The sequence below is a fragment of the Paracoccus marcusii genome (assembly GCF_028621715.1).
Classification (GTDB): domain Bacteria; phylum Pseudomonadota; class Alphaproteobacteria; order Rhodobacterales; family Rhodobacteraceae; genus Paracoccus; species Paracoccus marcusii.
In genome coordinates this window covers 483,633-539,029 of sequence record NZ_CP117466.1, presented here as the reverse complement: position 1 = coordinate 539,029, position 55,397 = coordinate 483,633, and the positions used below count along the sequence as shown (strand labels likewise).

The 55,397-nt window shown below is 69.1% G+C and carries 56 protein-coding genes (2 of these 56 cut by a window edge); 29 read left to right on the top strand and 27 right to left on the bottom strand.

Annotated features, from left to right (window positions below; all coding sequences use genetic code 11):
• Window positions 1-1,209 carry the 3' portion of a cysteine desulfurase-like protein gene (locus tag PRL19_RS02620; RefSeq protein ID WP_273743782.1) on the top strand. It extends 21 nt beyond the left edge of the window, so the window shows 1,209 of its 1,230 coding nt (coding positions 22-1,230); the start codon falls outside the window, past its left edge; it ends in the stop codon at window positions 1,207-1,209.
• Entirely contained in the window at window positions 1,206-2,609 is a 1,404-nt protein-coding gene (gene hydA / locus PRL19_RS02615; protein ID WP_273743781.1) for a dihydropyrimidinase, read from the top strand. The genes PRL19_RS02620 and hydA overlap by 4 nt, the downstream gene beginning before the upstream one ends.
• Here the strand turns inward: hydA and PRL19_RS02610 are convergent.
• From PRL19_RS02610 to PRL19_RS02575, 8 genes are all read right to left on the bottom strand, one after another.
• Window positions 2,606-3,334, bottom strand: a complete 729-nt coding sequence (locus PRL19_RS02610) for an SDR family oxidoreductase (protein WP_252927652.1) — start codon at window positions 3,332-3,334, stop codon at window positions 2,606-2,608. The two genes, hydA and PRL19_RS02610, sit on opposite strands and share 4 nt — an antisense overlap.
• Before the next feature lie 26 nt (window positions 3,335-3,360).
• A complete protein-coding gene (locus PRL19_RS02605) occupies window positions 3,361-4,074 on the bottom strand; it encodes an SDR family oxidoreductase (RefSeq protein ID WP_139599202.1) in 714 nt (237 codons plus the stop codon).
• The gene (locus tag PRL19_RS02600) at window positions 4,058-5,677 is read right to left on the bottom strand and encodes an FGGY-family carbohydrate kinase (RefSeq protein WP_273743780.1); all 1,620 of its coding nucleotides are present in this window, start codon (window positions 5,675-5,677) and stop codon (window positions 4,058-4,060) included. The genes PRL19_RS02605 and PRL19_RS02600 overlap by 17 nt, the downstream gene beginning before the upstream one ends.
• Window positions 5,677-6,639: an ABC transporter permease gene (locus PRL19_RS02595; protein WP_273743779.1), complete on the bottom strand. Its 963-nt coding sequence runs from the start codon at window positions 6,637-6,639 to the stop codon at window positions 5,677-5,679. The genes PRL19_RS02600 and PRL19_RS02595 overlap by 1 nt, the downstream gene beginning before the upstream one ends.
• On the bottom strand, window positions 6,629-8,131 hold the full coding sequence (locus PRL19_RS02590) for a sugar ABC transporter ATP-binding protein (RefSeq protein WP_139599201.1): 1,503 nt from the start codon (window positions 8,129-8,131) through the stop codon (window positions 6,629-6,631). Before PRL19_RS02590 ends, PRL19_RS02595 begins: the two co-directional genes overlap by 11 nt.
• Window positions 8,132-8,181: 50 nt before the next feature.
• Window positions 8,182-9,099: an ABC transporter substrate-binding protein gene (locus PRL19_RS02585; protein WP_046001452.1), complete on the bottom strand. Its 918-nt coding sequence runs from the start codon at window positions 9,097-9,099 to the stop codon at window positions 8,182-8,184.
• Between the two features lie 96 nt (window positions 9,100-9,195).
• Window positions 9,196-10,080 carry an AraC family transcriptional regulator gene (locus PRL19_RS02580; protein WP_273743778.1) on the bottom strand — a complete coding sequence of 295 codons (885 nt, stop codon included), beginning with the start codon at window positions 10,078-10,080 and terminating at the stop codon, window positions 9,196-9,198.
• Window positions 10,081-10,381: 301 nt separating this feature from the next.
• Window positions 10,382-11,422, bottom strand: coding sequence for an NAD(P)-dependent alcohol dehydrogenase (locus PRL19_RS02575; protein WP_273743777.1), 1,041 nt, complete (start codon window positions 11,420-11,422; stop codon window positions 10,382-10,384).
• A 226-nt stretch (window positions 11,423-11,648) separates the two neighbouring features.
• Between PRL19_RS02575 and ltnD the strand changes: the two genes are divergently transcribed.
• The 8 genes from ltnD (at window position 11,649) to PRL19_RS02535 (ending at window position 19,995) form a co-directional block, all read left to right on the top strand.
• On the top strand, window positions 11,649-12,557 hold the full coding sequence (gene ltnD, locus PRL19_RS02570) for an L-threonate dehydrogenase (RefSeq protein WP_273743776.1): 909 nt from the start codon (window positions 11,649-11,651) through the stop codon (window positions 12,555-12,557).
• Complete coding sequence (gene otnK, locus PRL19_RS02565) at window positions 12,554-13,801, top strand: 3-oxo-tetronate kinase (protein WP_273743775.1); 1,248 nt, start codon at window positions 12,554-12,556, stop codon at window positions 13,799-13,801. The genes ltnD and otnK overlap by 4 nt, the downstream gene beginning before the upstream one ends.
• Complete coding sequence (otnC, locus tag PRL19_RS02560) at window positions 13,798-14,424, top strand: 3-oxo-tetronate 4-phosphate decarboxylase (protein WP_139599196.1); 627 nt, start codon at window positions 13,798-13,800, stop codon at window positions 14,422-14,424. The genes otnK and otnC overlap by 4 nt, the downstream gene beginning before the upstream one ends.
• Window position 14,425: 1 nt before the next feature.
• Entirely contained in the window at window positions 14,426-15,214 is a 789-nt protein-coding gene (gene otnI / locus PRL19_RS02555; protein WP_273743774.1) for a 2-oxo-tetronate isomerase, read from the top strand.
• On the top strand, window positions 15,211-15,993 hold the full coding sequence (locus PRL19_RS02550) for a DeoR/GlpR family DNA-binding transcription regulator (protein ID WP_045983355.1): 783 nt from the start codon (window positions 15,211-15,213) through the stop codon (window positions 15,991-15,993). Before otnI ends, PRL19_RS02550 begins: the two co-directional genes overlap by 4 nt.
• A complete protein-coding gene (gene denD, locus PRL19_RS02545; RefSeq protein ID WP_273743773.1) occupies window positions 15,990-16,919 on the top strand; it encodes a D-erythronate dehydrogenase in 930 nt (309 codons plus the stop codon). Before PRL19_RS02550 ends, denD begins: the two co-directional genes overlap by 4 nt.
• Window positions 16,920-16,969: 50 nt before the next feature.
• Window positions 16,970-18,367, top strand: a complete 1,398-nt coding sequence (locus tag PRL19_RS02540; protein ID WP_273743772.1) for a GntP family permease — start codon at window positions 16,970-16,972, stop codon at window positions 18,365-18,367.
• A gap of 131 nt (window positions 18,368-18,498) precedes the next feature.
• The gene (locus PRL19_RS02535; RefSeq protein ID WP_273743771.1) at window positions 18,499-19,995 is read left to right on the top strand and encodes a phospholipase D-like domain-containing protein; all 1,497 of its coding nucleotides are present in this window, start codon (window positions 18,499-18,501) and stop codon (window positions 19,993-19,995) included.
• Here the strand turns inward: PRL19_RS02535 and PRL19_RS02530 are convergent.
• Complete coding sequence (locus PRL19_RS02530; protein ID WP_273743770.1) at window positions 19,992-20,663, bottom strand: helix-turn-helix transcriptional regulator; 672 nt, start codon at window positions 20,661-20,663, stop codon at window positions 19,992-19,994. The two genes, PRL19_RS02535 and PRL19_RS02530, sit on opposite strands and share 4 nt — an antisense overlap.
• A 338-nt stretch (window positions 20,664-21,001) precedes the next feature.
• On the opposite strand from PRL19_RS02530, the gene PRL19_RS02525 reads away from it, so the two are divergent.
• Both PRL19_RS02525 and PRL19_RS02520 read left to right on the top strand, forming a co-directional pair.
• Complete coding sequence (locus PRL19_RS02525; protein WP_252927629.1) at window positions 21,002-22,060, top strand: aldo/keto reductase; 1,059 nt, start codon at window positions 21,002-21,004, stop codon at window positions 22,058-22,060.
• Window positions 22,061-22,117: 57 nt separating this feature from the next.
• Window positions 22,118-23,062, top strand: coding sequence for a DnaJ C-terminal domain-containing protein (locus tag PRL19_RS02520; protein ID WP_045983360.1), 945 nt, complete (start codon window positions 22,118-22,120; stop codon window positions 23,060-23,062).
• Here the strand turns inward: PRL19_RS02520 and PRL19_RS02515 are convergent.
• From PRL19_RS02515 to ccmI, 3 genes are all read right to left on the bottom strand, one after another.
• On the bottom strand, window positions 23,026-23,211 hold the full coding sequence (locus PRL19_RS02515; protein WP_273743769.1) for a DUF1289 domain-containing protein: 186 nt from the start codon (window positions 23,209-23,211) through the stop codon (window positions 23,026-23,028). The genes PRL19_RS02520 and PRL19_RS02515 overlap by 37 nt on opposite strands.
• A gap of 120 nt (window positions 23,212-23,331) precedes the next feature.
• A complete protein-coding gene (ruvX, locus tag PRL19_RS02510; protein WP_045983362.1) occupies window positions 23,332-23,808 on the bottom strand; it encodes a Holliday junction resolvase RuvX in 477 nt (158 codons plus the stop codon).
• Window positions 23,805-25,034 (bottom strand): c-type cytochrome biogenesis protein CcmI, encoded by a 1,230-nt coding sequence (gene ccmI / locus PRL19_RS02505; RefSeq protein ID WP_273743768.1) that lies wholly within the window; start codon window positions 25,032-25,034, stop codon window positions 23,805-23,807. The genes ruvX and ccmI overlap by 4 nt, the downstream gene beginning before the upstream one ends.
• Window positions 25,035-25,208: 174 nt before the next feature.
• Here ccmI and PRL19_RS02500 point away from each other — a divergent pair, with 174 nt between their 5' ends.
• From PRL19_RS02500 to der, 9 genes are all read left to right on the top strand, one after another.
• Window positions 25,209-26,474, top strand: coding sequence for a sarcosine oxidase subunit beta family protein (locus PRL19_RS02500; protein WP_273743767.1), 1,266 nt, complete (start codon window positions 25,209-25,211; stop codon window positions 26,472-26,474).
• Between the two features lie 91 nt (window positions 26,475-26,565).
• Window positions 26,566-26,826 carry a hypothetical protein gene (locus tag PRL19_RS02495; RefSeq protein WP_273743766.1) on the top strand — a complete coding sequence of 87 codons (261 nt, stop codon included), beginning with the start codon at window positions 26,566-26,568 and terminating at the stop codon, window positions 26,824-26,826.
• A gap of 165 nt (window positions 26,827-26,991) precedes the next feature.
• Window positions 26,992-27,339, top strand: a complete 348-nt coding sequence (locus PRL19_RS02490) for a sarcosine oxidase subunit delta (RefSeq protein WP_046001297.1) — start codon at window positions 26,992-26,994, stop codon at window positions 27,337-27,339.
• Entirely contained in the window at window positions 27,336-30,266 is a 2,931-nt protein-coding gene (locus tag PRL19_RS02485; RefSeq protein WP_273743765.1) for a sarcosine oxidase subunit alpha family protein, read from the top strand. Before PRL19_RS02490 ends, PRL19_RS02485 begins: the two co-directional genes overlap by 4 nt.
• Window positions 30,259-30,777 carry a sarcosine oxidase subunit gamma gene (locus PRL19_RS02480; protein ID WP_273743764.1) on the top strand — a complete coding sequence of 173 codons (519 nt, stop codon included), beginning with the start codon at window positions 30,259-30,261 and terminating at the stop codon, window positions 30,775-30,777. The genes PRL19_RS02485 and PRL19_RS02480 overlap by 8 nt, the downstream gene beginning before the upstream one ends.
• Before the next feature lie 110 nt (window positions 30,778-30,887).
• Window positions 30,888-31,487: a superoxide dismutase gene (locus PRL19_RS02475; RefSeq protein ID WP_045983614.1), complete on the top strand. Its 600-nt coding sequence runs from the start codon at window positions 30,888-30,890 to the stop codon at window positions 31,485-31,487.
• 130 nt (window positions 31,488-31,617) lie between these two features.
• Window positions 31,618-32,259: a tetratricopeptide repeat protein gene (locus PRL19_RS02470; RefSeq protein ID WP_273743763.1), complete on the top strand. Its 642-nt coding sequence runs from the start codon at window positions 31,618-31,620 to the stop codon at window positions 32,257-32,259.
• A gap of 26 nt (window positions 32,260-32,285) precedes the next feature.
• Window positions 32,286-33,602: an outer membrane protein assembly factor BamB family protein gene (locus PRL19_RS02465; protein ID WP_045983618.1), complete on the top strand. Its 1,317-nt coding sequence runs from the start codon at window positions 32,286-32,288 to the stop codon at window positions 33,600-33,602.
• Window positions 33,599-35,083, top strand: coding sequence for a ribosome biogenesis GTPase Der (der, locus tag PRL19_RS02460; protein ID WP_046001301.1), 1,485 nt, complete (start codon window positions 33,599-33,601; stop codon window positions 35,081-35,083). Before PRL19_RS02465 ends, der begins: the two co-directional genes overlap by 4 nt.
• Window positions 35,084-35,089: 6 nt before the next feature.
• Here der and PRL19_RS02455 read toward each other — a convergent pair whose 3' ends face one another.
• The 3 genes from PRL19_RS02455 to PRL19_RS02445 form a co-directional block, all read right to left on the bottom strand.
• A complete protein-coding gene (locus PRL19_RS02455) occupies window positions 35,090-35,833 on the bottom strand; it encodes a hypothetical protein (protein ID WP_127899170.1) in 744 nt (247 codons plus the stop codon).
• Between the two features lie 54 nt (window positions 35,834-35,887).
• The gene (serS, locus tag PRL19_RS02450; RefSeq protein ID WP_273743762.1) at window positions 35,888-37,180 is read right to left on the bottom strand and encodes a serine--tRNA ligase; all 1,293 of its coding nucleotides are present in this window, start codon (window positions 37,178-37,180) and stop codon (window positions 35,888-35,890) included.
• Between the two features lie 86 nt (window positions 37,181-37,266).
• Complete coding sequence (locus PRL19_RS02445; RefSeq protein WP_273743761.1) at window positions 37,267-37,653, bottom strand: SoxS protein; 387 nt, start codon at window positions 37,651-37,653, stop codon at window positions 37,267-37,269.
• 122 nt (window positions 37,654-37,775) lie between these two features.
• Between PRL19_RS02445 and meaB the strand changes: the two genes are divergently transcribed.
• The 4 genes from meaB to PRL19_RS02425 all read left to right on the top strand — a co-directional run bounded on the left by meaB (window position 37,776) and on the right by PRL19_RS02425 (window position 40,864).
• A complete protein-coding gene (gene meaB, locus PRL19_RS02440; protein WP_273743760.1) occupies window positions 37,776-38,750 on the top strand; it encodes a methylmalonyl Co-A mutase-associated GTPase MeaB in 975 nt (324 codons plus the stop codon).
• 65 nt (window positions 38,751-38,815) lie between these two features.
• Entirely contained in the window at window positions 38,816-39,850 is a 1,035-nt protein-coding gene (locus PRL19_RS02435) for a bifunctional transcriptional activator/DNA repair enzyme AdaA (RefSeq protein ID WP_273743759.1), read from the top strand.
• Window positions 39,851-39,976: 126 nt separating this feature from the next.
• Window positions 39,977-40,273, top strand: a complete 297-nt coding sequence (gene rpmB, locus PRL19_RS02430) for a 50S ribosomal protein L28 (RefSeq protein WP_046001306.1) — start codon at window positions 39,977-39,979, stop codon at window positions 40,271-40,273.
• Between the two features lie 120 nt (window positions 40,274-40,393).
• Window positions 40,394-40,864, top strand: coding sequence for a copper chaperone PCu(A)C (locus PRL19_RS02425; protein WP_273743758.1), 471 nt, complete (start codon window positions 40,394-40,396; stop codon window positions 40,862-40,864).
• Window positions 40,865-40,870: 6 nt separating this feature from the next.
• Here the strand turns inward: PRL19_RS02425 and PRL19_RS02420 are convergent, their stop codons facing one another.
• Together PRL19_RS02420 and PRL19_RS02415 are read right to left on the bottom strand one after the other, a co-directional pair.
• Window positions 40,871-41,515, bottom strand: coding sequence for an arylesterase (locus tag PRL19_RS02420; protein ID WP_273743757.1), 645 nt, complete (start codon window positions 41,513-41,515; stop codon window positions 40,871-40,873).
• Complete coding sequence (locus PRL19_RS02415; protein WP_273743756.1) at window positions 41,512-43,743, bottom strand: heavy metal translocating P-type ATPase; 2,232 nt, start codon at window positions 43,741-43,743, stop codon at window positions 41,512-41,514. Before PRL19_RS02415 ends, PRL19_RS02420 begins: the two co-directional genes overlap by 4 nt.
• 125 nt (window positions 43,744-43,868) lie before the next feature.
• On the opposite strand from PRL19_RS02415, the gene PRL19_RS02410 reads away from it, so the two are divergent.
• From PRL19_RS02410 to yghX, 3 genes are read left to right on the top strand one after another with little or no spacing between them, the layout of a single operon-like run.
• Window positions 43,869-44,429, top strand: a complete 561-nt coding sequence (locus PRL19_RS02410) for a L,D-transpeptidase (RefSeq protein ID WP_046001308.1) — start codon at window positions 43,869-43,871, stop codon at window positions 44,427-44,429.
• A 2-nt stretch (window positions 44,430-44,431) separates the two neighbouring features.
• The gene (gene mnmH, locus PRL19_RS02405; RefSeq protein WP_273743755.1) at window positions 44,432-45,541 is read left to right on the top strand and encodes a tRNA 2-selenouridine(34) synthase MnmH; all 1,110 of its coding nucleotides are present in this window, start codon (window positions 44,432-44,434) and stop codon (window positions 45,539-45,541) included.
• A 57-nt stretch (window positions 45,542-45,598) separates the two neighbouring features.
• The gene (gene yghX / locus PRL19_RS02400; RefSeq protein WP_273743754.1) at window positions 45,599-46,483 is read left to right on the top strand and encodes a YghX family hydrolase; all 885 of its coding nucleotides are present in this window, start codon (window positions 45,599-45,601) and stop codon (window positions 46,481-46,483) included.
• Here the strand turns inward: yghX and PRL19_RS02395 are convergent.
• From PRL19_RS02395 to PRL19_RS02355, 9 genes are all read right to left on the bottom strand, one after another.
• Window positions 46,471-47,277 (bottom strand): purine-nucleoside phosphorylase, encoded by an 807-nt coding sequence (locus PRL19_RS02395; RefSeq protein ID WP_273743753.1) that lies wholly within the window; start codon window positions 47,275-47,277, stop codon window positions 46,471-46,473. The genes yghX and PRL19_RS02395 overlap by 13 nt on opposite strands.
• Window positions 47,261-48,289: an ABC transporter permease gene (locus tag PRL19_RS02390; RefSeq protein WP_420704406.1), complete on the bottom strand. Its 1,029-nt coding sequence runs from the start codon at window positions 48,287-48,289 to the stop codon at window positions 47,261-47,263. Before PRL19_RS02390 ends, PRL19_RS02395 begins: the two co-directional genes overlap by 17 nt.
• Window positions 48,286-49,392, bottom strand: a complete 1,107-nt coding sequence (locus PRL19_RS02385) for an ABC transporter permease (protein ID WP_046001311.1) — start codon at window positions 49,390-49,392, stop codon at window positions 48,286-48,288. Before PRL19_RS02385 ends, PRL19_RS02390 begins: the two co-directional genes overlap by 4 nt.
• Complete coding sequence (locus PRL19_RS02380) at window positions 49,392-51,035, bottom strand: ABC transporter ATP-binding protein (protein WP_273743752.1); 1,644 nt, start codon at window positions 51,033-51,035, stop codon at window positions 49,392-49,394. Before PRL19_RS02380 ends, PRL19_RS02385 begins: the two co-directional genes overlap by 1 nt.
• On the bottom strand, window positions 51,035-52,024 hold the full coding sequence (locus tag PRL19_RS02375; protein WP_273743751.1) for a BMP family lipoprotein: 990 nt from the start codon (window positions 52,022-52,024) through the stop codon (window positions 51,035-51,037). Before PRL19_RS02375 ends, PRL19_RS02380 begins: the two co-directional genes overlap by 1 nt.
• Window positions 52,025-52,105: 81 nt before the next feature.
• The gene (locus PRL19_RS02370; RefSeq protein WP_273743750.1) at window positions 52,106-52,525 is read right to left on the bottom strand and encodes a GNAT family N-acetyltransferase; all 420 of its coding nucleotides are present in this window, start codon (window positions 52,523-52,525) and stop codon (window positions 52,106-52,108) included.
• Window positions 52,522-53,112 carry a tRNA (adenosine(37)-N6)-threonylcarbamoyltransferase complex dimerization subunit type 1 TsaB gene (gene tsaB / locus PRL19_RS02365; protein WP_273743749.1) on the bottom strand — a complete coding sequence of 197 codons (591 nt, stop codon included), beginning with the start codon at window positions 53,110-53,112 and terminating at the stop codon, window positions 52,522-52,524. Before tsaB ends, PRL19_RS02370 begins: the two co-directional genes overlap by 4 nt.
• The gene (locus PRL19_RS02360) at window positions 53,105-53,668 is read right to left on the bottom strand and encodes a NifU family protein (RefSeq protein WP_046001314.1); all 564 of its coding nucleotides are present in this window, start codon (window positions 53,666-53,668) and stop codon (window positions 53,105-53,107) included. The genes tsaB and PRL19_RS02360 overlap by 8 nt, the downstream gene beginning before the upstream one ends.
• Before the next feature lie 62 nt (window positions 53,669-53,730).
• Window positions 53,731-54,189: a universal stress protein gene (locus PRL19_RS02355; RefSeq protein WP_042250295.1), complete on the bottom strand. Its 459-nt coding sequence runs from the start codon at window positions 54,187-54,189 to the stop codon at window positions 53,731-53,733.
• Window positions 54,190-54,350: 161 nt separating this feature from the next.
• On the opposite strand from PRL19_RS02355, the gene PRL19_RS02350 reads away from it, so the two are divergent.
• Window positions 54,351-55,145 carry a sugar transferase gene (locus PRL19_RS02350; RefSeq protein ID WP_084693897.1) on the top strand — a complete coding sequence of 265 codons (795 nt, stop codon included), beginning with the start codon at window positions 54,351-54,353 and terminating at the stop codon, window positions 55,143-55,145.
• Here the strand turns inward: PRL19_RS02350 and truA are convergent.
• Window positions 55,106-55,397: the final stretch of a tRNA pseudouridine(38-40) synthase TruA gene (truA, locus tag PRL19_RS02345; protein WP_273743748.1), read on the bottom strand. Its footprint extends 497 nt past the window's final position; only the last 292 of its 789 coding nucleotides appear in the window; the start codon falls outside the window, past its right edge; the stop codon is at window positions 55,106-55,108. The genes PRL19_RS02350 and truA overlap by 40 nt on opposite strands.

The window sequence follows — 55,397 nt, the reverse complement described above, 5'->3', positions numbered from 1 at the left end:
TATGTGCAGTCCCAATTCCCCGGCCTGACGCAGGACTGGGTGTTCTTCGACAATGCCGGCGGCGCGCAGATCGCCCAGCCCGCCCTGGACCGCATGGTCGAATTCCTGACGCACCGCAACGTCCAGATCGGGGGCAGCTATGCGGTGTCGCAGGCCGCGGCCGAGGCGCTGATGGCGGGCCGTCGCGCCGCGGCGACGCTGGTCAATGCCGCCCGCCCCGAGGAGATCGTCTTCGGCCCCTCGACCACCGTGCTGATGGGCAACCTGATGCAGGCCATGCGCCGCCAGTTCGTGCCGGGCGACGAGGTCATCGTCACCATGGCCGATCACGAAAGCAACATCGGCCCCTGGACCCGGCTGGAGGAGTTCGGCGTCACCCTCAAGGTGTGGCCGCTGAACGCGGACACGATGGACCTGCAGCTGGCCGATCTGGCCCCGCTGATGACCGACCGCACCCGTCTGGTCTGCGTGACGCATGTGTCGAACATCCTGGGGCAGGTGCATCCCGTCGCGGATTTCGCCCGTTTCGTCCATGACCGCGGCGCACGGATCTGCGTCGATGCGGTCGCCTATGCGCCGCACCGGCTGATCGACGTGCAGGCCTGGGACGTCGATTACTATGTCTTCAGCCTGTACAAGGCCTATGGCCCGCACGGGGCGCTGATGTACGGGAAATACGACCTGCTGGCCGAACTGGACGGGCTGTACCATTACTTCTATGGCAAGGATAAGGTTTTGGCCAAGCTGGAGCCCGGCAATCCCAGCTATGAGGCCGCCTATGCCACCGACGGCATCCTTGAATACCTGACCACGCTGGCCCGCCATCACGGCGCCACGGGCGACGACCGCGCCCTGCTGGAGGCCGCCTTCGATCTGATCACCGCGCAGGAGGATGCGCTGACCGACCGCCTGCTGGCCTGGCTGTCGGCGCGCAACGACTGCCGCGTCATCGGCGGATCGGTCAATCGCGACAGCACCCGCGTGCCGACCATCGCGTTCAAGTTCGACGGTGTCGATTCCGGCGCCGTCGCCCGCGCGATGGACAATCACGGCATCGCCATGCGGTTCGGCGATTTCCATTCGCGCCGTCTGGTCGAGCATCTGGGCGAGGATCAGGACGGCGGCGTGCTGCGCGTGTCGATGGTGCATTACAACACGCTGGATCAGGTCGACCGCCTGACCGACGCGCTGGCCCGGATCGTCGCATGAGCGGGCTGGACCTGGTCATCGGCGGCGGCACGGTGGTCACTGCCGCCGACAGTTATGCCGCCGATATCGGCATCCGCGACGGGCGCATCGCGCAGATCGGGCAGGGGCTGACCGGGGCCGACCGGATCGACGCCACGGGGCTGCTGGTCCTGCCGGGCGGTATCGACGCGCATGTGCATCTGGACCAGCCGACCTCGGACGGCACGACCATGGCGGACGGCTTCGCCAGCGGCACCCGGTCGGCGGCGGCGGGGGGCAACACGACCGTGCTGCCCTTCGCGCTGCAGATCAGGGGCCAGTCGCTGCGCGCCTGCGTCGAGGATTACCACCGCAAGGCGGAGGGATATTGCCATACCGACGTGTCCTTTCACCTGATCGTCAGCGACCCGACCCCCCAGGTGCTGGGGCAGGAACTGCCGGCGCTGGTGCGCGACGGGTACACGTCCTTCAAGGTCTTCATGACCTATGACGACCTGGTCCTGAACGACGCCCAGATCCTGGACGTGTTCGAGGTGGCGCGCCGCGAACGCGCCCTGGTCATGGTCCATGCCGAGGGGCATGACGCCATCCGCCACCTGACCCGCCGCCTGGAGGCCGAGGGCCGCACCGCGCCCTATTACCACGGTCAGGCCCACGCCCAGATCGCCGAACGCGAGGCCACGCACCGCGCCATCAGCCACGCCCAGCTCATCGACGTGCCGGTGGTGATCGTCCATGTCTCGGGCCGCGACCCGATGGAGCAGATCCAGTGGGCCCGGGCCCGAGGCCTAAAAGTTCACGCCGAGACCTGCCCCCAATACATCGCCCTGACCGCGGACGACCTGCGCGGGCTGAACATGGATTTCGACGGCGCGAAATACGTCTGTTCCCCGCCGCCGCGCGATGCGGACAGCCAGGCGGCGATCTGGCAGGGGTTGCGGGACGGGACCTTCGACATCTTCTCGTCCGACCATTGCCCGTTTCGCATCGACGCCACGGGCAAGGACACGCCCCGCGCGCGATCGTCTTTCAAATACGTGCCGAACGGCATTCCGGGGGTCGAAACCCGCCTGCCGATCCTGTTTTCCGAAGGCGTCGGCAAGGGGCGCATCAGCCTGCAGCGGTTCGTGGCGCTGACCTCGACCAACCCCGCGCGGCTCTATGGCCTCTATCCGCAGAAGGGCAGCATCGCCATCGGCGCGGATGCCGACCTGGCGCTGTGGGACCCGACCCTGACCCGGCCGATCCGGCAGGCGCAGCTGAACCATGGCTGCGACTACACGCCCTACGAGGGGATGGAGATCACCGGCTGGCCGGTCCGCACCCTGCTGCGCGGCCGGACCATCGCGCAGGACGGCGTCCCGGTGGGCGATCCCACCGGGGGGCACCTGTCGCGCGGCACCAGCGAGGCGTTCGCCTAGACGTCGAAGTTGCTGGGCAGCACGATCATGTCGCGGATCGTCACGTTGCGCGGGCGCGTCAGCATGTACATGAGCGCGTCCGCGACCTCGACCGGTTCGATCAGGGCGCCGGCATCCTTCATGCGCTGCAGGCGTTCGGGTTCCCAATCCGCCAGCAGGGCCGAGATGACCGGCCCCGGAGAGACCTGTCCCACCCGCACGCCGTGGCCCATCAGCTGGCGGCGCATGGTCTGGACGAAACAGGTCACGGCCCATTTCGACGCGGTATAGACCGGCTCGACGTGGATCGGCGCGTGTCCGGCGATGGAGCTGGTGACGATGATGTCGCCCGTGCCGCGTTCGATCATGTGGGGGGCCACCGCATGGATGTTCTTCATCACCGCGTTGACGTTCAGGTTCAACATGCGGTCGATGGCGGCCGGGTTGGTGTCGACCAGATCGCCGCCGATATAGCTGCCCGCGTTGCACAGCATGATGTCGATCTGGCCGACCTTGTCCAGGATCTGCGGCACCATCGCGTTGCAGCTGTCCGCGTCCAGCAGGTCGGTGACCTGGGCGATCGCGTCTGCGCCCAGCTCGCGCGTCAGCGCGTCCAGCGCGTCGGCGTTGCGGTCGACAAGCACCACGCGGGCACCCGCCTCCAGCAGCGCGCGCGTGGCGGCCAGCCCGATGCCCGATGCGGCCCCGGTGATCGCGGCAACCTTGCCGTGCAGGTCTTGGGACATGGTATTCTCCTTGGGATGGTGTTCGGTCAGACGGCCAGGAAGCCGCCGTCGAGGGGCAGGACCGCCCCGGTGATCAGGCCCGCATCGTCCGACAGCAGCAGCGCGATGGCGCGGGCCACGTCTTCGGCCTCGGCAAAGCGGCCCATCGGGTGGCGGGCCATCATCGGGTCGCGCTTGGCCGGCGCGCTCCAGGCGGCGGCGGCCAGTTCGGTCAGGGTGACGGTGGGCGCAATGGCCACGGCGCGGATGCCGTGGGGGCCCAGTTCGCGCGCCATGACGCGGGTCGCGCCCTCCAGCCCGGCCTTGGACGCGGCATAGGCGACGTGGTCGGGGAATCCGCGATGGCCCGCAATGCTGGTGACGTTGACGATGGCTCCGCCGCCGCCCGCGGCGATCCGGGCGCGGGCGAACTCCTGCGCGCAGATCAGCGCGCTGCGCAGGTTGATGTCCATCACCGTGTCATAGCCCGCGTCGGTCAGATCCAGCAGCCCCTCCAGCACGTTGGTGCCGGCGCAGTTGACCAGGAAGTCGCAGGTCCCGGCCTGGGCCATGGCATCGCGCGCGGCCGCGGGGTCGGACAGGTCGGCCACGATGGCCCGGGCGTCCAGGCTGTCCAGATCGGATTGCGTGCGGCTGATGGCCGTGACCCGCGCGCCGCGTTCGGCCAGCAGGATGGCGGTGGCCCGGCCGATGCCCTTGCCCGCGCCGGTGATGATGACGGATCTATCCGTGAAGGGCATCGTGGTCTCCTCTCAATGCGGCGTCGATGTCGCTGCGCAGGTCGCGGGCGGTGGCCTGAAGCGTCAGGAAGGCCCGATGGCGCGCGGCGTGCAGCCGCTGGCTGTCGGGGTCGGGATGATGGGTGGTCAGGACGCGCGACATGGCGGGCATGGCCGATGCCAGGTCGGGGAACACCCCGCCCGCGACCGCGCCCAGCATGGCCGCGCCCAGCAGAACGGGCTCGTCCGCCGCCGCGGCATCCACGGGCAGGCCGGTCGCATCGGCCAGCAGCTTGCGGATCAGCGGATGGCGGCCCGCGCCCCCGCTGATGGCGATGCGCGCGACCGGTGCCCCGTGGGCGGCCTGGGTCGCGATGATCTGGCGCAGGCCGTAACCCAGCCCGTAGACCCCCGCGACATACAGCGAGATCAGGGATGCCAGGTCCGTGTCCATCCCCTGGCCGCTGACGATGGCGCGGGCATGGGGGTCGGCAAAGGGCGCACGGTTGCCCAGGAATTCGGGCACCACATGCAGGTGGGCCGCCTGCCGCACGGCGTCGGGCGCGGCCTGGTCCGCCAGCCATTCGGGCAGGGACCGGCCCTGCGCGCGGGCGGCGTCGACCGCCCGGTCATGGGCGGGGTGCAGGCGCAGCAGGTGGTCGATGGCGGCACCCGCGACCGACTGCCCACCCTCGTTCAGCCACATGCCCGGCACCATGGCCGAGAAATAGGGCCCCCAGACACCCGGCACGAAGGCCGGGTCCCGCGTCGTGGTCATGGTGCAGGACGATGTGCCGAACACATAGCCCACCGTGTCGACCGGATCGCCCATCGCGGCCACGGTGCCGACCCCGCCCGCATGCGCGTCGATCAGCCCTGCGCCGACGGCGATGCCGGGCCGCAGGCCCATGGCGCGCGCCGCATCGGCGGTCAGGCCCGCGCCAAGGGGCGTGGCGGGCGGCACGACCTGCGTGCCGATGCGGACGAAGCCTTCGTCGGCCAGCACGCCTAGGCCGATGGCGCGGAAGTAATCGGCGTCCCACCGGTCCTCATGCGCCAGATAGGTCCATTTGCAGGTCACCGTGCAGGTCGACCGCGCGGTGCTGTCCGTGGCCTTCCAGGTCAAAAAATCGGTCAGGTCGAAGAAATGGCGCGCCGCGTCAAAGACCTGGGGCCGGTTTTCGCGCAGCCACAGCAGCTTGGGCGTCTCCATTTCGGGAGAGATGCGCCCGCCGACATAGCGCAGGACGTCGTGCCCGCCCGCATTGATGCGCGCCGCCTGGTCGACCGCGCGGTGGTCCATCCAGACGATGATGTCGCGGTCGGGATGGGCGGGGTCGCCCACGCCCAGGGGCGTATCGCCCACCACCACCAGCGAACAGGTGGCGTCGAACCCGATGCCTGCCACGCGGGCCGGGTCGATCCCGGCCTGGGCCACCGCGGCGCGGGTCGCGGCGCAGACCGCGTCCCAGACCTGCGCGCTGGACTGTTCGGCGATCACCCCGTCGGGGCGGTGCATGGCGATGTCGCATTTCCCGGTGCTAAGCGCGGCGCCCGTGGCGTCGAACACGCCCGCCCGCGCCGATCCGGTGCCGACGTCGATGCCGATCAGGTACCGGTCCATTAGCGCCATTCCCGCCCGATATAGATCGCCAGCAGGATGATCAGGCCCTTGATGACGTCCTGCATGTAGGGGTTGATGCCCACCAGGTTCAGGCCGTTGTTCAGGATGCCCAGCAGCACCGCGCCGATCAGCGTGCCCAGGATCAGCCCGCGCCCACCGGCGATGGCCGTGCCGCCCAGGACGACCGCCGCGATGGCGTCCAGCTCGAATCCCACCCCGGCGTTGGGCTGGCCGCTCATCAGGCGGCCGGTCAGCACGATGGCGGCCAGCGACGCGGTCAGCCCCGAGATGGCATAGACCGCCAGCTTGACCAGCCGGGTGCGCACGCCGGACAGACGGGCGGCGGTCTCGTTGCCGCCGATGGCATAGACGTGGCGGCCGAAGGGCGTGCGCTGCAGCAGCAGCCAGGCCAGTGCATAGACGACGATCATGATGATCACCGGCACGGGCATGATGCCCACCCGGCCCACGCCGAACCAGGACACCCAGCCCGGCAGCCCGCTGATCGGATAGCCGCCCGAATAGATCAGACCCAGCCCGCGGGCGATGCCCATCGTGGCCAGGGTCACGATGATCGCGGGCATCTTGCCCCAAGCCACCAGCACGCCGTTGAACAGACCCAGCCCCAGCCCGACCAGCAGGGCGGCGGCGATGCCCACCCCGCCGGGCAGGCCCATGTTCACCATGATCCCGGCCGCGACCGTGCCCACCAGCGCCATGACCGCGCCCACCGACAGGTCGATCCCGCCGGTCAGGATGACAAAGGTCATGCCCACCGCCAGGATGCCCACGACCGACACCTGCCGCAGCACGTTCAGGATGTTGTTCACGGTGAAGAAGTTGTCGCTGGCGAAGGCCATCAGCACCGACACCACGATCAGCCCGACCAGGGGCAGCGCCAGGGGCGAATGCAGCAGCCAGTCGAAGGCGCGGTGCCTGGCGGTGTTTGCGTCATGCGACATGGTGGACCTTTCCCGTGGTTGCATGTGTCATGATCCCTTCCGAGGTGATCGCGTCCCCCTCGACCGTCGCGACGATCCCGCCCGAGCGGAAGACGCAGACCCGGTCGGCCATGCCGATGACTTCCGGCAGTTCTGACGAGATCATGATGATGGCGTATCCCTGCGCCGTGAACCGGCGCATCAGCTGATAGATTTCGGCCTTTGCGCCGACGTCGATGCCGCGCGTGGGTTCGTCGAAGATGAGCACCCGCATCTGGTGGTTCAGCCAGCGGGCGATGACGACCTTCTGCTGGTTGCCGCCCGACAGGGTGTCGACGCGGGCGCGCGGGCCCTGGGCCTTGACGCGCACCTGCTCCATCGCGGCCTGGGTCGAGGCCAGCTCCTTCTTGAAGTCGATGAACCAATGGGCTTGGCGATATTTGCCGTAGTTGTTCACCGACACGTTCTGCAGGATGGAAAAGGCCGTGATCAGCCCCTGTTCCTTGCGGCTTTCGGGCAGAAGGCCGATGCCGCGGGCCAGCCCGTCGGCCGGGTCGCGCAGGCGCGCCTCGGCGCCGTCCACGCGGATCTTGCAGCGCGCGGCGGGATATTCGCCCAGGATCGACAGGACGGTCTCGGTGCGCCCCGATCCGACCAGCCCGGCAAAGCCCAGGATCTCTCCGGCGCGCAGCTGAAAGGACGATACCGGGCCGCCGCGACGCAGCTGCACCTCGACCGCCTCCAGCACGACGGGGGCCGCGGGGTCGCGGGCGGGCTTGGGGGGAAAGCTGTTCTCGATGCGGCGGCCGACCATCATCTCGACCAGGCGGTCGATGGTGACGTCGGCGACATCGGTGCTGCCGACATATTCGCCGTCGCGCAGCACAGTGATGCGGTCGCAGATCTCGAAGATCTCGTCCAGGTGGTGAGAGATGAAGACGATGGCCACCCCAGCGGCGCGCAGTTCGCGCATAACCTTGAACAGGTGTTCGGTCTCGGACGGGGTCAGGGTCGCGGTGGGTTCGTCCAGGACCAGGATGCGGGCGTCCAGCGACAGCGCCTTGGCGATCTCGACAAACTGCTGTTCGGCGACCGACAGGCGGGCGATGGGCACGTCCAGCGGCAGGTCGACCTCCAGCCGCCGCAGGATCGCCTGCGCACGGACCCGCATCGCCTTGCGGTCCAGAAGGCCCAGGGGGCCGCGCATCTCGCGGGCCAGGAACATGTTCTCGACCGCGGTCAGGCCGGGGATCAGGCTGAATTCCTGGAACACGATGCCGACGCCCGCCGCGATCGCCGCGTCATAGGTGGCAAAGCTGCGCGGCTCTCCGTCGATCAGGATCTGGCCGTCCGAGGGCTGGATGATGCCGCTGACGATCTTCATCAGCGTCGATTTCCCTGCGCCGTTCTCGCCCAGAAGGGCGTGCACCTCTCCGGCGCGGACATGCAGGTCCACGCCATGCAGGACCTCGATCCGGCCGAAGCTTTTGCGTATTCCCCTGAGTTCCAGCATCTTGCCCCCCTTTGTTCGGCCGCGCCCCGTAGGGGGCGCGGCCGGGTCCGTCACCAGCTGAAGTCGGCCGCGTTCTCGGCATCGACCGTGCGCACGTCGATCGGCACCTCGGTCGGTACCACGCGCGCGCCCCAGTACTGGGCCAGCGCCATGCCCAGGCCCACGCGGACCTGGTCGCGCGGGAACTGCGCGGTGGTCTGGATGAACGGGCCGCCGTCGGCGATGGCCTTGACCGCCTCGGGGGCGCCGTCGACCGAGGTCAGCTTGATGTCGCGGCCCGACCCCTGGATCGCGGCCAGCGCACCCATCGCACCGCCGTCGTTGACCGAGAAGATGCCGGCCAGGTTCTGGTGCGACTGGATCATGTTCTCGACCACGCCCAGGGCGACGGACCGGTCCTGGCGGCCGTTCTGGGTGTCGACCAGGGTGATGCCCTCGTGCTCGGCCAGGGCCTCCTTGCAGCCCTCGACGCGCTGCAGGATCGGCACGACCGGGATGCCGTCCAGGATGGCGACCTCTCCCTGGCCGCCCAGGGCTTCGGCCAGATAGGCGCAGGACTGATAGCCCGCGTCGCGGTTCTTGGAGCCCACGAAGGTGTCGACCGGGCCGTTGGCGTTGGCGTCGACCGCGACCACGATCACGCCCTGGTCCTTGGCCATGCGCACCGCCGATTCGACGCCTGCGCTGTCGGTGGGGTTCAGCAGCAGGATGTCGATGCCCTGCTGCAGCATGTCCTCGACATCCGAGATCTGCTTGGCCACGTCATGGCCCGCGTCGGTAACGATGACCTCGGCGCCGATCTGGGCGGCGGCCTCGTTCAGGGCCTCCTGCATGGACACGAAATAGGGGTTGTTCATCTCCTGGAACGTCATGCCGATCTTCAGCGTGTCGTCCTGGGCGGCGGCAAGGCCGGCCGAGGCGACAAAGCCCAGCGCGGCGGCGGATACGGTCTTGAGCAAGGTATTCATCATAGTCCTCCCTTCGATGTGCAGTCGGCAGTCCCCCTCCGGTCGCGGCCCGCATGGGGAACCGCGTCGCGCAGGGTATGGGGTGGTGTGGCGGGTTCAGCTGGCCATGCGGATCGTCTGGTTGGCGGCGAAGGTCGCGCGAAATTCCGACGGCGACATCTTCTTCAGCTTGAGAAAATGGCGGTTGAAGTTCGACAGGTTCGAAAAGCCCACGTCAAAGCAGATATCGGCGACCTTGGCGTCGGGGTCCGACAGCAGCATGTGACAGGCCAGGTCGATCCGCATCTGGTTGCGATAGCGGACCAGCGTGGTCCCGGTATGGCGCTTGAACGATCGCGAGAACGCGCTTTGGCTCTGTCCGGTCAGGTCGGCCAGTTCGGTTTCGCTGACCGCGTCCAGCAGGTTTTCCCGCAGATGGCCCAGGGCGCGGTTCATGTCCGATTCCTCGGCCCGCTGCATGTCCATGACAAAGCTCAGGCTGGCCAGCGTCTGCGCCTTGGACGCCGTCGCCAGCAGGTCCAGGATCTGGAAGAACAGCCCCAGCCGGCGCACGCCGCGCGCGTCGATCAGCTTGCCCATCAGCGGCATCACCGCACGCGAGGTGTCGTCGTCGAACAGCAGGCCCCGGCGGCTGCGTTCCAGAAGGTGCCGGGCCGATTCCAGCTCGGGGAATGCCCCGCGGGCGGCCTCGATGAAGCTTTCGGGGAACTGGATGACCTTGGTGCGGCAGGGCACGATCTGTCCGGGGCGGATGTCGCTGATCCAATTCTGGGGCAGGTTCGGTCCGGTCATGATCAGCTGGCCCGGCCCGAATTCGCCGACATGGTCGCCGATATAGAACTTGCCCGACGTCGCCACGACCAGGTGGATCTCATATTCCGGATGGAAGTGCCAGCGGACCGTGCGGAAGGGATAGCCGTGCTGCCACGCGGCAAAGGATTCACCCTTGCGGATATGGACCAGTTCCAGATCTGGCTGCATCGCGTTCCCCCTCTCCGCGCCAGCACGGCCCGCTGCTGCGATGCCGGCCCTCCAAGGCGCTGGACCTTTGCTAGCACGGGTGGTCGGGACGCGGCCACGACGGCACGGCGAATCTTCAGATACTTTTTTGACACCGGGCGCCGAAAAATCATCATATCAGCGGGACGGGAACCGCGGCATGAAAATGCTGCCATGCAGCATGGCCGCGCCAGGGGTGCCTTGCCCGGTGGGAAATGGCTGCAACCCAGGGCTGCAGCCATTCCAAAACGCCGGGGCGGCGGTCATACTTTTCAGGCGCGTTTCAGTCCGGCATGCGGATCTGGATCTTGACGTCGGTGTCGCGCGCCTCGACCGCACGGTCGAAGGCGGCGATGCTGTCCGCGAACGGGATCGTGGCCGAGATCAGCGGCGACAGGTCGACCTTGCCCGCCGCGATCAGCGATATCGCGCGGTCATAGACGTTGGCATAGCGGAACACCGTCTCGATGCGCAGCTCCTTGGCCTGCAGGCCGACGATGTCGACCGGCACCGGATCGACCGGCATGCCGACCAGCACGACCGTGCCGCCGGGACGCGCCAGCGCCGGCAGGCCCAGGATCGCGGGGGCCGCCCCCGAACATTCGAAGACGACGTCCGCGCCCCATCCATCGGTGCCCTCGGCGATCGCCTGGGCTGCGGGGGTGGTGCGGATGTTGACGGTCTCGATGCCCGGATAGGCGCCGATGATGTCCAGCTTGGGCTGGGCCAGGTCCGCGACCAGCACCTTGGCGCAGCCGCCGGCCAGCGCCGCCAGCGCGGTCATCATGCCGATGGGCCCGGCGCCGGTGACCAGGCCGATGTCGCCCGGCTGGATGCGTGCCCGCAACGCGGCCTGCATGCCGATCGCAAAGGGCTCGACCATCGCGCCCTGTGCGAAGGAGACCTGATCGGGCAACCGGTAGGTATAGGCCGCCGGATGCACGACCTGCGGCGTCAGGCAGCCATGCACGGGCGGGGTGGCCCAGAACCGCACCGCCGGATCGACGTTGTAGATGCCCAGCTTGGCCGCGCGCGAGGTCGCATCGGGAATGCCGGGCTCCATGCAGACCCTGTCGCCGGGCTTCAGGTGCGTGACCTGGGCGCCCACCTCGACCACGGTGCCCGATGCCTCGTGCCCCAGGACCATCGGCTGCTCGACCACGAAGGGGCCGATCTTGCCGTGGGTATAGTAATGCACGTCCGACCCGCAGATGCCGACCGTATGGACCGCGATGCGCACGTCGGTGGGCGACAGGTCCTGATCCAGCGCGATGTCGCGCAGCGCCAGCTGACCCTTGCGTTCCAGTACCAGTGATGTCGCCATGTCGTCCCCTCCGGTGTTGCGATCCGCTGCCGACAGAACGCCGGGCACGCGGCGGTGTAAATCCGTCCGGTGGCTGTCGGGCCGTGAAATCTGCGGGAACGGAAAAAAACTATCACCGCAACGACGAGCAGGGATGTTAAAAAACGTGACTTATTGAGATAAATTGTTGCATTGCGCGCGCGTTTGTGACTGACTGCGCCCCAAATCTGACCAGGGAGAAGCACAGATGTCCGTCCCGTCCCGCTATCGAGTATGCGTCGTAGGCCTTGGGTCCATGGGCATGGGGGCGGCGCTGTCCTGCCTGCGTGCCGGACTGGCCACCAGCGGCATCGACCTGGATGCGGCCCGCCGTGACGCCTTTGCGGCTCAGGGGGCCGAGGGCGTGGCGGATGGCGTCGCGGGCCTCGGCGGTGATTTCGACGCGGTGATCGTGCTGGTGGTGAACGGCGCGCAGGCGCGTCAGGTGATCCTGGGGCAGGGAGGCGTTGCCGACCGCATCGCACCCGGCGGCGCGATCATGGTCAGCTGCACCCAGTCGGCGGATGATGCGCGCGCCCTGGGCGCCGATCTGGCCGCGCGCGGCATCCTGATGCTGGACGCGCCGGTGTCGGGCGGGGCCGCCAAGGCCGCGCAGGGGGCGATGACCGTGATGGCCTCGGGGCCGGATGCGGCCTTCGAGGCGCTGGCCCCGGTGCTGGAGGCTGTGGCCGCCAAGACCTATCGCATCGGGCCTGATATCGGGCAGGGTGCCACGGTCAAGGTCATCCACCAGCTGCTGGCGGGCGTGCATATCGCCGTCGGTGCCGAGGCGATGGCCCTGGCCGCCCGCGCGGGCATCCCGCTGGACACGATGTATGACGTTGTGACCAACGCCGCCGGCAATTCCTGGATGTTCGAGAACCGGATGAAGCATGTGGTCGATGGCGACTACACCCCGACCTCGGCGGTGGACATCTTCGTCAAGGATCTGGGGCTGGTGACGGAAACCGGGCGTGCCCTGGGCTTCCCGCTGCCCTTGGCCTCGACCGCCTTCGCGATGTTCCAGCAGGCCTCGAACATGGGCCATGGGCGCGAGGATGACAGCGCGGTGATCAAGACCTTCTCGGGCATCACCCTGCCGGAGGCGAAGGCATGAAGATCGGCGTCATCGCGGATGATTTCACCGGCGCGACCGACATCGCCGGGTTCCTGGTCGCGGGCGGCCTGACCACCACGCAGATGATCGGTGTGCCGGACGCGGATGCGCAGGTGGATGCCGAAGCGGTGGTGATCTCGCTCAAAAGCCGATCGAACCCGGCGGCCGAAGCCGTGGCCGACAGCCTGGCCGCGCTGGACTGGCTGCGGGCGCGGGGCTGCGCGCAGATCTATCAGAAATACTGCTCGACCTTCGATTCGACGGCCGCGGGCAATATCGGCCCGGTGGCCGATGCGCTGATGGCGGCCCTTGGCACCGACATCACGGTGATCTGCCCGGCGCTGCCGGTGAACGGGCGGTCGGTCTATCTGGGCCATCTGTTCGTGGGGCAGGACCTGCTGCAGGATTCGGGGATGCGCGATCACCCGATCACGCCCATGCGCGACAGCAGCCTGATCCGGCTGATGGAGGGGCAGGCGCAGGGCCGTTGCGGGCTGGTCGATGCCGCGACCGTCGATCAGGGGCCGCAGGCCGTGCGCGACCGCATTGCCGCGCTGCGGACGGACGGTGTGCGCTATGTGGTGCTGGATGCGATCAGCGACGCGCATCTGGCGACGCTCGGGCAGGCCGTGGCGGACATGGCGCTGGTCACCGGCGGGTCGGGGCTGGGATACGGCATCGCGCGGGCGGTGTCGGGCGGGGCCGATGCCCAGGCCCAGGACGCGGGCGCGCCGTTGGCGGGGCCGGCGGTGGTGATCTCGGGGTCGTGCTCGGTGATGACGAACCGCCAGGTCGCGGCCTATCGCGAACAGGCGCCGACGCTGGACGTGGATGTGAACCGCTGCTTGGCCGATGCCGACGCCTATGGCGCCAAGCTGGCCGAATGGGTGCTGGCGCAGCCGCAGGGCCGTGCCCCGATGATCACCGCGACCGCCGATCCGGCGCGCCTGCGCGAGATCCAGGGACAGCACGGCGCCGCCGCCTCCGAGGCGGTCGAACGCACCTTCGCCGCCGCCGCCGCGCGTCTGGCCGAAGGCGGCATCACCCGCTTCATCGTCGCGGGAGGAGAGACCTCGGGGTCCGTCACGCAGGCGCTGAAGGTCACGGGCTTTGCCATCGGCCCGCAGATCGCGCCCGGCGTGCCTTGGGTCCGCGCGGTGGACAAGCCGCTGTCGCTGGCGCTGAAATCCGGCAATTTCGGGGCCGAGACCTTCTTCACCGATGCGCAGGAGGTCCGCGCATGAGCGCCGCCGACCGCATGGTCATGCTGTGCCGCAGCCTGTTCGAGCGTGGCTATTCCGTGGGCGGGGCGGGCAACGTGTCGGTCAGGAACCCCGATGGCGGCTTCACCGTGACCCCCACGGGCAGCAGCCTGGGCCGCCTGTCGGCCGATGCGCTGTCGGTGATCGGCGCGGATGGAGAACCGCTGCCCGGCCCGAAGCCGTCCAAGGAATTCGCCTTTCACCGCGCGCTCTATGACGTGCGGCCGCAGGCGGGGGCCATCGTGCATCTGCATTCGACCTATCTGACGGCGCTGTCCTGCCTGGAGGGGCTGCCGCGCGACAATGCGATCCGGCCCTTCACCCCCTATTACGTCATGCGCATCGGGCACATGCCGGTCATTCCCTATTCGCGTCCCGGATCGCCGCAGATCGGGCTGGACCTGGCCGCAGCCGCGCAGGGCAGCAGCGCGCAGGCCTTCCTGCTGGCCTCGCACGGGGTCGTGGTGCTGGGCCGCGACATCGACGATGCCGTGAACAACGCCGAGGAGCTGGAGGAGACCGCCAAGCTGCAGTTCATCCTGCGCGGCGAGAAGCTGCATTACCTGACCGAGGCCGAGATCGCCGAACTGGGCGGAGGATACTGACATGACCCGCATTGCTGCGAACCTTTCGATGCTGTTCACCGACGCGCCCTTTCTGGACCGGTTCGACCGGGCGGGCGCCGCGGGCTTCGACACGGTCGAGTTCCTGTTCCCCTATGACCACCCCATCGAGGTGGTGAAGACCCGGCTGGACCGCAACGGTCTGCGCCTGTCGCTGATCAACGCGCCTGCGGGCGATTGGGCGGGGGGCGAGCGGGGCTTTGCCGCGCGTCCGTCCAAGCGAACTGAGTTCCGCGCCAGCGTGGAGCGGGCGATCACCTATGCCACGGGCCTGGGCTGCCCGCGCATCCACGTCATGTCCGGGATCACCGCCGATGAGCCGGACCGCGCCGCCTGCGAGGCGGTCTGGACCGAGAATTTGCGCGAGGCCGCCGACATGGCCGCCGCGGCCGGCCTGTTCATCAGCATCGAGCCGCTGAACAGCCGCGACGTGCCGGGATACTTCATCGCCCATCAGGACCCGACGCTGGCCCTGATCGAACGCCTGGATCGCCGCAACGTGCTGCTGCAGTTCGACGTCTATCACACGCAGATCATGGACGGCGACATCATCCGCCGGATCGAGCGGTTGAAGGGCGCCTATGGCCATGTCCAGATCGCGGGCGTCCCCGACCGCCACGAACCCGACACGGGCGAGCTGAACTATGCCGAGATCTTCGCGGCCTTCGATCGCACCGGCTTTGACGGGCCGATGGGCTGCGAATACAACCCGCGCGGCCGGACCGAGGACGGTCTGGGCTGGGCCGCGCCCTATCTACGCGCGGTGCCATGATCCCGGCCGAACGCCAGCAGTTCATCCTGTCCTGCCTGGCCGAACGCGACATCGTCAGCATCGCCGACCTGGTCGAGCGTCTGGGCGTGTCGCACATGACCGTGCGCCGCGACATCCAGGCACTGGAGGAGGCGGGCCGCGTGTCCTCGGTCACCGGGGGCGTGCGCCTGTCGCGTAGGTTGGCGCAGGAGTTGCCGCATCTGCAGAAGGCCGCGATGAACACCGGTGCCAAGCGCGCGGTGGGGCAGGCGGCGGCCGATCTGGTCCGCGACGGCATGGTGATCTATCTGGACGCGGGCACGACGCTCTTGGAGCTGGCGCGCCAGATCGCCGGGCGGCGGGGGCTGACGGTGGTCACGAACGACTTCGTCATCTGCGCCTGGCTGTCCACGCATTCGGACTGCACGCTTTATCACAGCGGCGGGCTGGTCGAACGCGCGAACCAGTCGTGCGTGGGCGGTGCGGCCTCCGAGGCGCTGGCGCGGTTCAACTATGACATCGCCTTCATCTCGACCTCGTCCTGGACAGTGGCGGGGCTGAGTTCCCCCTCCGAGGCCAAGGGCCCGGTCAAGCGCGTCGCGGTCGATCGCGCGCGGCGCGCCGTGCTGGTGTCGGATTCGACGAAATACGGCGCGGTGGCGGCGATGAACATCCTGCCCGTCTCGGTCTTCGACACGGTCGTGACCGATGCGGGCATCGACGCAGGCGCGGCGGACGCCCTGCGCGAGATGGGGGTGCAGGTGATCCTGGCCCCCGACCTGAAGGGAGAGAGCCTATGACCATCATCGTGACCGGCGGCGCCGGTTTTCTGGGCGCGCGCCTGATCGCGGCCCTGCTGGAGGACGGCGCGGAACGCATCGTGTCGCTGGACCGCGTGGCCTGCCCGGTCGATGACGCGCGGGTGGAGAGCCTGGTCGGCTCCATCGACGAAGCGGATGCCGTGGCCCGCGCGCTGTCGGGGGGCGCGGACACGGTCTATCACCTGGCGGCCGTGCTGTCGGGCCAGTCCGAGGAGGATTTCGACACCGGCCTGCACATCAACGTCGACGCCACCCGCCTGCTGCTGGAGGCCTGCCGCAGGCTGGACCGCGCGCCGCGCTTCGTCTTCACCAGCTCGCTTGCCGTGTTCGGCGGAGAGATGCCGCAGATCGTGCCGCCGACCATGGCCCTGATGCCCCAGTCCTCCTATGGCTGCGGCAAGGCCATCGGCGAACTGCTGGTCAGCGAATACAGCCGCAAGGGCTTCGTCGACGGGCTGACCGTGCGCCTGCCCACGATCTGCGTGCGCCCCGGCGCGCCCAATTCCGCGGCCTCCAGCTTTGTCTCCGGCATCATCCGCGAGCCGGTGGCGGGGCAGGCGTCGGAATGCCCGGTGCCGCTGGACACGCGGCTGTGGATCAGCTCTCCGGGCGTGGCGGTCAGTAACCTGGTCCGCGCGGGCCGCATCCCCGCCGCCGATCTGGGCATCAACCGCGTCATGGACCTGCCGGGCATCACCGCGACCCCGGCCCAGATGCTGGACAGCCTGGAGCGGCTGGTGGGCGTCGAGGCCCGCGCCCGCGTGGCCCTGACCCGCGATGCGCGCATCGAGGCCATCGTCTGCAGCTGGCCCGGCGCCTTCGACGTGACCCGCGCGCGCGCCCTGGGCTTTGACGCGGATACCGATTTCGACGCGATCCTGACGCAGTTTCTAGCGGATCGCTGAGCGTTTTCAACTGGAGGCGCCCCATGCCGGGCGCAGTGGAGGAGTAACCCATGGCTGAACCCGGAATGGAGTTCCAGCTGATCGCAGGACTTGGCTTTGCCATCTTCCTGCTGATCTTCCTGGTCGTGAAGACCAAGGTCCACGCGATCATCGCGCTGGTCATCGCCGCGTCCGTGTCGGGCCTGATCGGCGGCATGATGCCCGCCGAGGTGATCAATTCGATCACCAGCGGTTTCGGTCGCACGCTGTCCACCATCGGCCTGGTCATCGGCTTCGGCGTGATGATGGGCCGCATCCTGGAGGTGTCGGGCGCGGCCGAGCAGATGGCCTATTCGCTGATCCGGTGGGTCGGGAAGAAGCGCGAGGACTGGGCGATGGTCCTGACGGGCTATATCGTGTCGATCCCGATCTTCTGCGACAGCGCCTTCGTGATCCTGTCGCCGCTGGTCAAGGCGCTGGCGCGGTCGTCGGGCAAGTCGGTGCTGACGCTTGGCATCGCGCTGGCGGGTGGGCTGATGCTGACCCACCATGCCGTGCCGCCAACCCCCGGCCCCCTGGGCGTCGCGGGCATCTATGGCGTCGATCTGGGGCTGATGATCCTGTGGGGCATCGTCTTCACGATCCCCGGCATGGCGGTCATCGTCTTCTATGCCCGCGCCATGGGCCCCCGGATCGAGCGGATGATCCAGACCGACACCGGCGAGGACCTCTCGGCCGCCTATCGTCAGTTCGAGGAGGCCGTGGACGACCGCCAGAAGGTCCTGCCGTCCCTGGGCCTGTCGGTGCTGCCGCTGCTGCTGCCGATCGTGCTGATCTTCCTGAACACCATTGCCACGGCGGTCGTGCGCACCTCGGGCGACCCGGCGCTGGAGACGAACCTGCTGGTGCAGGCGATGTCCTTCTTCGGCAACCCGGTGATCGCGGTGGCCATCGGCCTTCTGGTGTCGATCTATACCCTGCTGCCCGGCCGTCCGCGCGACGAGGTGCTGGGCTACATGGAGCAGGGCGTCGAAAGCGCGGGCATCATCCTGCTGGTGACCGGTGCGGGCGGGGCCCTGGGTTCGGTCCTGCGCGATTCGGGCGCGGGCGACGTGATCGGCCAGGCGGTGGCGGGTCTTGCCATCCCGGCGGTGCTGATCCCATTCGTGATCAGCTCTCTGGTGCGCCTGATCCAGGGTTCGGGCACGGTCGCGATGATCACGGGCGCATCGATCTCGGCGCCGATCCTGATGAACATGCCGGACGTGAACATGGTCTTTGCCGCCCAGGCCGCGGCCGTCGGGTCGATGGTCTTCGGCTATTTCAACGACAGCTACTTCTGGGTCATCAACCGGATGCTGGGCGTCAAGCAGGCCAAGCACCAGATGCTGCTGTGGTCGGTGCCGACCACGCTGGCCTGGGGATCGTCGCTGGCCATGCTGTTGATCTGTAACGCGCTGTTCGGCTAGGGTCGGATCGCTGCCGCACGGTCGACCTTGATCGTGCGGCAAACACTTCCTTAATGGAACCGAAGGTCGCCCTTCGTGTTGCGCTGACGCGCCGCATGGCGGGGCAGCAGCAAAAGGGACGGCGGGACAACATGGATGCTTCGAGTGATCGGCTGGCCCGTCCGGGATGGAACTGCTGGCGGGTCGAACAATCGGGGCGGTTCGCGTTCATCGCCGATGCCGACGAATATTTCCGTGCCGTGCGCCAGGCCATGCTGCAGGCGCGCCATTCGATCCTGATGATCGGTTGGGACTTCGACGCCCGCATCCACCTGGGCGACGCCGCGGACGGCGGCCCCCCGGCCTTGGGCGATTTCGTGATGTGGCTGGCCCGCCGCCGCCCCACGCTGCACGTGCGCCTGCTGCGGTGGGACACCGGTGCCTTCAAGGCGATGTTCCGGGGCAGCACGTTGTTGACGATCCTGCGCTGGAAGATGCATCCGCGCATCACGCTGCGCCTGGACGGCAAGCACCCGCTGGCCAGTTCGCATCACCACAAGATCGTCGTCATCGACGACTGCCTGGCCTTCTGCGGCGGCATCGACATGACCGAGGGCCGGTGGGACACGCGCGAACACAAGGACGACGATCCGCGCCGCACCAGCGCCAGCGGCAAGCTGATGAAGCCCTGGCACGACGCGACCAGCGCCTTTGACGGACCCGCCGCGCGGGCGATGGGCGATCTGGCCCGCGACCGCTGGCGCATCGCCTGCGGCGAGGAGCTGTCGGCGGTCAGCGACGCGTCGGGATGCTGGCCCGACGCGATCAAGCCCACCTTCCGCGACGTGGCGCTGGCCATCGCGCGGACCCGTCCGGACATTCCCGACGTCCAGCCGGCCTACGAGGTCGAGCAGATGTATCTGGACCTGATCGCGCGGGCGAAACGGGTCATCTATGCCGAAAGTCAGTATTTCGCATCCCGCCGCATCGCCCAGGCCATCGCCAAGCGCCTGGCCGAGGACGATCCCCCCGAGATCGTCATCATCAACCCGGTCAGCGCCCAAGGCTGGCTGGAGCCGATGGCGATGGACACCGCCCGCGCCCAGTTGGTCGAGGCGCTGCGCAAGCTGGACCATCGCGACCGGCTGCGCATCTATCACCCGGTGACCGATGCGGGCGCCGAGATCTATGTCCATGCCAAGGTGACGATCGTCGACGACACCTATCTGCGGGTCGGGTCGTCGAACTTCAACAACCGCTCGATGCGGCTGGACACGGAGTGCGACGTGATGCTGGCCGCCGAACGTCCGGGTGCCGAGGCGACGCGCGCCACGATCACCGCGCTGCGCGACGACCTGCTGGCGGAACATCTGGCGATGACGCCCGGTCAGGTCACGCAGGGCATCAAGGAACATGGCAGCCTGATCGCGATGATCGATGCCAATCGCGGCACGCAGGGGCAGGGCCGCACCCTGATCCCCTATGAGATCCCCGAGTTAAGCGGCTTCGAGGCCTGGCTGGCCGAGAACGAGATCCTGGACCCCGAAGGGCCCGACAAGATCTTTGAGCCTTTGGGCAAGCGCAAGGGCCTGATCCGTCGCTGGCACTGGCCCAAGCGCCTGAAATGGCGCCGGCGCAAGTCGGCCTAGTCCTGGTCGGGCCCCGTGGGCAGCCCCTTGCTGAGCCCGGACACGCTGATCCCGTTCAGCAGCCCCGCATCAATGGCCTTGCGGATCGCATGGGGGTTGTCTTCGACCCCCAGGGCGGTGCGCGCCATGCGCAGCCGATAGCGCAGCGCGGTGCGGGAGATGCCAAGCGCCTCGCAGGCCTGGTCATAGGTCATGCCGCAGGCGATCGCCTCCAGCGCGTCGACCAGGATCGGACGCAGCGAGGCGGTGCGGTCGACCATGTCATGCGCCCGTTTCAGCAGGTCGGCCATGCTGGCGATCTCGGCATCCGTGAACTCGCGCTCGCCATGGGACGCCCCGATATAGGACCGCGATTCGGCCGGGCCGTAGGACAGCGCCGCGCCGTAGGTCAGGCCGTGATCGCGCGCCTGGCCCATCACGTTCAGCGGATCGGGCAGCAGGCGGGTCAGGGCGCTCCACCGGATCTGGCCCTCGTTCAGGACGCACCACATGACCATCGGGTCGCCGACGCCCAGATTGCAGCGGGTATAGGTCTGGATCCATTGAGAGGGATAGGTCGACACGCGCCTGACCGGGCGCGAATAGCGGATATGCAACCCCAGGGTGAAGCCGCGGGGTGCCAGCACCGACAGGGCATTGTCGATCTGGGCAAGGGCGTGCACGGACATCCGGAAGACACCTGGAACAGCGAAAACGACACGGGGTGAACAGATTTGTTCGCCCATTTAAGAGCAGCCGGCGGGTACGGCAAGGGGGGCTTTCCTGACTGTCGTTGCAGCGGGGCAACATAGCCTTACGGGGCTATAGTCCCGCGGGGTCATTTGCCCTTATGCGATGTCTTGCGCACGTCGTGCCTGTCGGGACGGTTAGCGGGCGCTATGCCCTCATTTCAGTCATGTCAGGACGCCCCTTCGGGGGTGTCCTTTTTTTCATGTCCGACGCGGGCTTGCGCCCGGCGGGGGGATCGCTAGCCTGCGCCCGAAATCGCGAACAGGGAAGTGGTCCGATGGAACGTGTGAAACTGGGCGGCAGCGCGATCGAGGTCAGCCGGATCTGCCTGGGAACGATGACCTTCGGCAACCAGACCGCCGAGGCGGAGGCCCATGCGCAGATGGATGCCGCCCTAGAGGTCGCGATGACCTTCATGGACTGCGCCGAGATGTATCCCGTGAACCCCGTCCGCCGCGAGACGGTCGGCCTGTCCGAGGAGATCATTGGGCGCTGGCTGGCGCGGACCGGCAACCGCGACCGGGTCGAGATCGCGACCAAGATCACCGGACCCAGCCAGATGGTCCGCGACGGGGCGCCGTTCGACGGGGCGACGGTCACGGCCTGCATCGACGCCTCGCTGCGCCGGCTGCAGACGGACCGGATCGACCTCTATCAGCTGCACTGGCCGGTGCGCGGATCCTATGGGTTCCGGCAGAACTGGGCCTTCGATCCGTCGGGCCAGGACAAGGCGCAGACGCTGGCGCATATGCGCGACGTACTGGGCGCGCTGTCGGATGCGGTCGATGCGGGCAAGATCCGCGCCGTGGGCCTGTCGAACGAATCGGCCTGGGGCCTGACGCGGTGGTGCGACGTGGCCGATGAGATCGGCGGGCCGCGGATGGCCGCAATCCAGAACGAGTATTCGCCGCTTTATCGTCTCTACGACACCGATCTGGCCGAGGTCGCGGTGAACGAGGACGTCACGCTGCTGTCCTATTCGCCGCTGGCGGCGGGCCTGCTGACCGGGAAATACGCCTCGGGCGCGATGCCCGAGGGCAGCCGCGCGGCGGTCGACAAGGCCACCGGCGGGCAGGGCAACCTGGGTGGGCGCAAGACCGACCGCGGGGTGGCCGCGGCAGAGGCCTATGGCCGCCTGGCGGCGGAGCATGGCTGGGACGTGGTGCACATGGTCATCGCCTGGCAGCTGACGCGCCCTTTCAAGGTGGTGCCGATCATCGGTGCCACGACGATGGATCAGCTGCGCCATCTGATCGCGGGTCTGGACCGGGATCTGCCCGACGAGCTGCGTCGCGGGATCGAGCGCCTGCACCGCGCCCACCCGCTGCCCTATTGATGTGAACCCGACCGTCTCTATCTTACCGACAGGACGGATGAACACGAAGGACCAGGCATGGCAGGCGATCCCTATGCAGCACTCGGCGTGTCGCGAAGCGCCAGTGCCGATGAGATCAAGAAGGCCTATCGGCGCATCGCGAAGACCGATCACCCGGACCTGAACCAGGATCCGGCCGCCGCCAAACGGTTCGCGGCGGCCTCGGCTGCCTATGACCTGCTGAAGGATGCCGACCAGCGCCGCCGCTTTGACGCGGGCGAGATCAATGCCCAGGGCCAGGAACAGGCACCCCGCTGGCAGGGTCGCCCGGGGGCGGGCGGCAACCCGTTCGGTGACGCGCCCGGCCATGGCGGCGATCCGGACCTGTCGGATGTCTTTGCCGACCTGTTCGGACAGCGCGCCTCTCCGCGGGGCGGCGGCGGTTTTGGCGGGTTCGGGGGCTTTGGCGGGTTCGGCGGCGGGCGCACGTCCGACATGCGCGGCCAGGACCTGCGGCTGGCGCTGCAGGTGGATTTCCTGACCGCGGTCCGTGGGGGGCGCAATCGCATCACCCTGCCGCAGGGCGGCACGCTGGAGGTCACCATCCCCAAGGGCGTGCGCGACGGCCAGGTGATCCGCCTGCGCGGCAAGGGCGAACCCGGCATCGGCCGCGGAGAGCCCGGCGACGCCTATCTTGAGGTTCGGGTCGCCGAGCATCCCCAGTTCACGCGCGACGGCGACGACATCCACCTGATCCTGCCGATCAGCCTGGACGAGGCGGTGCTGGGCGGCAAGGTCGCGGCCCCGACCATCGACGGGCCCGTCAACCTGACCATCCCGCGGGGCGCGACCTCGGGGCAGCGGCTGCGGCTGCGGGGGCGCGGCGTGAACGGCGGCGATCAGCATGTCGAGCTGCGCATCGCCATGCCGGCCAAGGTGGACGCCAAGCTGGCGGCGTTCTTCGAGGAATGGCGGCGCGAGAACGCCTATGACCCGCGGCGGGGCATGTCCGAGGCGTCCTGACGCGCGGGCAGCATGGCCATGACGCGGGCGCGGGCATCGGGGGTCATGCGGCCCCAGGCCGCGATCTCGGCCAGGGTTCGGTGGCAGCCGAGACACAGGTTGCGGTCCGCGTCGATGCGGCACAGCTTGATGCAGGGGCTTTCGATCATCGGCGGCTGTCTTTCTGAGGCGCGGAGCGGGGTTCGGGTCGCGGGGGACGGGCCGTGCGGAGCCCGGCCCGGACGCTGCCGCTTGGCCCATGGCCGCGCTGCCGCGCGGCGGTCGCGCCCTTATCCATGGGTCGCGATGTGGCGAAGGCGGTCGAGGGCGCCCTGCAGGATGTAGCCCGCGGCGACCTGGTCGATGACCTCGGCCCGGCGCTTGCGCGAGGTGTCGCCCTCAAGGAGGGCGCGTTCGGCGGCGACCGTGGACAGGCGTTCGTCCCAGTAGGCGATGGGCAGGTCGGTCAGCCGGGTCATGTTGCGCGCAAAGGCGCGGGTGGCCTGGGCGCGCGGCCCCTCGGAGCCGTCCATGTTGCGCGGCAGGCCCAGGACCAGCCCGGCCAGCCCCCGGTCTGCGATCAGCGTCAGCAGCGCCTGCGCATCCTGGGTGAACTTGGTCCGGCGGATCGTGGTGATGGGGGACGCCACGCCCCGCATGCCGTCGCTGACGGCGACGCCGATGGTCTTGGTGCCCAGGTCCAGCCCGGCCAGCGCGCCGAAGCGGGGCAGGGCGGCGGCGAAATCGGTCATGTCCTCGTGGATCATCCGTCCAGCCCCGCATCGGTCGCGGCCCGTTCTATCGGGGCCAGGGCGTCGGGGGCGCTGCCGAAACGCTGGCGGGCCTCGGTCAGGATCGCGGTCGCCTGGTCGCGCTGGTCCAGCATCGCCAGCGCCGCGATCAGCCGCGCCCATTCCTCGGGAGAGCCGCCCTGCGTCGCCAGGCGCTGCTGCAGGCGGTCGACCATGTCCTGGATCATGCGGGCACGATCCTCGGGGGACAGGTCCTCGGCCGCGGCCAGGGCGTCGGCATCGGGGCCGGGCAGGTCCGCGGCGGGGGGTGCCGGCGCGCGGTATTCGTCATCGCCCGCCAGCCAGGCCAGGTCCTGAATCGCGGCGCGGATCGGGGCGATCCAAGGCGCACCCTCGGGGCCTTCGTCCAGCAGGCCGCGCCACAGCGGAAAGGCCCGATCGGGGCGTCCGTTCTGGATCAGCAGGACGCCCTGCAGATAGCGGGCCTGCGGCTGCGTGGGGTCCAGCGTCAGGGCGCGCCGCAGGACGGCCTCGGCCTCGGGGGTGACGACGCCGCCTGCGGCATCGACCATCAGCGTGGCCAGCTGCATCAGCTGGACGGCATCGGCCTGATCGCCGCGCAGGTCGACCAGCCGCTGCTGGGCCGCGCGGGCGGCGGCCAGGTTGCCGAGGCGCATCTCGTTGCTGGCCAGCAGCGCCAGACCCTGCTGGTCGTCCGGGTTGCGCCCGACGGCGTCGCGCAGCTGGTCGATCATCGTCAGGTATTCGGGATCGGCCTGCGAGAGGTCGGGCGCGGGACGGGCGGGGGCCGCCGCCTCGGCCTCGGCCTGGCTGGGGCGGTCGCGATAGGCGGCGTCGGCGGCGGCAAAGCGCTCGGCCAGCGGCATGTCGGGGGCGCCCGGAACGCCCTCACGCAGATACAGCGCCACGGCACCGGCCAGCATCGCGACCAGCGCGACCGCGGGCCACAGCGCGCGGCCGCCGCGCGCGGCAGGGGCCGACAGCGCGGCGCGACGGTCGGCGTCCAGAACCTTGCGCCCGATCTCGGCGCGCAGGCGCTGCGCGTCGTCGGGGCCGATCACGCCGCGGTCCAGGTCGCGTTCGACCTCGGCCAGCTGGTCGCGATAGACGCGCAGGTCGTAGGCCGCGGCAGGGGCGGCACCCCCGCGACCCCGCCGCAGGGGCGACAGGATGGCAAGGGCCGTGATGGCCGTCAGGGCGGCAGCCAGGATCCAGAACATGCGTCACCTCCGGTTGGCCCCGTTCCTAGCGCGGATGGCGGCGGACCGAAAGCGCGCTGCGACAGGGCTGTCCGAATGTCGCATGTCGCATTTCGCCGCGATCTGCCGCAAGCCGCCTTGAGGGTCGGGCCCGCCGCAGCCATGGTGCAGGCAACCCGTTTCCTGAGAGGCACCATGCCCGAAGCCCCCCGCGCCCGACGCTATTCCGTCTTTGCCATCGCCCGCGAGGCGCTGCGTCAGCACAAGGGCTGGACGCGGGCCTGGGCCAGCCCGGAACCGAAATCGCGCTACAAGGTGATCGTGGTCGGTGCGGGCGGGCACGGGCTGGCGACGGCCTATTACCTGGGCAAGAACTTCGGCATCACCGACGTTGCGGTGATCGAGAAGGGCTGGCTGGGCGGCGGCAACACGGGTCGCAACACGACCATCATCCGGTCGAACTATTTGCAGGACCCGTCGGCCGCGATCTATGAGAAGTCGCGCAGCCTGTACGAGACCCTGTCCCAGGACCTGAACTACAACATCATGTTCAGCCCGCGCGGGCTGATCATGCTGGCCCAGACCGAGCACGAGATCCGTGGCTACAAGCGCACCGTCTATGCCAACAACCTGCAGGGCGTTCAGACCGAATGGCTGGATCCCCAGCAGCTGAAGGCCAAGGTGCCGATCATCAACCTGGGCGGGCCGCGCTATCCGGTGCTGGGTGGCCTCTATCAGGCCCGCGGCGGAACGGCGCGCCATGACGCGGTGGCCTGGGGCTATGCGCGGGCCTGTTCCGACATGGGCATGCACATCATCCAGAACTGCGAGGTGACCGGGGTCGAGACCGAGGGCGGGCAGGTCCGCGCCGTCAACACCTCCAAGGGGCGCATCGGCTGCGACAAGCTGGCGATCGTGGTCGCGGGCCATTCCAGCCAGCTGGCGGCCATGGCCGGGTTCCGCCTGCCCATCGAAAGCGTCGCGCTGCAGGCGCTGGTCAGCGAACCGATCAAGCCCTGCATGGACGTGGTCGTGATGGCCAACACCGTCCACGGCTACATGTCGCAATCCGACAAGGGAGAGATGGTGATCGGCGGCGGCACCGACGGGTTCAACAACTTTACCCAGCGCGGCTCCTGGCAGCATGTCGAGGAAACCGTCCGCGCCCTGATCGAGACCTTCCCGATGATCAGCCGCCTGAAGATGCTGCGCCAATGGGGCGGCATCGTCGACATGACCGGCGACCGGTCCCCGATCCTGTCGTCGACCCCGGTGGGCGGCATCTTCGTGAACTGCGGGTGGGGAACCGGCGGGTTCAAGGCGATCCCCGGTTCCGGCTGGGCGATGGCCGAGCTGGTCGCCAAGGGAACGCCGGGTCCGCTGGCCGCCGATTTCGGGCTGAACCGCTTCCGCGAAGGCCGGTTCATCGACGAATCGGTCGCCGCCGGCGTCGCGCATTAGGCGAGGGCGCGCCGATGTTTTCCCGCGACGGAACCCCGGACGCCATCCGCGAATTGCCTTGCCATGACAGGTCCGACCGAAAGGGTTCATCATGGCTGACCGCAATAACAATGGCCTCTACTTCATCGTCGGCGGCATCGTCGTCGTCGTTGCACTGCTGTTCTTCTTCATGTCAGGCGAACCGACCGGCGTTGCCACGACCGACCCGGTCGAAGGCGACACGACCAACATCAGCGTCGACACGCCGGCGGCCGAACCTGCGGCCGACGCCCCTGCCGTCTCTGTCGAGACCGACAGCCCCGTATCCGTCGACGCCCCTGCCGAACCGGCCGCGCCGGCTCCGGCCAACTGATGCCCTGACGCGCGGGACGGCCCGGTCGTCTTGCGCGACCACGGGGGTCCGGGGGCGGTCAGCCCCCGGCCTGCGTCCGACGGCATGTCGGACAGACGGCACCGCCGGCTCGCGCCGCTGCGGTGCCTTTTCGCATCCGCAACTCTCGCACCCCAAGGAAGCCCGATGCTGATCCTGACCTGTCCCTATTGCGGTGTGAACGCCGAGGAAACCGAACTGCATCCCGGCGGAGAGGCGCACCTGGCCCGCATCGGCCCGAACGGCACCGACGAGGAGTTCGAAAGCTACCTGTTCGCGCGCAAGAACGCCAAGGGCGTGCATTTCGAACGCTGGCGCCATGCCTATGGCTGCGGAAAATGGTTCCTGGCCGCGCGCTGCACCGCCACGCTGCAGGTGTTCGGAACCTACAGGGCGCAGACGCCCCATCCCCCTGCCCAGATCGTGGAGGCGATCCGCAAGGTCCGCCCCGACTGGACACCCGACTGGACCCCCGCCGAAGGCATCGCCGAATGACCCACACGCCCCCCTTCCGACTGCCCGCCGGTGGCCGCCGCATCGACCGTGCCTGGCAGGTGCCGTTCCGCTTTGACGGCCGCCACCTGCGCGGGCTGACCGGCGACACCATCGCCTCGGCGCTTCTGGCCAACGGCCAGATGCTGATGGGCCGGTCCTTCAAGTATCACCGCCCGCGTGGTCCCCTGGCCTCGGGCGCCGAGGAGCCGAACGCGCTGCTGGGCCTGGGCCAGGGCGGCCGGTTCGAACCGAACCAGCGCGCCACCACCACGCCCCTGACCCACGGCATGGTCACGCGCAGCCAGAACTGCTGGCCCAGCCTGGATGCCGATGTGGGCGCGGTGAACAACTGGCTGTCGCCGGTCTTTCCGGCGGGCTTCTACTACAAGACGTTCATCCATCCGCGCCCCTTCTGGAAGCACCTGTTCGAACCGATCATCCGCCGCAGCGCGGGCTTGGGCCGGGCACCGACCGACCCCGATCCGGACCGCTATGAACAGGCCTACGGCTTTGCCGACACGGTCGTGGTCGGCGGCGGCATCGCAGGCCTGACCGCCGCACGCGATGCGGCCGAGGCGGGCGGCACCGTGCTGGTTCTGGAACAGGCCGCCCATTGGGGCGGGCGCACGCCCACCGACCACGACGGCGGACAGGCCGCCATCGATGCGCTGCTGGCCGACCTGCAAGGCCGCGACACCGTCACCCTGCGCCGCAACACCATGGCCACCGGCCTTTACGACCATGGCTATCTGATCGCGCGGGAATCGCTGGCCGATCATGACCCGAACCAGGGCATCCCCCGCCAGCGCCTGTGGCGCATCCGGGCGGGCCGGGTGATCGCCGCGACCGGCGCGCTGGAGCGTCCCTTGTCCTTCGCCTGCAACGACGTGCCGGGCGTGATGCTGGCCAGCGCCGTCCGCGATTTCATCACCGATTACGCCGTGGCGCCGGGGCGGCGCATCGTCGTGGTCACGAACAACGACGACGCTTATCGCACCGCCCTGACGGCCCATGCCGCGGGGCTGGAGGTGCCGGCCATCGTCGATGCCCGTCCCACCGCCGACGGGGCGCTGCCCCAGGCCGCGCGGGCCGCGGGCATCACCGTTCTGACCGGCATGGCCGTCGCCAAGGTCAAGGGGGGCAAGCATGTCGAGGGAGTGGTGCTGTGCGACCACCAGGGCGACGGCGCGCCGCGGCAGACCGTCGATTGCGACGTGGTGGCCATGTCGGGCGGCTGGTCGCCGGTCGTGCATCTCTATTCGCATTGCGGCGGCAAGCTGACCTGGGACGAGGCGCAATCGATGTTCCGCCCCGACCCCGACCGCCCGCCCCTGGGTGCGGACGGGCAGGGCAACGTGACCGTCGTGGGGGCCGCCAATGGTGATCTGCACTGCGCCGGCGATCTGGAAAGCCCTGCGGGTGTGACCATGCCTGTCTGGGTCATGCCCGCCCGCGCGCCCTACAAGCTGCGCGCCAAGATGTGGCTGGATTTCCAGAACGACGTGAAGGTCACCGATGTCGAACTGGCCGCCCAGGAGGGCTATGCCAGCGTCGAGCACACCAAGCGCTATACCACGCTTGGCATGGCGACCGACCAGGGTAAGCTGTCCAACATCAACGGCTTGGCGGTGCTGTCCAACGCGCTGAACCAGCCCATCCAGGCGACCGGCACCACCACGTTCCGTCCGCCCTACACGCCGCTGACCCTGGCCACTATCGCGGCCGAGGCGAAGGACGAGGCCTTCCAGCCGCTGCGCAAGACGCCGATCCACGCATGGCACGACCGCAACGGCGCCAGTTGGGAGCCGGTGGGCCACTGGCGCCGCCCCTATGCCTATCCCCGCGCGACCGAGGATCGCCACGCCGCCGTCAACCGCGAGATCCTGGCGGTGCGGGCGGGCGTCGGCACGCTGGACGCCTCGACCCTGGGCAAGATCATCGTCAAGGGGCCCGATGCGGGGCGGTTCCTGGACATGCTGTATACCAACATGATGTCCACCCTGCCGGTTGGCAAATGCCGCTATGGCCTGATGTGCAACGAGAACGGCTTCCTGATGGATGACGGCGTCGTGGCGCGCCTGTCCGACGACACCTGGCTGTGCCACACCACCACCGGCGGCGCGGACCGCATCCATGGGCACATGGAGGACTGGCTTCAATGCGAATGGTGGGACTGGAAGGTCTATACCGCCAACCTGACCGAACAGTTCGCCCAGATCGCCGTGGCCGGACCCAAGGCCCGCGCCCTGCTGGAACGCCTGCCGGGCAGCATCGATCTGTCGGCCGAGGCGCTGCCCTTCATGCAATGGGCCGAAGGCGACATCGCCGGCATCCCCGCCCGCATCTTCCGCATCAGCTTCTCGGGTGAGCTCAGCTATGAGATCGCGGTGCCCGCCAATCGCGGGCTGGAGCTGTGGGAGCGTCTGCACGAGGTCGGCCGCGATCTGGGCATTACCCCCTACGGGACCGAGGCCATGCACGTGATGCGCGCCGAAAAGGGCTTCATCATGATCGGGGACGAGACCGACGGCACCATCATCCCGCAGGATCTGGGGCTGGACTGGGCGATATCCAAAAAGAAGGCCGACTATATCGGCAAGCGCGCCCAACGCCGCAGCCACATGACCGACGGCACCCGCTGGAAGCTGGTGGGGCTGGAGAGCCTGTCCGGCAAGGTCATACCCGACGGCGCCTATGCGGTGGCGGACGGCACGAACGGCAACGGCCAGCGCAAGACCCAGGGGCGCGTCACCTCCAGCTATCACTCGCCGACGCTGGACAAGCCCATCGCGATGGGCCTGGTCCGCCACGGTCCGGCCCGCATGGGGCAGGTCCTGGATTTCCCGATGCCGGACGGTGCGGTGATGCAGGCCCGGATCGTCGATCCGGTCTTCTACGACAAGGAAGGAAGCCGTCAGAATGGCTGAAGCGCTGGCTACCATCACCCCCGTCGCGGGCCTGGGCATGATCACCATCCGGGCCGATCTGGACCGCGCGGGCGACGCCCTGGCCGAGGCCGCGGGCCTGGCGATCCCCGACGCGACCGGCACCGTGACCGACGGCAGCCGCACCCTGGCGTGGATGTCGCCGGACGAGCTGTTGCTGATCCTGCCCGCATCGGACCTTTCCGCCGCGCTGTCGGACCTGACGCAGGCGCTGACGGGTGAACACGGGCTGGTGGCCGACGTGTCGGATGCCCGTGCGGTCTTTGACGTGACGGGCCCCCATGCCGCGGACGTGATCGCGAAACTCGCCCCGGTCGATGCCGCGGCCCTGCCGTCGGGCGTCTTGCGCCGCACGCGCATGGCGCAGACCGCCGCAGCCTTCTGGCGGATGGACGGCGGGTTCCGCGTGATCGGCTTTCGGTCGACGGCGGACTACCTGTCGCTGATCCTGACCAATGCGGCCATGCCGGGCAGCCAGCTGGCGCCGCGCTGACCACCTTGGCGCAAGGGGGGATCGGAACCCCGGTCCACCCCTTGCGTTGGTCCCCCGAATGCGCGACCGTTCGCGCCGAGCCGAACCAACCCTTTCGAAAGGACCGCAAAATGGCCTTCACCCTTCCCGATCTTCCCTATTCGCACGATGCCCTGGAAGCCGGCGGCATGTCGCGCGAAACGCTGGAGTATCACCATGACAAGCACCACAACGCCTATGTCACCAAGCTGAACGAGCTGGTGGCCGGGACCGAGTGGGAAGGCAAGTCGCTGGAAGATATCGTCAAGGGCACCTACCAGAAGGGCGCCGTGGCGCAGAACGGCATCTTCAACAATGCCAGCCAGCATTGGAACCACGCCCAGTTCTGGGAGATGATGGGCCCGAACCCCGGCCCGATGCCCGCCAACCTGGAAGCCGCGATCAAGGACAGCTTCGGTTCGGTCGAGGAGTTCAAGAAGAAGTTCGCCGAGGCCGGCGTCGGCCAGTTCGGGTCGGGCTGGGTCTGGCTGGTCAAGAATGCCGACGGCAAGCTGGAGATCACCAAGACCGAGAACGGCGTGAACCCGCTGTGCACCGGTCAGACGGCGCTGCTGGGCTGCGACGTGTGGGAGCACAGCTACTACATCGACTTCCGCAACGCGCGGCCCAAGTACCTGGAGAACTTCCTGGACAAGCTGGTGAACTGGGAGAACGTCGCCTCGCGCATGTGAGGTCGGACGCATCGATCGAAAGGCCCGCCCCCTGTGGCGGGCCTTTTGCGTGGCGCCCGCGCCGGCATTGGCATTTCCGTCCATCGCGGTATAAGACCACGGGAACACAGGACAGATCGGCAGGGCGGGCATGGCCAACCAGAGCGACACCTTCATCGACGAAGTCACCGAAGAGCTGCGGCGCGACCGCCTGTACGGGGCGATGCGCCGTTACGGCTGGATCGTGGTCCTGGTGATCGTGGCGGTGGTCGGCTTCACCGCCTGGCGCGAATACAGCGCCGCCCAGGACCGCGCCGCGGCGCAGGCCTGGGGCGATGCGATCCTGGCGGCCGAGGCCGAGAACGACCCCGCCGCCGTTCTGGCCGTCGATCCGCGCGGCTCGGCCGGGCGGCAGGCGCTGACCGGGCTGCTGGCCGCGGGCGCGCAGACCGATCCCGATGCCCGCGCACAGGCGCTGCAGGGCGTGGCCGATGCCCAGCCCGACAGCGTGCTGGGAGAGCTGGCGCAGCTGAAGCTGGTGATGGCACAGGGCGCAGAGATGGATGCGGCCGAACGCGACGCCATCCTGACCCGCCTGTCGCGCGCCGGTGCACCGTTCGAGCTGCTGGCGTTGGAACAGAAGGCCGTGGCCCTGATCGGTGCCGGGCGCCCCGAGGATGCGATCACCCTGATCCGTCAGATCCAGGACAAGGACGGCCTGACCGAGGCCTTGCGTCGTCGCCTGTCCGAGATGATGATCGCCCTGGGCGAGACGCCCGAACCGACCGAATAACGGACTGAGAGACAGGGATGACCGCCATGCTGCGACTGACCTTGGCGATGGCCGCCGGACTGGGACTTGCCGGCTGCGGCGACCGCGAAATCATCCTGCCCGGAGAACGCCTGGACCCCCTGGCCGTCATCTCGGCCGACGGTCCCGCGGTCGAGGGTGCGGCGGGCATCACTGGCACCGCGCTGTCCCTGTCCGCCCCGGTCACCAACGGCGAATGGACCCATCGCGGCGGCAACGCCGCCCATGCGCCGGGCCATCTGGCCCTGGGCGCGGGCGGCACGGCCCTGTGGTCCGCATCCATCGGCCAGGGTGAAACCCGTCGTCACCGCATCACCGCCGACCCCGTCGTGGCGGCGGGCCGGGTCTTTACCCTGGACAGCCGAGCCCGCGTCACCGCGACCGCGCTGAACGGCGGGCGTGCCTGGTCCACCGACGTGACGCCCGCGCTGGAGAATGTCGACAGCGCCTCGGGCGGCGGTCTGGCCTATGAGGGCGGGCGCGTCTTCGTCACCACCGGTTTCGGCGAACTGGTCGCGCTGGACGCGGCCAGCGGCGCCGTGCTGTGGCGCCAGCGGGTCGAGGCCTCTATCGGCGGCGGCCCGGCCGTGCAGGACGGCGTGGTCTATGTCGCGGCCCGGAACGCCGTGGGCTGGGCCGTGCGCGCCAGCGACGGGCGCGTGCTGTGGCAGGCGGCGGGCACGCCGTCGGGGTCGGGCGTCATGGGCGTGTCGGTCCCGGCCGTACAGGGCGACACGGTGGTGTTCCCGTTCTCGTCGGGGCAGATCGTGGCGGTGGACCGTCAGTCGGGCCTGACCAACTGGACGTCGCAGATCGCGGGCACCCGTCCCGGACGCGCCATCGCGGTGGTCCGTGACGTGACCGGCGATCCTGTGATCGCGGGCGGGCGCGTCTATTCGGGCACCTCTTCCGGGCGCATCAGCGCGGTCGAGCTGTCGACCGGCCTGAACGACTGGACCGCGGACGAGGGCGCCAACAGCCCGGTCGTCGTCGCGGGCGGGTCGGTCTTTGCCGTGAACGATCAGGCCCAGCTGGTCCGGCTGGATGCGGCGACGGGCGGCGTCGTCTGGCGCCAGCCCCTGCCGTATTACACCACGCAGCGCGTGCGGCGTCAGGATGCGGTCCACGCGCATTACGGTCCCGTGCTGGCCGGGGGGCGGTTGCATATCGCCTCCAGCGATGGCATGTTGCGCAGCTTCGATCCCGCCTCCGGCGCGCTGGTCGGTCAGGTGGCGATCCCCGGTGGGGCGGCATCGGCCCCGGTGGTCGCCGGTCAAACCCTTTACGTCGTTGCGCGCAACGGCCAGTTGCATGCGTTCAGATGACATTCACCCTTGCGATCGTCGGGCGGCCCAATGTGGGCAAGTCCACCCTGTTCAACCGTCTGGTTGGCAAGAAACTTGCGCTGGTCGATGACCAGCCCGGCGTGACCCGCGACATCCGCGAGGGCGCGGGCCGCCTTGGCGACCTGCGCTTTGTCGTGATCGACAGTGCGGGCCTGGAGATGGCCGAGGATGACAGCCTTCAGGGGCGCATGCGCCGCCTGACCGAACGCGCCGTTGACGAGGCCGACATCTGCCTGTTCGTCGTCGATGCGCGCATCGGCATCACCGCGGCCGACGAGTATTTCGCCGAGATCCTGCGCCGCCGCGCCAAGCACGTCATCGTCGCCGCCAACAAGTCCGAGGGCCGTGCCGGAGAGGCGGGGGCCATGGAGGCTTATGCCCTTGGCCTGGGCGAGCCCCTGCGCATCTCGGCCGAGCATGGCGAGGGGATGGACGACCTTTACGGCGTGCTGATGCCCCTGGCCGACAGGATCGAGGCCGAGCGTCCCGCCCCTATCGAGGCCGTGACCGACCTGGACCTGTCCGAGGAGGACGCCGAATCGGGCGAGGGTTCCGAGGACTGGCGCCCGTCCGAGGCCCGCCCCCTGCAGATCGCCGTGATCGGCCGCCCCAATGCGGGCAAGTCGACGTTGATCAACAAGATCCTGGGACAGGACCGCCTGCTGACCGGGCCCGAGGCCGGGATCACCCGCGATTCGATCAGCGTGACCACAAACTTCATGGGCACGCCCATGCGCATCTTCGACACGGCCGGCATGCGCAAGCGCGCCCGCGTGACCGAGAAGCTGGAGAAGCTGTCGGTGGCCGACGGCCTGCGGGCCGTGCGCTTCGCCGAGGTCGTCGTCGTCCTGCTGGACGTCGAGATCCCCTTCGAGACCCAGGATCTGCGCATCGCCGATTTCGCCGAGACCGAGGGGCGCGCCGTCGTCATTGCCGTCAACAAGTGGGACACCGAGGACGACAAGTCCCACAAGCTGAACGAGATGCGCGCCAGTTTCGAAAAGCTGCTGCCGCAGCTGCGTGGCGCGCCGCTGATCACCGTGTCGGCCAAGACCGGCAAGGGGCTGGACCGCCTGCACAATGCCGTCATCAAGGCGCATGAGGTCTGGAACCGCCGCGTGCCGACCGCCCGCCTGAATCAGTGGCTGGGTGCGATGACCGAAAGCCATCCGCCCCCGGCCCCCGGTGGCCGCCGCATCCGCCTGCGCTACATGACGCAGGTCAAGACGCGTCCGCCCGCGTTCATCGTGAAATCGACCCATACCGACCAGATCCCCACCAGCTATCAGCGATATCTGATCAACGGGCTGCGGACCGATTTCGACATGCCCGGCACGCCGATCCGCCTGTTCTTCCGCGATCAGGGCGGCGAGAACCCCTACAAGGCCAAGGCTACCAAGATCGTGCAGTCTGGTGCGCTGTCCAAGCACAAGCATCGCCAGAAACCCAAGGGCAGCTGACCCGGGTCAGCTGGCCGCGCGGATCAGCACCGTGGCCATCGCGCTGATCCCGATGATCGCGGCCAGCGCGATCATCGGATCGCTGCCCATGGTCGAGATGGCCAGCCCACAGAATGCCCAGATCAGCGCCACGGAATAGCCTACGCTTGGGCCGATCCACATCTGCGCGGCCATGCCGAGGGCCGCGGCGGGCAGGATCGCCACGGCCGACACGATCTGCGCGGACAGGCCGAACTGCACGGCGGTCAGTTCCGCCAGCGCGGCCGAGGCCAGGGCGGTGGCCCATCCGGCCAGAAACCCGATCGCGGGGCGATGCCGACCCGCCGCGCGCCGGGCGCCCACCGTCGCGGCGACGGCCCCGGCCACGGAGGCCAGGGTCAGCACGCCCGGATTGTCGATCAGCAGTGGCCAGACCGATGCCAGGACCAGCGCCCCCAGCAGCATCGGCCACACGCGCGGTCGGCCCGCGCGGATCGGCTCGTCATCAGACGGGTCGATCCACTGTCCGACGGCATCCAGCATCACCATCATCCAGACGGCGATCAGCAGCATCCACATCAGCAGGTTGTCGGGGTTCAGGTACAGATGGGGAATGGCGATGCTGGTCGGCGCGACGGGCGGCAGCAGCGGCGCCGCCAGACGCGCCGCGTCCGTGATGATGCGCGCATCGGGCTGCATCGCGAAGATCACGCCGCAGATCACGAAGATCGCGGCGACCACCAGATGCAAGACTGAACCGATCCGTGTCATGCAGGCCAACGCGCGCCGGCCTGCGGCAGTTTCGCGCCGTCCGCAATCGGGGTGTCAGGCCAGCGATCCCTGGGCGGTCAGCGTGGTTGCGCCCTTCAGATAGGAGTGCAGGACCGCGGGCAGGCGGACCGATCCGTCGGCCTGCTGGCCGTTTTCCAGCACCGCGATCAGCGCGCGCCCGACGGCCAGGCCGGACCCGTTCAGGGTGTGCACGAATTCCGGCTTGCCCCCGCCTGCCGGGCGATAGCGCGCGTTCATCCGCCGTCCCTGATAGTCGCCGCAATAGCTGACGCTGCTGATCTCGCGATAGCGGTCCTGGCCCGGCAGCCAGACCTCCAGGTCGTGGGTGATGCGCGCGCCCGCGCCCATGTCGCCGGTGCACAGGATCATCGTGCGATAGGGCAGCTCCAGCGCCTCCAGCACGGCCTCGGCGCAGCGGGTCATGCGGTCATGTTCGGCCAGACCGGTATCGGCGTCGGTGATCGACACCATCTCGACCTTCTCGAACTGGTGCTGGCGCAGCATGCCGGTGGTGTCGCGGCCCGCGCTGCCTGCCTCGGATCGGAAGCACTGGCTGTGGGCGACCATGCGGCGGGGCAGGGCGGCCTGGTCCAGCAGGTCGCCGTTCACGGTGTTCGTCAGCGTCACCTCGGATGTGGGGATCAGCCAGTACCCTTCGCGGGTCAGATAGCTGTCCTCTCCGAACTTGGGCAGCTGGCCGGTGCCCAGCATCATCTGTTCCAGCACCAGGACCGGGGTCCAGGTCTCCTCCAGCCCGTGCTGGTCGACATGCAGGTCGACCATGAACTGCGCCAGCGCGCGATGGATGCGCGCGACCGCCCCCTTCAGCACGACGAAGCGGCTGCCGGACAGCTTGGCGCCGGTCTGGAAATCCATGCCCGGCACGACGCCGGCGATCTGGAAATGCTCGACCGGGGCAAAGTCCAGGGCCGCAGGCGTGCCCCACCGGCGCAGTTCGACATTGTCGTCCTCGTCCCGGCCCTCGGGGACACGGTCCAGCGGCAGGTTCGGAATGCCCAGCAGTAGGTCGCGCAGCTGCGCGTCCAGATCGGCGGCTTCGGCCTGCATGACCGATACAGTGGCTTTCGTAACCGCAATTCGTCTGCGCAGATTCTCAAATTCTATTTCATCGCCAGCGGCCTTGGCTGCGCCAACAGCTTTGCTGGCTTTATTTTGCTCGGCTTGAGCAGTTTCGGCCATGCTTATTTTGTCGCGGCGGGCCTCGTCCAGCGACAGGATCTGCGCGGTCAGGCCGGTCAGCCCGCGGCGGTTCAGCGCCGCCTCGAAGGCATCGGGATTGTCACGGATCGCACGGATGTCATGCATGGCGGCACCTTCGCAAATTGTCTGGGTGCCTGACTAGCGCATGCCGACCGCGACAGAAAGCCCGGCCCGCCGCCACCGCAGGAATATCACGCGCTTAGTGTCAGTCCCGCACCGCGCATCATCTCCTCCAGCACGGGATAGAAATAGCGCTGGCCGACATAACCCTCGATCCGGCCCGCCTCGGATCCGTCCGACAGCAGCAAGAAGGTGGGCGTGATCCAGGGTCGCCGTGCCAGTGCCAGCCCATCGGGATAGGGGCCATCCACGTCGACATGCAGGATCGGCGCGGCCCGCCCCGCGGCCGAGGTCGCATAGCCCGGCCCGATCTGCGCATGCCAGGCGCGGCAATGGTGGCAGGCGGGCGATTCGACCATCATCAGCCGCCAGCCCGACGGCGGCGCAGCCCGCACCCCCAGGGGCAGCATCACGGCCGCGGCGCCCATCAGGACGGTGCGGCGGGACAGGATGGGCATGACGGGACCTCCACGCGGGATGGCGCCAGATTACGCCCTGCCGGCCCATGGCACAAGGTCGACGGGGTTGCCCCCCGGCGGTGGCTGGTCCAGTGTCTCGCGCAAAGCGGGACAAGGCGGCGATGACGACGGACGATCTTCTGACACCCTTGCTGCGGGGCGATCGGCGGGCGCTGTCGCGCGCGATCACCTTGGTGGAATCGACCCGCCCCGACCACCGCGACCGCGCAGGCCGCCTGATCGCGGCGCTGCCCGACAGCACGGCCCTGCGGATCGGGCTGTCGGGCACGCCGGGGGTGGGCAAGTCGACCGTCATCGAGGCGTTCGGCACGATGCTGACCGAACAGGGGCTGCGCGTCGCGGTGCTGGCGGTCGATCCGTCCTCGACCCGGTCGGGCGGTTCGATCCTGGGGGACAAGACGCGGATGGAGCTTCTGTCGCGCAACCCGCGCGCCTATGTCCGGCCCAGCCCCTCCAGCGCCCATCTGGGCGGCGTCGCCCGCCGCACGCGCGAGGCGATCCGCCTGTGCGAGGCCGCGGGCCACGACGTCGTCCTGATCGAGACGGTTGGCGTCGGCCAATCCGAAACCCTGGTCGCACAGATGTCGGACCTGTTCATCCTGCTGCTGGCGCCTGCGGGCGGCGACGAATTGCAGGGGGTCAAGCGCGGCATCATGGAGATGGCCGACCTGATCCTGGTGAACAAGGCCGATGGCGACCTGCTGTCGCCCGCGCGCCGGACGGTGGCCGATTACGCGGGCGCGCTGCGCCTGCTGCGCAAGCGCCCGCAGGACCCCGACGGCTTTCCCAAGGCCATGCCGGTCAGCGCGACCACCGGCGCGGGCCTGCCCGAAGCCTGGTCCTGCATGCGCCATCTGGCCGACTGGCGCCGCGATGCCGGTCATTTCGACCGCATCCGGGCCGAACAGGCGCGCGACTGGTTCATGGCCGAACTGCAGGGCGGGCTGCTGGCGCAGCTGGACGCCCCGGACGCCCGCGCGCGCATCAGTGATCTGGGCGCCCGTGTCACCCAAGGCGCGCTGCCCCCGGTCGAGGCCGCGCGCCAGATGCTGGACTGGTTGCGGCAGCCGCGATGAAATGCCCGAAAACGCGCCGCGCCCTGTCCGCGAATCGGCTAGACCGGTCCGCACAGGAGGGGGCGATGCCGGACCATGACGATCTGTATGCCGCGCTGCTGGCGCGCGATCCGGGATATGAGGGGCGGGCGCTGGTCGGCGTCACCTCGACCGGGATCTTTTGCCGGCTGACCTGTCCGGCGCGCAAGCCGCGGCGCGACAACTGCCGCTGGTTCGCGGATGCCGCCGCCGCGCGGGCCGCGGGGTTCCGCCCCTGCCTGCGCTGCCGTCCCGAAGGGCAGGTGCCGCCGCTGGTCGCCACGTTGGGCGCGGCGCTGGCCGCCGACCCCGCCCGCCGCTGGTCCGAGGCGGAGCTGACCGCCCTGGGGCATGACCCCTCGACCGTGCGGCGGCTGTTCCGCCAGCATCTGGGCACCAGCTTTCTGCAGCTGGCGCGCGCGGCACGGCTGCGCGCGGGCCTGACCACATTGACGCAAGGAGGCAGGATGATCGACGCACAGCTGGACGCGGGATTCGATTCGGCATCGGGGTTCCGGCAGGCCTTTGCACGCCTGTTCGGGCATGCGCCGCACCAGATGCGGGGGGCCGCGGACCTGCGCGCGGACTGGATCGATACGCCCCTGGGCGGGATGATCGCCATCGCCGATGACGACGCCCTGCACCTGCTGGAATTCACCGACCGCAAGGCGCTGCCCCAGGGGCTGCGGCGGCTGTCGGTGATGGCGGGGGGGCGGATCGGGCTGGGCCGCACCGCGGTGACCGACCGGGCCGAGGCCGCCTTGGCCCGGTTCTTCGCGGGCAGCGACGGGCGGCTGGACCTGCCGGTGCGCCTGCGCGGCACGCCGTTCCAGACCCGCGTCTGGCAGGAACTGCAGGCGATTCCCGCGGGCCGAACGCGCAGCTATGCGCAGCTTGCCGCGGCCATCGGCCATCCGACCGCCGTCCGCGCGGTCGCGGCGGCCAATGGGGCGAACCGGCTGGCGCTGGTCGTGCCCTGTCACCGGGTAATCGGCACAGATGGCACCATGACCGGATATGCGGGCGGCCTGTGGCGCAAGGAGCGCCTGATCGCGCTGGAGCGCGGCTATGGAATCACCTGACAAGGCTTGACGACGCGCCCCTCATGCGGTAGCCACCCGCGAACGGAATTCCGGGCGCTGCCTCGCGGCGCCTTTTCACATTGGGACGGACCCCCCGCCCGCACAGCTGAGACGAAGGAACACACCATGTCGCGCGTCTGCGAACTGACCGGCAAAGGCCCGATGAGCGGTAACAATGTCAGCCATGCCAACAACAAGACCCGTCGCCGGTTCCTGCCGAACCTGAACGAGGTCACGCTGCTGTCCGAAAAGCTGGGCCGCGGCTACTCGCTGCGCATCTCGGCCGCGGCGCTGCGTTCGGTCGATCACCGCGGTGGCCTGGACGCCTTCCTGGCCAAAGCCAAGGACACCGAGCTGTCGGACCGCGCCCAGAAGATCAAGCGCGACCTGGTCAAGGCCGAATCGGCTGCCGCGACCGCCTGATCCGATGATCGTCGGATGATGCATGGCCCTGCCTTTCCGGCGGGGCTTTTGCATGTCCGGAACCCCGGCCCGTGCGGTGCGGCCTGTGCGCGCCCCGGCCCCATCCAAGGACCTTGCCGAATGAAACTGTCGATCCTGGCCGCCGTCGCGGTGCTGTCCCCGGTGGCCGCCCTTGCCCATGACGGCATGCACGCCAACGACGCCTATGCGCGCAGCACCAACCCCAAGGTGGGCGCGGTCTTCATGCAGCTGGAAAACCACCGTCAGGTCGCCTGCACCCTGCAGGGCGTGTCGTCCGACGCGGCCGAGCGGGTCGAGCTGCACACCCATGTCGAGGAAGGCGGCGTCATGAAGATGACCCGGATCGAGGACGGGATCGCCGTCGCCGCCGGTCAGACCCACGCCCTGAACCGCGGCGGCGACCACATCATGATGCTGGGCCTGGCCGAACCGCTGGCCGATGGCGACACGCTGACCCTGTCGATGGATTTCGGCGATTGCGGCACCGAGGAGGTGCAGGTCGTCGTCGACAACCAGCGCGAGGATGCCGCCCCCGCCGATCACCACCACGGCGACCATCAGGGCCACTGAGGCCCCTCAGGCCGCCCGTTCGACCAGCTGGGCGGCCACCGGACCCAGGTGCCGAACGATCAGCGCCACCCCCTGCGCCGACGGGTGAACCCCGTCCCGCAGCAGCAGGGGCGCCCGATCGGTCGCGGGCACCTGTGCCAGCGGCGCATACAGATCCTGCAGCAGCAGCGCGCTGTGGCGTTCGGCCAAACGCGGCCAGATCCCGCTCCAGGCGCGGCGCCAGTCGGGCTGGCCCGCCGGGGCGTGGATGCCGACCAGCAGCAGGGGCCGCCCGCCGCTGCCCGCGGTCTGCAGGATCGCGTCCAGGTTCGCCTCGGCATCTGCGGGCTGCCAGCGGCGCAACATGTCGTTGCCGCCCAGCTCGACCATGACGGCATCGGGGCGGTGGCGGCGCATCGACAGCTCGATCCGCACGCGGCCGCCATAGGTCGTGTCCCCCGACAGCCCCGCATCGATCAGGTCCGCCGGGCGCCCCGCATCGGCCAGCCAGGCCGACAGCTGCGGGACCAGCCCCTCGGTCGGGCCCAGGCCGAAACCGGCGGTCAGGCTGTCACCAAAGCACAGGATGCGCGGCAGCGCCTGTGCCTGGGCGGGGCGGACCAGTGTGGCGGCGGCGGCGGCGGTCAGCAGGTGGCGGCGGGTCAGGATCATGCGGCAGTCCTCAGGCGCAGGGCATTGGTCACCACGAAGACCGAGGACAGCGCCATCGCGCCGGCCCCCAGCATGGGCGACAGTTGCGGCCCACCAAAGGGCACCAGCGCGCCCATGGCAACCGGGATCAGCGCGGCATTGTAGGCGAATGCCCAGAACAGGTTCTGGCGGATGTTGCGCATTACGGCGCGCGACAGACGGATCGCGCGGGCGACGCCCTGCGGATCGCCCGCCATCAGCACCGCATCGGCGGCCTCGATGGCGATGTCGGTCCCGGTGCCGATGGCGATGCCCGTGTCGGCGGCGGCCAGCGCCGGCGCATCGTTGATGCCGTCGCCCACGAAGACGCTGCCCGGCCCCATCGCGCGGATCGCCGTCAGCTTGTCGTCGGGGGTCAGCCCGCCCTGCGCCCGGTCGATGCCAAGCCGCGCGCCCATGGCCTGCGCGGTGGCGGGCAGGTCGCCCGACAGCATCTGGGTCCGCAGGCCCATGTCGCGCAGGGCGGCGATGGCCGCGGCGGATTCGGGGCGTTCGGGATCAGCCAGCGCGAATGTCGCCACGTGGCGGCCGTCGGCGGCCAGATGCACCGGGGTCGCGCCATCGGCCGATGCGGCATCGGCATGGCGGATCAGGGCGGCGTCCGGCACGATGCCCGCCGCCTGCAGCGCGGCGGCGTTGCCGATCAGCAGCGACCGCCCCTCGACCGTGGCGGTCAGGCCGCGTCCGGGCAGGGCGGTCACCGATTGCGCCGGGGGCAGCGTCATGCCGCCTGCCTCGGCCAGGATCGCGCGGCCCAAGGGGTGTTCGGATCGGGCCTCGGCCGCGGCGGTCAGGCGCAGGGCCGCGTCGCGGTCGATGCCGTGGGTCCAGATCTGCGTCACGCGGGGGCGGCCTTGCGTCAGCGTCCCGGTCTTGTCAAAGGCCACCACCCGCGCGCCCGCCAGTTTCTGCAGGGCATCGCCCTGGCGGAACAGGATGCCAAGCCGCGCGCCGCGCCCGCTGCCCACCATGATCGACATCGGCACCGCCAGGCCCATCGCGCAGGGGCAGGCGATGATCAGCACCGACACCGCCGCCACGACCGCATGCGCAAGGTCGGGGCCAAAGGTCAGCCACAGCGCGAAGGCCAGCACCGCCATGCCCATCACCACCGGAACGAAGATCCGCGTGACCCGGTCGACCAGCGCCTGCACCGGCAGGCGGGCGGCCTGCGCCTCTTCGACCAGGGCCACGATCCGCGACAGCACGGTGTCCGGCCCCGTGGCCGTGACGCGATAGGTCAGGGCGGCCGCGCCGTTGACGGTGCCGCCGGTCACCGTGTCGCCGGGCGCGCGCAGCACCGGGACGGGTTCACCCGTCAGCATGGATTCGTCGACATGGCCCGCGCCTTCGGTCAGCACGCCATCCAGCGCGATGCGTTCGCCGGGCGCCAGCTGCACCAGATCGCCCGGCTGCAGGTCGGCCACCGCGACACGCACCGGATGCCCGTCCCGCAGCGCCGTCGCGTGATCGGGCGTCAGGGCCAGCAGCGCGCGGATCGCGGCGCCGGCCTGGCCCTTGGCGCGCGCCTCCAGCCAGCGGCCGGTCAGGATCAGGGTGACGATCACCGCCGCGGCCTCGAACCACACCTGGCGCGAGGCGGCGGGGACCAGGCCGGGGGCCAGGGTCACGACGGCGGAAAAGGCAAAGGCCGTGCCCGCGCCAAGCGCCACCAGGCTGTTCATCTCGGGGGCGCCGCGGCGCAGGGCGGCAATCCCCGTGCCGAAGAACCGCCGCCCCGGTCCGGCCAGCACCGCCAGCGTCAGGATCATCTGCACGACCCACAACGCGCGCATGGGAACCAGCGCATGCAGCCAGTGGTGGAAGGCCGGGACCAGATGGCCACCCATCTCGACCACCGCGACGGGCAGGGTCAGGGCGGCGGCGGTCAGGGCCGCGCGGCGCAGGGCCGGGGCCTCGTCCGGGGGTGGTGGCGCGCGGTCGGCGATGACCGTCGCAGGATAGCCCAGATCCGTCACGATTTGCGCCAAGGCCTGCGGGGTCAGGGCGGGATGGTGGGTCACCTGCGCGCGGTGCGTGGCCAGGTTCACCTGCGCATCCGCCACATCGGGGCGGGCCGACAGCACGCGGCCCACGCGTCCCGAACAGGCCGCGCAGCTCATGCCCCGGATGGCCAGGCGGGTGACGGGCAGACCATCTGCGGGGATCGGGGCTGCGGCTTGGGTCATGGGTGACAGATGTGGCGCGGGGGACGCGCGGTCAAGGCCGCGAGGCGGCCGAACGCCCTCGTGAGTTGCGGGCCGGGGGCGTTTCGCTGTATCCGGGGGAAAAGCAAACCGATTGGAACTGCGCCATGAACCGTCGTCAGATGATCTCTCTGGCCGCCCTGCTGGTGGCCGCACCCGCCCTGGCCCCGACGCTGGCCGGCGCCCAGGAGGCGGCGGTCGATCCCTATGCCCCCATCGAGGTCGAGATCCGGGACGATTTCGAGACCGGCAGCATCGTCGTCGTCAGCCGCGACTTCTTCCTGTATCACGTTGTCGCACCGGGCAAGGCGGTCCGCTACGGCGTCGCCGTCGGCACGGCCGAACTGGTCTGGAAGGGCAAGGCCACGATCGGCCGCAAGGTCGAATGGCCCAGCTGGCGCCCGACCGACGACATGATCGAACGCAACCCCGGCGCCTATGCCAAATACGCCGACGGCATGCCCGGCGGTCCGCAGAACCCCCTGGGGGCGCGGGCGCTGTACCTGTATGACGACCGGGGCAACGACACCGCGATCCGCATCCACGGCACGACCGATCCCGGATCGATCGGGCGGGCGGTCTCCAACGGCTGCCTGCGCATGCGCAACGAGGCCGTGATGAGCCTGTTCGACCAGGTGCCCATCGGCACGCCCGTCTACGTCTTCTGATCTTGGATCTGACGCTTGCCAGCGCGGCGGACCCGGTTCTGGCCGGGTTCGACGACATCATCGATGTCCGCGCCCCGGCGGAATACGCCGAGGATCACCTGCCCGGAGCGATCAACCTGCCGGTCCTGTCGGATGCGGAGCGCGCCCGCGTGGGCACGATCTACAAGCAGGTGTCACCCTTTGACGCCCGCAAGCTGGGCGCGGCGCTGGTCGCGGCCAATGCGGCGCGGCACCTGCAGGGGCCGCTGGCCGATCGGGGCGGCGCGTGGCAGCCGCTGGTCTATTGCTGGCGCGGTGGGCAGCGCTCGGGCAGCTTCGGCACGATCCTGAGCCAGATCGGCTGGCGCGTGGCGCGGGTCCAGGGCGGCTACAAGGCGTGGCGGTCGCTGGTCGTGGACCGGGTGCAGAACGGTCCGATCGCGGCCCCGGTGATCGTGCTGGACGGCAACACGGGCAGCGCCAAGACCGCGATCCTGCAGCGGCTGGCGCAGCGCGGCCATCAGGTGATCGACCTGGAGGGGCTGGCCAACCATCGCGGCAGCCTGTTCGGCGGCCACCCCGAGGGCCAGCCCAGCCAGAAGATGTTCGAAGGACGCCTGGCCGTCGCGCTGGAGCGTCTGGATCCCGCCCGCCCCCTGCTGGTCGAGGCCGAGAGCAGCCGCATCGGCCAGATCACCGTCCCCAAGGCGATGTGGCAGGCGATCTGCGCCGCGCCCCGCCTGCAGATGCAGGTGCCGGTCGCCGCGCGCGCGGCGTTTACCGCCTCGACCTATCGCGACATGGTCGACGATCCCGCGCGCGTTGCCGCGATATTGGACCTGATGGCCCCCCTGCACCCCGCCGAGCGTGTCGAGGGCTGGCGGCAGGCGCTGGCGCTGGGCCGGTGGCAGCAGCTGTCCGAGGGGTTGCTGCGGGATCATTACGACCCCCGCTATGACAAGCACCGGTCGCGTCATGACGACGGGCGCGGACAGATCGTCGCACTGGACGACCTGTCCGACCTGGACGCCGCCACTGGCTTGGTCGAGGCGGGGCTGGCCCGGATGACCGCGGGCGGTTCGTCGCGGACGGCGGATGCGGGCCCCGCGCGCAGGGCGGTCGCCGATTTGTGATCGGGCAGGGGGGCGGGCTGGCCTAGTCTGACCGCGACCCCATGTCAGGAGAGCGCGATGACCCGGATGAGTGCCAAGGATTTCCCGCAGGAACTGCTGGAGCTGTACGACTTCTATGCCCACGGCCGCATCACCAAGCGGCAGTTCCTGGACCGGGCTGGCAAGTTCGCGGTCGGCGGCGTCACGGCGCTGGCGCTGTTGAACATGCTGCGGCCGAACTATGCGCTGGCACAGCAGGTCAGCTTTACCGACCCCGACATCCTGCCCGAATACGTGACCTATCCGTCGCCCGAGGGGCATGGCGAGGTTCGTGCCTATCATGTGGCCCCGGCGGGCGAGGGGCCCTGGCCCGCGGTGCTGGTGATCCACGAGAACCGCGGCCTGAACCCCTACATTGAGGATGTCGCGCGGCGCCTGGCCAAGGCGGGCTATCTGGCGCTGGCGCCGGACGGGCTGACCTCCAAGGGCGGCTATCCCGGCAATGACGAGGAGGGGCGCGCCCTGCAGGCCGAGGTCGATCCGACCCTGCTGATGAACGATTTCTTTGCGGGGGCCGAACATCTAGTGGCGCATGAGCAGTCGACGGGCAAGGTCGGCGCGGTGGGCTTCTGCTATGGCGGGGGCGTGTGCAACGCGCTGGCGGTGGCCTATCCGGAACTGGGCGCGTCGGTGCCGTTCTATGGCCGGCAGGCCCCCGTGGCGGACGTTCCCAAGATCGAGGTGCCGCTGCTGTTCCAGTTCGCCGAGATCGACGAGAACGTCAACGCCACCTGGCCCGCCTACGAGGCCGCGCTGAAGGAGGCCGGCAAGACCTATGAGGCGCATGTCTATCCGGGCACCAATCACGGCTTTCACAACGATTCCACGCCGCGATACGACCCCGAGGCCGCGGAACTGGCGTGGCAGCGGACGCTGGACTGGTTCGCCCGCTACCTGGCCTGATCCTTCAGGAAACGGCGTAGCACGGTTTCCAGCTTGGCCGCGCCCAGGGGGGCCAGCGCCTTGGTGTGGTCGTGGCTGATCGATTCGTCGGACAGCCCCGCCCCCATATTGGTGACGACCGAGATGGCCGCCGCCCTGAGGCCCAGGAACCGCGCTAGGATGATCTCGGGCACCGTCGACATGCCCACCGCATCCGCGCCAAGCGTGCGGGCGGCGCGAATCTCGGCCGGGGTTTCGAAGCTGGGGCCGGAAAACCAGCAATAGACGCCTTGCGGCAGCTCGACCCCCTCGGCCGCCGCAGCCTCCATCAGGGCTTCGCGGATCGCCACGTCATGGGCGTCGGTCATCGGCACGAAGCGCGCGTCGGTCGCTTCTCCGATCAGCGGGTTGGTGCCGGCGAATGCGATGTGGTCGTTCAGCAGCATCAGCCCGCCGGTCGGGATGTCGGGGCGCAGCGACCCGGCGGCGTTGGTCAGGATCAGCTTTTGGCACCCCAGTGCCGTCAGCACCTCCAGCGGCAGACGCATCGCGTCGGCCCGTCCGGATTCGTAGTAATGCGACCGCCCCCCGAACACCGCGACCCGCACCCCCTCCAGCTGGCCGATGACCAACTGGGGAACATGGCCCGACACGCCCGCATGGGGAAAGCCCGGCAGGTCGTCATAGGGGATCGCCACGCCATCGACGCATGCCGACAGGTGGCCCAGCCCGGACCCCAGGATCAGGCCGTATTCGAGCGCCTCGGGACCCGCGCGGTCGCGGATCAGGGCGGCAAGCTCAGCGCTCCTTGACATAGGGCTCTCCTCCGGCGCGGGGCGGGATGGCACGGCCGACGAAGCCGGCCAGGATCACCACCGTCAGGATATAGGGCAGCGCGTTCATGAACATGGACGGCACCGTGATGATCCCCAGGTCCAGGTTCGGATAGAGGTTGGCGATCGCCTCCAGCAGGCCGAACAGGAAGGTCGCGAACAGCGCCTGCCACGGCCGCCACTTGGCAAAGATCAGCGCGGCCAGCGCGATGAAGCCGCGCCCGGCGGTCATCTCCTTGACGAAGCCCGCCGACAGGCCGGTCGCCAGATAGGCGCCCGCGATGCCGCACAGCACCCCTGCGATGGCCACCGCGGTATAGCGCAGACGGGTGACAGACACGCCCGCCGTATCGACCGAGGCGGGGTTTTCCCCCACCGCGCGCAGGCGCAGGCCGAACCGGGTGCGGTACAGCACCCACCAGGTGATCGGCACCAGCGCGAAGGCCACATAGACCAGGATCGTCTGCCCCGAGATCAGCCCGGAATAGATCGGGCCCAGCACCGGGACGTCGCGCAGCGCCTCGGCGCCGGGCAGTGTGATCGGGTTGAACCGCCCCGCACCGGTCAGGGCCGGCGTGCGCCCACCCAGCCCGAAGGCGTTCTGTCCGACCAGCACCGTCAGCCCCGAGGCCAGGAAGTTGATCGCCACGCCCGAGATCAGCTGGTTGCCCATGAAGGTAATCGAGGCCAGCCCATGGACCAGCGACAGGGCCAACGACCCGGCGATGCCCGCGGCCAGGCCCAGCCATGCGCTGCCGGTGATGTAGGCGACCGATGCGGCGGTGAAGGCCGCCATCAGCATCTTGCCCTCCAGCCCGATGTCGAAGACCCCGGCGCGTTCGGAATAAAGCCCCGCCAGGCAGGCCAGCAGCAGCGGCGTCATCAGGCGCAGCGCGCTGCCGATGCCCTGCTGGGCGGCGGCGCCGTCGGCCAGGGCCCAGACCAGGCAGATGGCCAGGACGATGATTGCGATCAGCGAGTCGCGGATGTTCATTTCACCGCCCCCCGGCTGGTCCGTTTCATGGTCAGGAACAACCGTTCCAATGGCATACGGACCATGTTGTCCAGCGCGCCCGTGAACAGGATCACCAGGGCCTGGATCACGATGATCAGCTCGCGCGGGATGGTGGTCCACAGCGCCAGCTCTCCGCCGCCCTGATAGAGGAAGCCGAACAGCAGGGCCGCCAGCAGGATGCCCAAGGGGTGGTTGCGGCCCATCAGCGCGACCGCGATGCCGATGAAGCCCGCTCCCTCGACCGCGTTCAGGACCAGGCGTTCGGATTCGCCCATCACGTTGTTGATGGCCATCATGCCCGCCAGCGCGCCCGAGATCAGCATGGCGATGACGGTGATGCGCACCGGGTTGATGCCCGCATAGACCGCACCCGGTTCGGACTTGCCGAAGGCGCGGATCTGATAGCCCAGACGCGTCCGCCAGATCAGCACCCAGATCAGGAAGCAGGCCGCCAGCGCCACCAGGAAGGTCACGTTGACCGGGGTGTTGCGGCCCCATTCAAACCCCATGCCCGCCGCGATGTCGGTCAGGGCGGGCAGGTTGGTGGCCTCGGGGAAGCGGGCGGAGGCCGGGTCCATGCTGCCCGTCGGGCGCAGCTGGTTCACCAGCACATAGTTCAGCGTGGCCGCGGCGATGAAGTTGAACATGATCGTGGTGATCACGATGTGGCTGCCGCGCTTCGCCTGCAGGATCGCGGGGATGAAGGCCCAGGCCGCCCCGAAGGCCGCGGCGCCCAGCATCGCCACCGGCAGGGCGATCGCCCAATGGGGCAGCGGCAGGAACAGCAGCACCAGCGCGACCCCCAGGCCGCCCATCGCCGCCTGCCCCTCGCCGCCGATGTTGAACAGGGCGGCGTGATAGGCGACCATCACCGCCAGCCCCGTGAAGATGAAGTTCGTCGCGTAATACAGCGTGAAGCCCCAGCCATAGCTGGAGCCGAGCGCCCCTTCGACCATCGTGGTCAGCGCCATCCAGGGGCTTTCCCCGATGGCCAGGATCACCAGCGCGGAAATGCCCATCGCCAGCACCAGAGAGATCAGCGGCGTCAGGATGACGTCCGCCCATTTCGGCATCTTGTCCATCAGGCGCGTCCCTCCGGCAGGTCATTGGCGGTTCCCGGCGGGATGCCCGCATCGTCGGGGACGTTCCTGGTGTCGGTGATGCCCGCCATCAGCAGGCCCAGTTCCCCGGTGGTGGTCTGTGCGGGCAGGCGTTCGCCCATGATGCGTCCGTCGAACATCACGGCCACGCGGTCGGACAGGGCCAGGATCTCGTCCAGCTCCACGCTGACCAGCAGGATCGCCTTGCCCGCGTCACGCAGCGCCACGATCTGCTTGTGGATGAACTCGATCGCACCGATGTCGACGCCACGCGTGGGCTGGCCGATCAGCAGCAGGTCGGGATTGCGCTCGATCTCGCGGGCGACGACGATCTTCTGCTGGTTCCCGCCCGAGAAGTTGCGCGCCGCCAGATGGCAGTCGCGCGGGCGCACGTCGAACCGCTCCATCTTGGCCTGGGCGTCGCGGCGGATGGCGTCGTTGTCCATCAGCCAGCCCTTGTTGAACTCGGGCGCGTCGTGCCAGCCGAAGGCCACGTTCTCCCACGCGGCGAAATCCATGATCAGGCCTTCGACCTGACGGTCCTCGGGGATGTGGCCCACGCCGTCGCGGCGTCGCTGACCGGCATCGCAGCCCGATCCGGCCAGAGGGAGGGCGGCGCCGTTCATGCGTACCTCGCCCGTGACCTTGGCGCCCTTTTCCGGGTATCCGCCCAGGATCTCCAGCAGCTGGGTCTGGCCGTTGCCGCTGACGCCCGCGATGCCCAGGATCTCTCCGGCGCGGATGTCCAGGTCGATGCCGCGCAGGCGCTCCACCCCCTCGGCATCCACCATGGTCAGGCCGCGCACCTCAAGGACCGGGGCCTGCGGCCGCGCCGGCTGCTTGTCCACGTTCAGCAGCACCTTGCGGCCGACCATCAGCTCGGCCAGTTGCTCGGGGCTGGTCTGGGCGGTCCGGACCGAGGCGACCATCTCGCCGCGGCGCATCACGGACACGTTGTCGGTGATCTCCATGATCTCGCGCAGCTTGTGCGTGATCAGGATGATCGTCTTGCCCTCGTCGCGCAGCCCCTTGAGGATGCGGAACAGGTGGTCGGCCTCGGCGGGCGTCAGCACGCCGGTGGGTTCGTCCAGGATCAGGATGTCAGCCTGGCGATACAGCGCCTTGAGGATCTCGACCCGCTGCTGGTGCCCGACGGAAAGGTTTTCCACCACCTCGTCGGGGTCCACGTTCAGCTGGTATTCGGCGGCCAGGCGCTTCAGGACGCCGCGCGCCTTGGACAGCGACGGGCGCAGCAGGGCGCCATCCTCGACGCCCAGGATGATGTTCTCCAGCACGGTGAAGTTCTGCACCAGCTTGAAGTGCTGGAACACCATGCCGATGCCCGCACGGATCGCGGTCTGGCTGTCGCTGATGCTGATCGGCTTTCCGCCCACCAGGATCTGGCCCGCATCGGGTTTGTAGAACCCGTACAGGATCGACATCAGCGTCGATTTCCCGGCGCCGTTCTCTCCGATGATGCCGTGGATCGTGCCCTTGGGCACGGCCAGGCTGATGTCGCGGTTCGCCTGCACGGCCCCGAACGCCTTCGAGATGCCGCGCAGCTCGATGGCAGCGGGGGCGGCCGTGTCCGACCGCCCCCCCAGCATGTCGCCCGCAGTGGTCATTACGACGCCGGGCAGGCGTTGTCGGTCATGAAGTCATGCACCGTGACCTCGCCCGAGGCGATGGCGGCCTTGGCCTCGTCCACTGCGGCCTGCATCTCGGCGGTGACCAGTTCGGCGTTGTTGTCGTCGACCGCGACGTCCACGCCGCCCGCGCCAAGGTCCATGATCTTGACGCCCGGCTCCAGGTCGGTGCCTGCGGTGAAGGCGTCGAAGACCGCATTGTCCACGCGCTTGACCATCGAGGTCAGGATCTGGCCCGGATGCAGCGCGTTCTGGTTGCTGTCCACGCCGATGGCCAGGATGCCCTCGTCGGCGGCGGCCTGCAGCACGCCGATGCCGGTGCCGCCGGCGGCCGCATAGATCACGTCGGCGCCCTGCGATTTCTGCGCGCGCGCCAGCTCACCACCCTTGACGGGGTCGTTCCAGGCGGCGGGCGTCGTGCCGGTATAGTTGCTGACCAGCGAGCCTTCGGGCTGGACTGACTTGAACCCCTGGGCAAAGCCGCATTCGAACTTGCGGATCAGCGGGATGTCCATGCCGCCGATGAAGCCGACGGTGCCGGATTCGGACGCCATCCCGGCCATGACGCCGGCCAGATAGCTGCCCTGCTCCTCGGTGAAGACGACCGATTGCACGTTCGGCGCCTCGACCACCATGTCGATGATGGCGAATTTCGTGTCCGGATAATCGCCCGCGACCTTGGTCAGCACGTCGCCAAAGGCAAAGCCGGTCATGACGATGGGGTTCGATCCGCTTTCGGCCAGGCGGCGCAGGGCCTGCTCGCGCTGTGCCTCGGACTGCATCTCCAGCTCGCGATAGGTGCCACCGGTCTCCTCGACCCAACGCTGCGCGCCGCCGAACGCCGCCTCGTTGAACGACTTGTCGAACTTGCCGCCCAGGTCATAGATCAGCGCCGGATCGGCCAGCGCCGCACCGGTCGACAGCACGGCCAGGGCCGAGCCCGCCAGCAGCGATTTCATCAGGGACATAAAGGAACCTCATCCTGTTTTTCGCGGGCGATTCAACGGGCCCGCTGATCGCCCGATTAGGGCGCATCGCACGGGGTCCGGTCAACCGCCTTCTTGGGTCGCACGCAGCGTCAGACGCATCACGATCGCGTCCGTCGCAGGCCCGTAATATCGCCGCCGGACGCCCGCTTCCAGCCATCCCGTGACCTGATACAGCCGCCGTGCCGCAAGGTTGTCATGCGCGACCTCCAGAAAGGCCTCCTCGGCCTCCATCGCCGCCGCTCTGCCCGCGAATGCGGCAACCAGCGCGCGGCCCGTGCCCGCCCGCCGCGCCTGCGGGTCCACGGCCACGGTCAGCAACTCGGCCTCGCCGGCGATGGCGCGCCCCATCAGGAAACCGTGCGGCGCCTCCAGCAGGAACGTCCCACGACCCGCCAGAAGGCTGGCGAACTCGTCGGCCGACCAGGGGCGCGGGCTGTCGAAGCATCGCGCATGCAGCGCGGCCAGATCGTCGGGCGTCACGCCAGGATCACCGGGGGTGCATCGCGGGCGGGCGCTGCATGCGCCGGGCGCAGATAGACTGGCGCGGGGCGGGGCTGCGGCAGATGCGCGCGGGCCGCGGCCAGGCGCGCCACGCCCTCGGCAATTCCTGTCGCAGGCGCAGCCTGCGCGGGGCCGGGCGGTAGCGCGCCGGCCGCAGCCTGCTGCGGCCGGCCCTCCGCGCCCTCGGCAAAGTCCTGCCAGATGACCATGTCGCCCCGGCCCGCGATCACCACCCGGCAGGGCCGCGGCAGGCCCCAAGCCAGCGCCTCGGGCGCCTCGACCCCGATGGCGGGGATGCCCAGGGACAGGGCCAGTCCGCGGGCCGCCGCCACTGCCACCCGGATGCCGGTGAAGTTGCCCGGCCCCGTGCCCACGCCGATCGCGCCCAGATCACGCCAGCCCAGGCCCGCGCCGGCCAGCATCTCCTCCAGCATCGGCATCAGGCGCTCCGCCTGTCCCTTGGACATGTCCTCATGGACCACCGCCAGAACCGCGTCGCCGCGCAGCAAAGCGGCCGCGCAATGCGCGGCCGATGTGTCGAAACCCAGGATGATCCGGTCAGGCAACGGGTCGGACCTCGACCACCTCGGGGATGTAGTGGCGCAGCAGGTTCTCGATCCCCATCTTCAGTGTCAGGGTCGAGGACGGGCAGCCCGCGCAGGCCCCCTGCATGTGCAGATAGACGATGCCGCGATCAAAGCCGTGGAAGGTGATGTCGCCGCCGTCCTGCGCAACCGCAGGGCGGACGCGCGTGTCCAGCAGCTCCTTGATCTGCACAACGATCTCGGCGTCCGGACCTGCTTCATGGGCGACATGGCCGCCCGTGTCCGCCGCCGCGCCCTCGATCGCCGGGGCGCCCGACTGGAAATGCTCCATGATCGCGCCCAGCACGGACGGCTTCAGGTGATCCCACGGCACCTGGTCGGCCTTGGTGACGGTCACGAAGTCACGGCCCAGAAACACGCCGGTCACGCCGTCCACCGCAAAGATCCGCCGCGCCAGGGGCGATGCGGCCCCGGTCTCGGGGGTCGGGAAATCGGCCGTGCCGCTGCCCAGCACCGTCTCTCCGGGCAGGAATTTCAGCGTTGCGGGGTTCGGCGTCGTCTCGGTCTGGATGAACATGGGGGCGCTCCTTTGATCCCGATATGGCGATCCGGGGCGCTTGGGTCAAGCCGCCGGGGGTCTCAGGTGATGGCCTCCAGCCGCTCCTTGGACAGATCGCCGGGCACCAGCGAAATGGCGCAGGGCAGGGCGGTCGGATCGCGCATCAGCCGTGTCAGGACCGGGTTGGTGCTGCTCTTGTCCGAGGACAGGCCCAGCACGACCACGCCGATCTCTCCGTCCTCGGTGATCTGGGCCAGCAGCTCCTCGGCGGTGTCGCCCTCGCGGATGACCAGCTCCGGCTCGACCCCGGGGCGCGACCGCATCCATTTGGCAAAGACCTCGAAATGCGCCTCGATCCGCTCGCGGGCCTCGGCGCGCATCACGTCTGCCACGCCGAATCCGTGCTGGATCTCCTCGGCGGGAATGACCGACAGGATCACGACCGCTGCCCCCTGGGACTTGGCCGCGCGCATCGCGGCGAAGCGCATCGCGTTCAGGCATTCCCTGCTGTCGTCCAGAAGGACCAGAAATTTCCGCATCGTGTCGCCGGACCTCCGCCTCTTTCGCCCCGACAGTGGCCGAAGTGCCATGCCCGCGCAAGTCAGTGCGCAGGAAAGCGCCGCACCCGTTTCCAATGCTTGCATGTCGTGCTAGTCGCGATGAGGTTGACTGGCGTGAAATGTGCAATGCGGACGGTGTCGTGACGATCCACCATGATTGGGAAAAGGCCGATGCCGCGCATCTGGGACCGCTCAGCGCGCCCCGGATGGCATGGTTCATCGGCGAGGCGCGGGCTCCCGGCGTCAATCCCATGCCGGTCTCCAAGCGCGCGTTCGACCTGATCCTGGTACTGATCCTGCTGGTGCCGCTGTCGGTCGTGATGCTGACCGTCGCGGGATTGCTGCTGCTGCTGCAGGGCCGGCCGATCCTTTATGCCGCGCACCGCATGCGTGCCCCGAACCAGCCCTTCACGCAGTGGAAATTCCGCACCATGCTGTGCGAGGAGGACGATTTCGGCGCCACCGGCGCGCACAAGGCGTGGCGCATCACGCCGATGGGCCGCTTCCTGCGCCGGTCGCGTATCGACGAGCTGCCGCAGCTGTTCAACATCCTGCGCGGCGACATGAGCTTTGTCGGACCCCGCCCGCCGCTGCGCGAATATGTCGAACGCTTTCCCGCCGTCTATGCCCAGGTGCTGCATTCGCGCCCCGGCGTCACCGGGCTGGCCACGCTGATCTATCACCGCCACGAGGACCGCATCCTGGCCCGCTGCAAGTCGGCCGAGGCGACCGAGATGGCCTATTACCGCCGCTGCCTGCCGGCCAAGCTGAAGATCGACCTGATCTATCAGCGCCATCGCAGCCTGCGGCTGGATCTGTGGATCCTGTGGAACACCCTCAAGATCGTGATCTCGCGCCGCGACGAACGTCCGCGCCGTCGCCGTCGCGGTCAGTCCTACCTGCCGATCGGCCCGTCGAAGGGGTCGCAGGGGTAGCCCACCCCGGTCAGGTACAGGCCGTGGGGCGGACAGACCGGCCCGCAGGCCGCCCGCTCGCGCGCCGCCAGCGCCTGTCCCACACGTTCCGGCGCCCATGATCCCGCGCCGACCCGTTCCAGTGTCCCAACGATGGACCGGACCTGGTTGTGCAGGAAGGACCGCGCGCGCAGGTGAAAGCGGTATTCGTATCCCTGCGGGATGTCCGCGACCTCGATCCTGATCTCGTCCAGCGACTTCACCGGGCTTTTC

Bases quoted from the DNA above. Each gene is read 5' to 3' on its own strand.
- PRL19_RS02360 (WP_046001314.1), bottom strand. From the start codon at position 53,668: ATGTTCATCCAGACCGAGACGACGCCGAACCCCGCAACGCTGAAATTC.
- PRL19_RS02420 (WP_273743757.1), bottom strand. From the start codon at position 41,515: ATGATCCTGACCCGCCGCCACCTGCTGACCGCCGCCGCCGCCGCCACA.
- PRL19_RS02530 (WP_273743770.1), bottom strand. From the start codon at position 20,663: ATGTCCGTGCACGCCCTTGCCCAGATCGACAATGCCCTGTCGGTGCTG.
- PRL19_RS02425 (WP_273743758.1), top strand. From the start codon at position 40,394: ATGAAACTGTCGATCCTGGCCGCCGTCGCGGTGCTGTCCCCGGTGGCC.
- PRL19_RS02540 (WP_273743772.1), top strand. From the start codon at position 16,970: ATGGCTGAACCCGGAATGGAGTTCCAGCTGATCGCAGGACTTGGCTTT.
- yghX (WP_273743754.1), top strand. From the start codon at position 45,599: ATGACCCGGATGAGTGCCAAGGATTTCCCGCAGGAACTGCTGGAGCTG.
- serS (WP_273743762.1), bottom strand. From the start codon at position 37,180: ATGCATGACATCCGTGCGATCCGTGACAATCCCGATGCCTTCGAGGCG.
- PRL19_RS02595 (WP_273743779.1), bottom strand. From the start codon at position 6,639: ATGTCGCATGACGCAAACACCGCCAGGCACCGCGCCTTCGACTGGCTG.
- PRL19_RS02445 (WP_273743761.1), bottom strand. From the start codon at position 37,653: ATGCCCATCCTGTCCCGCCGCACCGTCCTGATGGGCGCCGCGGCCGTG.
- PRL19_RS02515 (WP_273743769.1), bottom strand. From the start codon at position 23,211: ATGATCGAAAGCCCCTGCATCAAGCTGTGCCGCATCGACGCGGACCGC.
- PRL19_RS02415 (WP_273743756.1), bottom strand. From the start codon at position 43,743: ATGACCCAAGCCGCAGCCCCGATCCCCGCAGATGGTCTGCCCGTCACC.
- PRL19_RS02610 (WP_252927652.1), bottom strand. From the start codon at position 3,334: ATGTCCCAAGACCTGCACGGCAAGGTTGCCGCGATCACCGGGGCCGCA.
- ccmI (WP_273743768.1), bottom strand. From the start codon at position 25,034: ATGTTCTGGATCCTGGCTGCCGCCCTGACGGCCATCACGGCCCTTGCC.
- PRL19_RS02475 (WP_045983614.1), top strand. From the start codon at position 30,888: ATGGCCTTCACCCTTCCCGATCTTCCCTATTCGCACGATGCCCTGGAA.
- PRL19_RS02470 (WP_273743763.1), top strand. From the start codon at position 31,618: ATGGCCAACCAGAGCGACACCTTCATCGACGAAGTCACCGAAGAGCTG.
- PRL19_RS02535 (WP_273743771.1), top strand. From the start codon at position 18,499: ATGGATGCTTCGAGTGATCGGCTGGCCCGTCCGGGATGGAACTGCTGG.
- PRL19_RS02380 (WP_273743752.1), bottom strand. From the start codon at position 51,035: ATGACCACTGCGGGCGACATGCTGGGGGGGCGGTCGGACACGGCCGCC.
- PRL19_RS02490 (WP_046001297.1), top strand. From the start codon at position 26,992: ATGCTGATCCTGACCTGTCCCTATTGCGGTGTGAACGCCGAGGAAACC.
- PRL19_RS02605 (WP_139599202.1), bottom strand. From the start codon at position 4,074: ATGCCCTTCACGGATAGATCCGTCATCATCACCGGCGCGGGCAAGGGC.
- PRL19_RS02455 (WP_127899170.1), bottom strand. From the start codon at position 35,833: ATGACACGGATCGGTTCAGTCTTGCATCTGGTGGTCGCCGCGATCTTC.
- PRL19_RS02480 (WP_273743764.1), top strand. From the start codon at position 30,259: ATGGCTGAAGCGCTGGCTACCATCACCCCCGTCGCGGGCCTGGGCATG.
- otnC (WP_139599196.1), top strand. From the start codon at position 13,798: ATGAGCGCCGCCGACCGCATGGTCATGCTGTGCCGCAGCCTGTTCGAG.
- otnI (WP_273743774.1), top strand. From the start codon at position 14,426: ATGACCCGCATTGCTGCGAACCTTTCGATGCTGTTCACCGACGCGCCC.
- der (WP_046001301.1), top strand. From the start codon at position 33,599: ATGACATTCACCCTTGCGATCGTCGGGCGGCCCAATGTGGGCAAGTCC.
- PRL19_RS02520 (WP_045983360.1), top strand. From the start codon at position 22,118: ATGGCAGGCGATCCCTATGCAGCACTCGGCGTGTCGCGAAGCGCCAGT.
- hydA (WP_273743781.1), top strand. From the start codon at position 1,206: ATGAGCGGGCTGGACCTGGTCATCGGCGGCGGCACGGTGGTCACTGCC.
- PRL19_RS02575 (WP_273743777.1), bottom strand. From the start codon at position 11,422: ATGGCGACATCACTGGTACTGGAACGCAAGGGTCAGCTGGCGCTGCGC.
- PRL19_RS02435 (WP_273743759.1), top strand. From the start codon at position 38,816: ATGCCGGACCATGACGATCTGTATGCCGCGCTGCTGGCGCGCGATCCG.
- PRL19_RS02465 (WP_045983618.1), top strand. From the start codon at position 32,286: ATGCTGCGACTGACCTTGGCGATGGCCGCCGGACTGGGACTTGCCGGC.
- PRL19_RS02385 (WP_046001311.1), bottom strand. From the start codon at position 49,392: ATGGACAAGATGCCGAAATGGGCGGACGTCATCCTGACGCCGCTGATC.
- PRL19_RS02550 (WP_045983355.1), top strand. From the start codon at position 15,211: ATGATCCCGGCCGAACGCCAGCAGTTCATCCTGTCCTGCCTGGCCGAA.
- ltnD (WP_273743776.1), top strand. From the start codon at position 11,649: ATGTCCGTCCCGTCCCGCTATCGAGTATGCGTCGTAGGCCTTGGGTCC.
- PRL19_RS02410 (WP_046001308.1), top strand. From the start codon at position 43,869: ATGAACCGTCGTCAGATGATCTCTCTGGCCGCCCTGCTGGTGGCCGCA.
- PRL19_RS02600 (WP_273743780.1), bottom strand. From the start codon at position 5,677: ATGGACCGGTACCTGATCGGCATCGACGTCGGCACCGGATCGGCGCGG.
- rpmB (WP_046001306.1), top strand. From the start codon at position 39,977: ATGTCGCGCGTCTGCGAACTGACCGGCAAAGGCCCGATGAGCGGTAAC.
- PRL19_RS02395 (WP_273743753.1), bottom strand. From the start codon at position 47,277: ATGTCAAGGAGCGCTGAGCTTGCCGCCCTGATCCGCGACCGCGCGGGT.
- PRL19_RS02485 (WP_273743765.1), top strand. From the start codon at position 27,336: ATGACCCACACGCCCCCCTTCCGACTGCCCGCCGGTGGCCGCCGCATC.
- PRL19_RS02585 (WP_046001452.1), bottom strand. From the start codon at position 9,099: ATGAATACCTTGCTCAAGACCGTATCCGCCGCCGCGCTGGGCTTTGTC.
- PRL19_RS02390 (WP_420704406.1), bottom strand. From the start codon at position 48,289: ATGAACATCCGCGACTCGCTGATCGCAATCATCGTCCTGGCCATCTGC.
- PRL19_RS02500 (WP_273743767.1), top strand. From the start codon at position 25,209: ATGCCCGAAGCCCCCCGCGCCCGACGCTATTCCGTCTTTGCCATCGCC.
- PRL19_RS02525 (WP_252927629.1), top strand. From the start codon at position 21,002: ATGGAACGTGTGAAACTGGGCGGCAGCGCGATCGAGGTCAGCCGGATC.
- PRL19_RS02580 (WP_273743778.1), bottom strand. From the start codon at position 10,080: ATGCAGCCAGATCTGGAACTGGTCCATATCCGCAAGGGTGAATCCTTT.
- PRL19_RS02375 (WP_273743751.1), bottom strand. From the start codon at position 52,024: ATGTCCCTGATGAAATCGCTGCTGGCGGGCTCGGCCCTGGCCGTGCTG.
- ruvX (WP_045983362.1), bottom strand. From the start codon at position 23,808: ATGATCCACGAGGACATGACCGATTTCGCCGCCGCCCTGCCCCGCTTC.
- otnK (WP_273743775.1), top strand. From the start codon at position 12,554: ATGAAGATCGGCGTCATCGCGGATGATTTCACCGGCGCGACCGACATC.
- meaB (WP_273743760.1), top strand. From the start codon at position 37,776: ATGACGACGGACGATCTTCTGACACCCTTGCTGCGGGGCGATCGGCGG.
- PRL19_RS02355 (WP_042250295.1), bottom strand. From the start codon at position 54,189: ATGCGGAAATTTCTGGTCCTTCTGGACGACAGCAGGGAATGCCTGAAC.
- PRL19_RS02590 (WP_139599201.1), bottom strand. From the start codon at position 8,131: ATGCTGGAACTCAGGGGAATACGCAAAAGCTTCGGCCGGATCGAGGTC.
- PRL19_RS02495 (WP_273743766.1), top strand. From the start codon at position 26,566: ATGGCTGACCGCAATAACAATGGCCTCTACTTCATCGTCGGCGGCATC.
- denD (WP_273743773.1), top strand. From the start codon at position 15,990: ATGACCATCATCGTGACCGGCGGCGCCGGTTTTCTGGGCGCGCGCCTG.